Origin of the sequence: Anaeromicrobium sp. (genome assembly GCF_025210435.1) — a bacterium.
In the GTDB taxonomy this organism is placed as follows: Bacteria; Bacillota; Clostridia; order Peptostreptococcales; family Thermotaleaceae; genus Anaeromicrobium.
Map to the genome: position 1 here is coordinate 1 of NZ_JAOART010000120.1, position 41,987 is coordinate 41,987.

The following is a 41,987-nucleotide window of genomic DNA, read 5'->3' on the forward strand; positions in this document are numbered from 1 at the left end:
GCATAGGATGTTGTGACGTTCCAGGGTTCCAAAGATTTTCAATATATTTTCCTTCGTAGGCAAGTTACTGTATAAATAAAGCTTAGTGTTGATAAATCTATATAGATTTCTTGGTTTTAAAATTGCTCTGTACATTTATCTTTATGGAAAAACATAGAATTAATTTTATTAGGTTAGCCGTTGGTCGTTAGTAGTTATTGGTTTTAACGAAAGACAACTAACGATTAACGACTTACCAAATCCAATAAACCCTTTAATTACCAAAAACATTTTTGTATAAAATTAATTTATTACTACGAAATCTATAAGATATATAACATATCTAATTTATGTGTAACTGTTATGAAATAGATTGCCTAAGTTTTTAATATTAATATGAGTATTATCGTAATTTTTAAGATTAATAATATTTGTTGTATCAAATATTATAGGGTTTTTCATTGTTTTTATTAGATTTATATAGTTTAAATTTTTAAATTCGTCATGGGCAGCTAAAATTAGTATCATATCTGCTCCTTCTACAGCTTCGTCAATTGATACAATATTTAGATTTTCTCCTTGAACATGTGGATCATAAATAGAAATTTTAAAATTTTCATTTTCAAGTAATTTAATAATTTCTATGGCAGGGCTTTCCCTAATATCTGTAACATTTCCCTTATAAGTAATACCAAAAACAGCTATTTTAGGGTTGTGAATATCTTTCATTAATTCCTTTACATTTGATAGGATATAATGGGGCATAGAGGAATTTACTTTTCTAGCAGTAGAAATGATATTAGATAGTTGTGGTGCTTTTTCAATAATAAAATAAGGATCAATGGCAAGGCAATGTCCTCCAACACCTGGCCCTGGATTATGAATATTTACTCTTGGGTGCTTATTGGCTATTGATATTACATCAAGACCATTGATTTGCAAATGATTGGAAATTGTTACTAGCTCGTTTGCCAAAGCAATGTTCACATCCCTAAAGGTATTCTCCATTAATTTTGACATTTCAGCAGTTTTTGCATCTGTTACAAAAATTTCTCCCTTTACAAAAGCTCTATAAACATTTGCTGCTTTTTGAGAGCATTCCCGTGTACAACCTCCAACAATTCTATTATTTTCAACTATTTCTTTTATTATATTTCCTGGTAGTACTCTTTCAGGACAATGGGCTAAATATATATTATGGCCTACTTTAAATTTTGTCTTTTCTTCTATGATTGACTTTATGATACCATCTGTTGTTCCTGGTGGAATTGTTGATTCGATTATTATAATATTATCTTTTTCTATATAAGGTAAAATTGATTTTACTGCTGATATTAAATAAGTTAGGTCGCAGGATTTATCTTCTTTGCATGGTGTAGGGACTGCAATGATAAATACATCTGCCTTTTCAGGCTGTGTTTTTCCCATGATTTTTTCCTTATCTACCATGGTCTTTACAATATTTCCTAAAAAAGGTTCTGTAAAATGAATTTCACCCTTGTTTAATTTTTCAAGGATTTTCTCATTTATATCTACACCAATAACTTTATATTCGTGTAATGCAAGTATTGCCGTAGTGGGTAAACCGATGTAGCCAAGGCCTATTACGCATATTTTTTTCACAATATATACACCTTTCCATAATTTAATATTTATAAACTTCCTTAATTTCAGAGTATGAATTGTAATACTTAAAAGTTACAAAACAATAAGGCATATGAAAAAAATAAACTAGTCAACTTCCTGAGGAATTTAAATTATTTTCAAGGCATGGAGAGCGAGCATATTAAACATATGTAAGCGATTCCATAACGAAGAAAATAGTTCAAATAACCAGTGAAATGACTAATTTATTTTTTGAATATGCCTAAGATGTGATACAAGGCACATTTGTAACGGGATAAAATTCATGTGCATAGTATTATAGTAATTTAAAGGTGTTTTTGTAAATCAATAAATATTTCTTGAAAGGGAGTGAGGGAATGGTCAAGTGAATACCATAAATAAATTAAAGGTAGTTTCGATTGTAGATGAATTCAGTTATGAATGCTTAAAATATGAATGTAATCTTATTCAATTAGATGGGGAAAAATGGAAATATCAATTGATTAATGAAAACCCTGACTTACTCTTTGTTGAATCTGCATGGCTAGGAAAAGGAGGTAAATGGGTCCGTAGGATTACTGGGGAAAAGGAAAATAATATAATGGAAGACCTCATAAATACATGTAATGAGATGAATATTCCTACTGTTTTTTGGAATAAGGAAGATCCAATATTTTTTGAAAATTTCATTGAAACAGCAAAATTTTTTGACTATGTATTTACAACGGATGAAGGATGTATAGGAACATATAAAAGAATATTAGGACATAGCAATGTATACGTTTTGCCCTTTGCTGCACAGCCCAAATTGCATAATCCAATAGATAGGGGTAAAAAACCACTTGGAAAAGTTGCCTTTGCAGGAACTTGGCATAAAATGTATTCTGAAAGAGAAAAGAACATGGAAATGCTATTAGAACCAGCCTGCAAATATGGATTGCACATTTATGACCGAATGTATTATAGCAAATTTAAATATCGCTATGGATTCCCAGATTTGTACAAATCATATATTAAAAAACCTGTTCATTATCTAAAAATACCTTCAATCTATAAAAATTATAATACATTTTTAAATGTTAATTTCACTAAAAACAGCGCTACTATGTTTTCAAGAAGGGTATTTGAATTATTAGCATGTGGAACAAATGTTATTAGTAGTTATTCATTAGGAATAGAAAAGATGTTTTTAAATATTGTTAAACTATGTAGGTCAAAGGAAGACGTAAAAAAGCATTTGAAATTTTTACTTTATGACAAAGAATTAAGAGACAGACTATCTGTACGAGGGCAAAGGGAGGTATTTAAAAAACATACTTATAGACATAGAATGGAAACTATTTTAGAAAAAATTGGTTTAAATTATAAGAGAAGAGAAATTCCAGGTGTATCTATTATTACTTGTATTAATAGACCAAATAAAATAGAAAATGTATTTTCAAATTTTGAAAGACAAAACTATAAAAAGAAAGAGTTAATTCTTATTTTAAAGGATGATTCTATAAATATAGAAGAATGGAAGAAAAGAGAGAAATCTTATGATTATGTAAAAGTATTTATAATGGATGAAGAGAAATCATTAGGGGAATGTGTTAATTTTGCCATGGACCAGGCAAGGTATCCTTATGTATCTAATTTTCACGAGGATGATTATTATGCTCCAGAATTTTTAGGGGATCTAATGAATCCTTTTGAGTATACAGATGCACATATTGTTGGGAAACAAACATACTACTCTTATATGGAGGAAAGTGAGACTTTAGGAGTTGAATTTCCTAATTTTGAAAATCAATACGTAAATTCACTATGTGAGTCAGCTTTTATTATGAAGAAAGAAATATGGAACCAAATAAAATTTAATCATATTAATATTAAAACCTTTAAAATGTTTTTTCAAGATTGTATTAACAATGGGAAAAAACTATACTCAGCAGATAGATTTAACTATGTATATATGAAGCCTCAGACAACAAGTGAATGTAAAATTGTTAGATATATGGGTAACTATATAAAACATATAATTGTATAGGTACTATAAGTTAGTTATATAGAAAAGATCTATATTTATTAAATAAACTATAAAGAAAATCAATTGGTTATAATAGAAAAGATATTTTATAATAATAGTTAGTATATAATTGAAAAAAGGGTCATATTAAATTTCAATATTAAGTGTAAAAAGTGGCAGGATAGCTTGCCACTTTTTATACTTAATAGGACATAAGGCATATTCAAAAAATAAATTAGCCATTTCACTGGTTATTTGAATTATTTTCTTCGTTATGGAATCGCTTACATATGTTTAATATGCTCGCTCACCATGCCTTGAAAATAATCTAAATCCCTCAGAGAACTGACTAGTTTATTTCTTTCATATGCCTAAATCATGATTTGGATAGAAAAATCAAAAAAATATATATGGAGGTATAGACCATGAATGAATTACCTAGTATGTTTAATGAATATGATGAAGCAAGACAAAATGGTTTTATAGAAGTGAAAAAATATAAGGAATCTGGGAAAAAAGTAGTGGGAACCTTTTGTACCTATACTCCTAAGGAGTTGATTCATGCTGCTGGGGGCATAGCCGTAAGCTTATGTGGTACCAGCAATGAACCAATTGCTGATGCAGAAATAGATTTGCCAGCAAATTTATGTCCACTTATTAAATCTAGTTATGGTTTTGCCATAACTGACAAATGTCCATATTTTTATTTTTCTGATTTAATTGTGGGAGAAACCACATGTGATGGAAAGAAAAAGATGTATGAACTTCTTGGAGAAATAAAACCAATGCACGTGATGCAATTACCACAAAATAATGTAGACCAGGAATCTATGGTTTTATGGAAAAAGGAAATAATGAAACTTAAAGACAGAATAGAGAAGGACTTTCATGTAGAGATTACACCAGAAAAACTAAAAGAGGCAATAAATATTCACAATGAAGAGAGAAAAGCAAAAATTCAGTTTTATGAGCTAGGAAAATTGAGTCCTTCACCTGTTACAGGAATGGAAATATTAAAGGTCCTTTATGGTTCTCAGTTTAAATTAGATAAAAGGGAAAGTATAGATTATATTAAAGAATTAACTGCTAAAATAAAGGATGAATATGAAAATGGACAAAGGGCTACTTCACCAGATGCTCCGAGAATACTAGTTACAGGTTGTCCTATAGGAGGGGCCACGGAGAAAGCAATACAGGCAATAGAAGAAAATGGTGGAGTGGTAGTATGCTATGAAAATTGCGGAGGTGTAAAGGCAAATAGCCTTCTTGTGGATGAAGATAAAGAGCCTATAGAAGCCATAGCAGAAAAATATTTGAGTATTCCATGTTCTGTAATGTCACCTAATACAAAGAGACTTGAGTTATTGTCTAAATTAATAGATGAATATAAGATTGATGGAGTAGTAGAGGTGATTTTACAAGCCTGTCATACATACAATGTGGAAGCTACTAGTGTAAAGAGGTTTGTAAATAGGGAAAAGAACATACCTTATATTAATATAGAAACGGATTATTCCCAAAATGATATTGGTCAACTCAGTACAAGGATGGGAGCCTTCTTAGAAATGTTATACTAATATTAATAAGCCCATGATTAATTTCATGGGCTTATTAATATTAAAATTTTTTATTTAGCTCCTAAGACCTCTGAAGTAGCTTTTTCAATAGCTGCTTTAGCTAGTATTTCAGTAGGATCGATCGTGTCATCTACTAAATCAAAGATCTGAAAAATAAGGGGTAATTCTGTACAACCAAGAATTATTTTCTTTGCGCCCCTAGATAAAGCATCCTTTTTAAAGTCATATAAATCATCATGAGTATAATTAAATTTTCCATTTTTATAATCATAAATCATATCCATAACCTTTTGTTTAAGCTCTTTAGAAGGCTCTATAAGTTCCATGTTGTAGGATTCAAAGGCTTTCTCATAAATCATGGATTTATAAGTACCTTTAGTTCCTAAAAGGTAAACCTTTTCGCTTCCTTGTATATTATTAGAAATATATTTTGCTGTTTCTTCTATCATATTGATAAAGATAATATTCTTATGAGTAATTAAATCTTCAATAGTTTTACAAACATCATTATAAAAATAGTGGGCCGTATTACATGGCATTATAAGGATATTTGCACCAATGGATATTAAATTCCTGGCAGAGGATGAAATTTCGCCAGTTGGATTTTCTCCGCCCTCTAAAATATAAGTGGATCTGTCTGGGATTGATGTATTATTATCTATAACTATATGAAGGTGACTTTGATCTGAATGGGCAGGGGTATTGTTCACAATTTTTTTGAATAAATCAATAGTTGCCATGGGCCCCATACCACCTATAATCCCTACTGTTTTTTTCATAGAATCACCATTATTTACTATAAATATTTGAACTTACAGGTTCTAAGTCTTTTTCTGTAGAAGCAACAACTACTGCACATGATGCGTCACCTATTACATTAACAGATGTTCTTGCCATATCTAATATTCTATCAATACCTGCAATTAGAACAAGGCCTTCAAGGGGTAATCCTACTGATTGGAGTACAAGGGTTAACATTATGAATCCACCACCAGGTACGCCTGCTGTTCCAATAGAGCCTAATGTGGCAGTTAATACGATTGTTGCCATTTGAGCAAGGCTTAATTCTAGTCCATATACTTGAGCTATAAATAATGCACATACACCTTGATATAGTGCTGTACCATCCATATTTATAGTGGCACCTAATGGAAGAACAAAACTTGCAATTTTTTCTGAAACACCTAAATTTTCACGAGTGGATTTTATTGTTACAGGTAGAGTTCCTGAAGAACTGGTTGTACTAAAGGCTGTGATTGCAGCTGGGGCAATTCCCTTAAAGAATTTCATAGGGCTTATACCAGCAAACACCTTTACAGCTGTAGAATATACTAAAACTGCGTGTAACGCACAACCAATATAAACAGCTAAAATTACCATACTAAGTGGTTTTAATACATCCATTCCATATTGAGATACTACAGGAACAATCAAAGCAAAGATTCCATAAGGGGCAAGTTCCATAATAAATGCTGTAATCTTATACATGATTTCTGCAAGACTATCAAAAAAATTTACAAAGGGCTTAGCTTTATCCTCAGAAACGGCAGTACATCCCACACCTAAGAATAGGGCAAAAGCAATAACTTGTAGGATATTTCCGTCAACTAATCCCTTTAAAGGATTTTTTGGAATAATATTAAGTAATGTAGCAATTACAGAAGGAGCTTCTTTACCAGCCTGTTCTGCTCCTACAGGAATAATAAGTCCAGCACCTGGGTTCATTACTTTACCTAAAAATAATCCTATGGAAACGGCAACGGCTGTTGTTCCTAAATAATAGATAACCGTTTTCCCACCTATTCTACCAAGGGATTTTACATCTCCAATACTTGCTGCACCTACAATTAGGGAAGAGAATACTAATGGCACAATGATCATTTTTATCATATTGATAAATAGTGTACCAAATGGCTTAATATATGTTTGAGCTACCTCTGGTGTACCTTGCATTAATAAACCAACAAGAATACCTATAATAAGTCCAAGAAAAATTTTTGTCGTTAATTTCATTTTTTTCATATCTTCATTCCTTTCTGAATATTTTTTGCCAATTTTATATGTCTAATATAAGAATATAATCTTTCAGACGGAAAAAGACGGAAAAAGACGGAAAAAGACGGAAGCAGACTTTGTGTTTTCTGACTATTTTAAAAATTGTTTATTTATTAACATAGTTTAAAAGGACCATACTACTCTCAATAAATTTTCTTATATTAATTTTTCCTTGCTCATTAGATCGACCTTTTAAATAATTCATCTGTTTACGTAATTCATTAAAATCAAATATTTGAGCGCTATAACTCTCAAATACAGGGTTCATATAATCTTCTATACCGAGGGAAGCCATAATATTAAATGATTTAGTAATAGTACGTCTTATTCGTTGTTCAACTGCATATAATTGACTTTTATCCTCTGGATTTTCCACAAGGGACTTATACATATCTGAAAGTGTGTATTTACTACCATTTAAATTAATAACCCACATGAGAGCATTGATAAGATCTTCACAACCATTTTCTCCTATAATACCTAGTTTGCCATATAATCTTTTGATTTGTTCATGTTGATTAGGAGGCTTTTTTCGAGATTCAAAGGTTGATAAATAATTGAGGTTTGTAAAAGCTTCTCTAAAATAATCTATAGTATTTTCCATCATTAAATACTTTTTTGCCTTATCTATTACAGCCATGACTTCAACCACATTTATAGGCTTATTAATGAAAAACTCAATATTATGATTATATGCCCTTGCAATCATATTTTTATCAGATACCTCTGAAATCATAATAATTACAGGAGAATATACCCTTTGAATTTCTTTAATGACTTCAATGCCATCCTTATCTGGTAGTAGGTAGTCAAGTAAAACAATATCTGGTGTAAGTTTAATTATTTTTTCTATGGCTTCATTACCTGTGGTAGCCATACCAGCAAAGGCTTTAGGGTAATGTTCATCTATTAAGTTATTTAAAACATTTACTATACTTGTATCATCATCTACCACATAAATCGAATGTATCATTTTATAATCCCCCGCCAACTTTTTCATAAGGTATTTCTATAATAAATTCTGTAAATTTATCTACCTGAGAGTTTACACTGATATGACCTTGAAAGTGTTTTTTTACAATTTGCTTCACATGGGTTAAACCAATACCACTAGACATTTTTCCTGTGACCTTGTCATATTTAGTTGAGTAACCAGCTCCAAATATGGCATTTAATTTATCTTCTCTGATACCTACTCCATCATCCTTAATAGTAAATCTAATTAGGTCATTCTTATAAAGACAATTGATGTAAACATGGCCATAGTTATGAATTGCATCTATACTATTGATGGCTAAATTATTTAAAATAGATATAATTGGGTAATATTCCTTTAGAGTAAATAAAATATTATAATCAATTGTTACGATTATTTTTTTTTCTTGCTTTTGTGCAATTTTAACCATATTATCCTTAATTATAAGAAGTATATCCCTATTACTCATATAATTAAGGGGACTCTTCATGGTAAATGCGGACTCCATACCAGCTATAACTCTTAAATAATCCTTTTTAACTTCATGTATATCCTTTGCAATCTTTAGAAGGGGTGCCTTTAAGTCAGGATCATTAACCTTATGATAATATTCATGTATAAAGGATACGGTCCTTTCTATTTCATCCCTTGATTTTTCTAAGAAAAAGAGTTCAGTTTTCAATTTAGATGTAAATAAAACAAGTTCCTTATAATACTTTTCCTTTTGATCTATCTCAAATTTTCCCACATAATAATTACTTAGCCAATATACCATATAAGTCATGATGGTTCTTAACCCTCCCATTATAATTATGGCCATTACTATTTTGTCAAAGGGCCCCGATGTCCAAACCTTTCGAACTATAGCTTCAATTAAGTTTGAAAAGGAATCACAGACCCATAAAGTTAGCATAAAATTAAGGGGTTTATTAGAATTAACTCGAACTTCTAATAAATGAAAAAGTAGTCCAAAGGGTACATAAAAGGCAATTACAGGTATATATATCATGATTACATCCCTTAAATTTAGGTTTCCACTACCTAAATAAGTAATCATTCCCCGAAAGGCAAACATGAAGATTCCTACTAAAGTACAAATAAGAAGTTCGTTATAATCTTTAAAATACAATAGAAATAAAGACAATACAACAACAGCTAAAGATAATCTAAAACCATATGTATAAGGACTTATGTAAATTTGGCCCATGAAAACTGTTAAAATGCACATGGCAAATATATTTTCAATCTTCCTTCGATTCATCTTAATAATATGCAACATATCACTCCTTAAGCTAGATTCATTATCATCTTTTGTCCTTATTATACTATAATAATATACTAAAATAAATTTACAGTTATACAATATAAACTATAATAAATAGGAATATATGTGATGATACTAATTTTGATGGATTATATTATAAAAAAATCTTTATAGTATGCACTTTTTTATAATATAATTTACTTGGGGTTAAATGTGAAATATTATTAAGGGTGAGTAGGGGGGCTTATTGATGGAATTAAATTCCCATAGATTAAGATTAGTACCGCTAACTTTAGATGAATTAGAAGATAGTCTTGTAGATAGGGAGTTAGTAGGAAAAAAGGCTGGACTGAAATCTAAGGGACAATTGACTAATCTCATGAGGATAGTATATAAAATAAAAATAAATAATATAAAAAAGGATCCCAAAAACTATTTATTCTACACCTACTGGCAAATAATATTAAAAGAAGAAAATCGCATCATAGGAAGGGTAGGATTTAAAAATATACCAGATAGGGATGGTAAAATAGAAGTTGGCTATGGAATGGAAGAAGAATATAGGGACAAATCCTATATGACAGAGGCCTTAAATACTATAATTAAATGGGCTTTCTCAGATGATGGGACAAAGGCCATATTTGCAGTTACAAAAAAGGATAATATACCTTCTCAAAGGGTACTTTTAAAGGTAGGAATGGAATTGTATGAGGAGGATGAGAAATTTTATAAATGGATAAAAAAATATATATAGGAAATTTTCAATAAAATAGATATAATAGTAGGTATTGAAAAATAATAGATAGGATGGAATTATGAAGAGAGAAATTATATTAAAAGTTAAATCAAAATTTGTAGACAAATTTAGAAATGGATATCCATTAATTTTTAAGGAAGCCATATTAAATCTTAAGGATTTAAAAAATGAAGGTGAAATAGTTAAGCTTGTAACAGAAAAAAACAAGTTTATAGGAAGAGGATATTATGGAAAACAAAACAAGGGATTAGGATGGGTATTAACTAACAAGGAAAATGAAAAAATAGATATTAAATTTTTTGAAAAGAAACTAATATCAGCTTTAAATAAAAGGATAGCCTTTTATAATAGTAAAGACACTACAGCCTTTAGAGTATTCAATGGAGAAGGAGATGGAATTGGAGGATTCACCATTGAATACTTTGATGGATACTATCTTATAAATTGGTATAGCAAAGGAATATATAAGTTCAGAGATGAAGTAATAAATTCTTTGAAGAAATTAGTAGAATTTAAAGGTATATATGAAAAGAAGAGATTTGATACATCTGGTAAATATATAGAAGATAATGATTTTGTAATGGGTCAAAAGGCTGAAAATCCTATTATAGTTAAGGAAAATGGAGTGAATTTTGCCATATACTTAAATGAGGGAGCCATGGTTGGAGTATTTTTAGACCAAAGGGATGTAAGAAGAACCATCAGGGATAAATATGCAAAGGGAAAGACTGTTCTTAATACTTTTTCCTATACGGGAGCCTTCTCCATATTTGCAGCCCTAGGAGGAGCTAAAAAGACTACTAGTGTAGATTTGGCTAATAGAAGTTTAAATAAAACTATAGAGCATTTTTCCATAAATAATATAGATTATGAAGCTCAAGATATAGTAGTAGAAGATGTATTTAATTATTTTAAATACGCCCTTAAAAAGGAATTAAAATTTGACATGGTAATATTAGATCCACCGAGTTTTGCAAAATCTAAAAAGTTTAAATTTAGTGCTTCAAAGGATTACAAGGATCTATTAAAGGAAGCCATAGGTATAACTGAAAATAATGGAGTAATAGTGGCGTCCACTAATTGTAGTACCTTTGATATGAAAAAATTCAAAGGATTTATAGATACGGCATTTAAAGAAATGAAGGGGAAATATAAAATAATAGAAGAATTTGCACTGCCTTCAGATTTTAGAGTAAATAAAGATTTTAAAGAGGGTAATTATCTAAAGGTAGCTTTTATTAAAAAGTTAAAATAGGTTAAAAAAAGTCCCTATGAATTAGGGACTTTAGAATTTCTTTATTTTAGAGTATTTATTGCTTCTGTAATTCTAGGGATTACCTGTTTTTTTCTAGAAACTATTCCTGATGAGAATACTCCCTGCATATTATCCACATTAAAGGATATGGGAATGATTTGCTTATTGTTAGATTCAAACAATAAATAGGAACCTTCATTAATAATATCTGTGGCTAATAAAAGGGTAAGGTGGTAATCCTTACCATGATGTATGGAGTTTATAAAGTTTAAAAATTCTTCCTTTTTATTTAATATATCTTCAACGGCTAAAGTAAATACCTGTCCTACTCCCACTTTGAACCCTTCAATATCAAATTCTTTAAAATCTTTAAAGAATATTTCCTCAATAGTTTGGCCTTCTAAAGAAGTTCCTGCTTTAAACATGTTAGTGGAAAATTCATCTAAATTTAAGTTTAATATTTTATTTAATGCATCTACTGCTTCCCTATCAAAGAAGGTGGTAGTAGGAGATTTGAAGAAAAGGGTATCAGATATGATACCTGATAAAAGTACTCCTGCAATATATTTAGGAATTTCCACATTGTTTTCTTTAAATAAACTATATACAACAGTACAGGTGCTACCTACTGGAATATTTCTAAAGTTAATTGGAGTAGTCGTGGCTATATCTCCTAATTTATGATGATCTACTATTTCAAGAATATTAGCTTCTTTTAAACCTTCCGCACTTTGTCCATATTCATTATGGTCTACAAGAATTACGTTTTTACCTGCAGGACTAAGAAGATGTTTTCTACTTATGAAACCTTTAAATATATGGTTTTTATCTACTACAGGATAATTACTAAAATTAGTATTAACCATCTCGTCCTTTATTTCTTCTGTATAATCTGTAAGTTTAAATTTCACAAGATCTTTTCTTTTCATAATAGATGATACAAAGTTACATTGATTTATTATTTTAGATGTAATGTATGTATCTGTTGGAACGGATATTATAGGGATATTTTTTTTCTTTGCTTCTTCTATATATTCTTTTGGAATCTCTTGATTGCCAGTGATGATTAAAAGTTGCACATTAGACTCTAATGAATGTTCTATGATATCATATCTATCTCCAACTATAACTATCTTATTTGAAGATAATCTTCCCTTTAGGGTTTCATAGTAGAAGGCTGCAACTAATACTTGTCCATTTAAAATTCTTTCATGTCCTGTAATAATAGTCCCATCTAACCCCTTTGCCACATTAGACAAAGTCGTATTTAGATGATAAAAGTTACCCTTTATGGAAGATACTGCTATATCATACATGGTGGTTATGCCTAGTAGTTTTCCATCTTCATTTATAATAGGTAGAGTTTTTAACTTATTATCCTGCATAATCTTATATGCACTTAATATGGATGCCTCTGGAGAAAGGCCTTGTACTTTTCTTAAATTCAAGTCTTCTAATTGGGTTTTTACATTGTCTATATAGACAGGCTCATCTATATTAAAATAATCTAATACATATTTTGATTCCTTATTAATAGGTCCTAATACACAAGGAATAGAGTTAAAACCTAGTTTGTTTTTTAAGTAGGAAAAGGCAATGGCCGAAGTTACTGAATCCGTATCGGGATTTTTGTGACCAAATACTAATACTTCCATTTTGAGTACCTCCTTTTTAGTGATTTATCTATTATACCAAAAGTATAGAGTCTATTTAAAGGAAAAAAAATAAATTTATAGAATAATTTAGTTTATAAGAAATAATTAGGAGGGCATAAGGAATGAAGATAATAGATTTAAGAAGTGATACGGTAACAAAGCCAACTACCAAAATGAGAGAAGCCATGTTCAAAGCCATAGTTGGGGATGATGTATACGAAGATGATCCTACAGTAAAGGAACTAGAGATCTATGCAGCAAAATTAGTTGGAAAAGAAGCTGCCCTATTTGTACCAAGTGGAACCTTTGGTAACCAATTAGGATTATTTACCCATTGTAAAAGGGGAGATGAGGTAATACTAGGAGATGATTGTCATATAGTTGCTCATGAAGTGGGAGCTGCATCTGTAATAGCAGGAGTTCAGTTAAGGACTATAGATACGGATGGAGGCATGATGGATCCTTCTAGAATTGAAAGTAAAATAAGAAAAGAGGAAGATATACATTTTCCTAATACGGGATTAATATGTGTGGAAAATGCCCATTCTGTAGGAAAGGTTGTACCAATAGATAATATGAAAGAAATTTATGAAATTGCTAAAAAGTATCATATTCCCGTACATTTAGACGGAGCTAGGGTTTTTAATGCTTCAGCTAGCTTAGGTGTGGATCCAATAGATATTACTAAATACTGTGATTCTGTAATGTTTTGTTTATCAAAGGGATTATGTGCTCCTGTAGGATCTATATTAGCTGGAAGTAAAGATTTTATATTAAAGGCAAGAAAAAATAGAAAGTTAATGGGGGGAGGACTAAGACAAGCAGGTTTTCTAGCAGCGGCTGGGCTTGTGGCACTAAAAGAAATGGTTAAAAGGATTCATGAAGATCATGAAAATGCCAAATATTTAGGAAAAAATTTAAAGAACATAAAGGGCATAGAAGTCGACTTAGAGCATATACATATAAACATGGTATTTTTTAATATGGAGAAAATTCATCATAATGTGGACGAATTTGTACAATATATGAAGAATAAGAACATACTCATAAATCCACCTGAAGATGGAATGTATAGATTTGTTACTAATTATTGGGTTAACAGGGAAGAGATTGACCATGTAATAGAATCTATAAGAAAATTTTTTCCTCAATAGGTAAGGCATACTCAAAAAATAAATTAGTCATTTCACTGGTTATTTGAACTATTTTCTTCGTTATGGAGTCCTTTACATATGTTTAATATGCTCACCCACCATGCCTTGAAAATAATCCAAATCCCTTAGGGTCCTGACTAGTTTATTTTTTTCATATGCCTAAAGGTAAAAAGTCCCTAAATTAGGGACTTTTCTTTTACTATTCTAATTCATAGGTAAAAGGATAAACGTCATCAGCTTTTTTGCCTAATTTATTAGCAAAAGCTTCTGCGTCAATCTCTTCTACAACATTGTCTTCTTTGAAGATTCGTACATTCCATACTTCACCATCACGTATTAAAAGTTCAGCAGGATAAACAGTACCATCATCTAATGTTACATTGCCACGTTTCCAACTCATAAAATCTCTCCTTTCATGAATCTGATTTTAGTATGTGTAAGGAAGAGAAAAATATGATTGTAAAAATAATCTAAAAAAAATTTTTACAGATAGAGAGAAAGATTTTAGTTCTGAAACGATTATCAATTGATAAAAATGTTTATTTTAAAAAAACGTGAAAACTAGTATACAAAGGAGCTATAAAAGTATATAATATAATAACGCTATATCATTTGAGAATAAGGGGGATGATAATGTTGAATGATGGAGAAAGAATAAAGTTAGGAAATAAGGTGCTCACAATTACAATTGCCCTAAATATAATATTGACAATTATAAAAGTTATGGCAGGTCTTAGGGGAAATAGTAGTGCCATGGTGGCAGATGGGTTACACTCACTTAGTGATGTGATAACTTCTATTGGTATTATAATTAGTTTATTTATTTCGTCTAAACCTAGGGATGAGGAGCATCCCTATGGTCATGAGAAGGCAGAATCCATAGCATCATTCTTATTAGCGTTAGTACTAGTTGTTACAGGAGCACAAATAGGATACCATAGTATTAAAACCATAATACATAAAACCTATGCTGAGCCTGAGTTTTATACCATAATAGTTGGAATAATATCCGTATTAATAAAGGAATATCAATATAGAATTACTATGGGTGCTGCTAAAAAGATAAATAGCAATGCTATGATGTCAGATGCTTGGCATCATAGATCTGATGCCTTTTCCTCCATAGCCGCATTAATAGGTATAATAGGGTCAAGATTAGGATATGCTTATTTGGATCCTGTAGCAGGTATAATAGTATCTGTAATAGTTGTAAAAGTGGGAATTGAACTTTTACTACAGGCAGTACATGAATTAATGGATGGAAGTATAGATGAAAAAGAAATAGAAGAAATAAAAGATAAGGTTATGGAAATTAAGGGAGTAAGAAATATAAATCAGCTTAGGGGAAGAAAGCATGGATCTAAAACTAATTTGGATATAAACATATGTGTTGACCCTAATATTACTGTATATGAAGGCCATAAGATAGGTGATATTGCACAAAGGGATATAAAGAATGAATTTTCTAATATAAAGGAAATAATAGTTCATATTGATCCCTGTACTCACAAGGAACCTCATGAATGTGGACAATGCAACAGAAAAAAATCAAAAAAATAAATAGTAAAGTTTTATATAAAAATGAGATGAGGGAGCTTTTATGACTGAACAAAATATACTTAAATATTTAAAAGAAAATTATAAAAATCTAACAGAGAGTCAGAAATTGTTAGCACAATATATATTAGACCATTATAACGAAGTAGTGTTTATGTCAGCACTAGAACTAGGAAAGAGAGTAGGTGTTAGTGATGCTACTATTATAAGGTTTGCTAAAGCAATAGGATTTGATGGCTATATAGATTTGAAAAATGCCATAAAAAATAGTATGAAAGATATAGGGGCACCTGATAAAAGACTTTTGAAAAATTGGAATCGATTTAAAGATTCAAATGATCTTGTTATGCAAATTGCCCATACAGATGTATCTAACTTAGAAAATTTTTTATTGAATATTGATCATGATAAAATTGATAAGATTGTTCAATCAATATTTCGTGCAAAAACTATATATTTCCTTGGTATTGGATCTAGTAGAGTCATTGCACAGTTTATGGCATGGCATATGAGAAGAATGGGATTTTCTGTAGTGAATATAAATGATGGAGGACTAGTTCTTTTTGAAACACTTAGTGCCACAACTAAAGACGATGTATTATTTACGTGTAGCTTTCCAAGATATTTAAAGGACACTTATCACGCTACTCAGATTGCAAAAAATAAAGGGGCAAAAGTTATTACCATTACAGATAACGAATTATCAGATATAGGTATCAATAGTGATTTAGTATTATCTACATCCATCGAAACTCCAAGCTTTTTTAATTCTTACGTTGTTCCTATGGAATTATGTAATATCTTATTAATGAGTATTTTAGAAAAAGATAAAGATAAAATATATAAAAAAATAAAGGAAAATAGTAAAAATATTAAAAGTGTAGATTTATTTTTATAAATTATTTAAGAATTTTCCATAGAAAAAATAACCCAAAGTGTAAGTATCAATAGCTCATTGTTGAGAATATTGATGCTTTTTTTTATTGAGAAGAAACAAAGAAAAAAAAGTTGCATTCACTACAAAGAAATAATATAATGTAGTAAACGTTACACGCATTTGCATAAAGGAGGAGAATTAATGAAAAGTAGTTCAGTTAAAAAAAAGAACCACCTTTCAAAGGTGGAGAAATTCATCAAAATTATTGAGAAGGCAGGAAATAAATTACCCCACCCATTAACAATTTTCACTTTTCTTGCTGGTTTTGTACTTGTTTTATCTTATTTTCTAGCAAAAATGGGGGTATCTGTCACATATATGGCTGCCTCAAGAAATGCAGCTGAAGCAGCAAAAGAAACAACCATCGCTGTTGTCAATTTATTATCAAAGGAAGAACTGCAAGGTATTACTATGAATTTTGTAAAAACATATATTACATTTTTTCCAATTGGATTAATTGTTGTAATGATGTTAGGCGTATCTGTAGCTGAAAAAGCCGGTTTAATTTCTGCTTTAATGAAAAGGTTAGTATTAGGAGCACCTGGTTATATGGTTACTTTTATCGTTGCCATAGTAGGAATTTGTGCAAACTTAGCTTCTGATGCAGGAATTGTCTTTGCGCCTGCCATTGGAGGGGCCATATTCTTTGCTCTAGGAAGACATCCTATCGCCGGTATCCTTGCTGGCTATGTTGCAGCATATGGTGGTTTTTCTGCTAACTTACTCATCGCTGGAACAGACGCTTTACTAGCTGGTGTAACTCAATCAGTAACTAGCTCTTTTGGTATAGAAGTACCTGTTCATCCATTGATGAATTGGTATGTAATGTCAGTATCTACTTTAATGTTAGGACTAATTGTTACAATTGTTACAGAGAAAATAATTATTCCTGTATTAGGAAAATTTGACCCTGTTGACCCTGAATTAGCTTTATCAAAGCCTACAGAATTTCAGCTGACAGATGATGAGAAAAAAGGATTAAAAGCTGCTGGAATTGTGTGTGCCACACTTATTGGTATATTGTTGCTTTTAATCGTACCGGAAAACGCTTTCTTTAGAAACGAAGTTGGAGAGTTACTACCTAAATCTCCACTTACAAAAAGTATATTATTTATTATATTCACCCTATTTATTTTAGTGGGAATTGCTTATGGAAAAGCTTCAGGAACTATCAAATCAGATAAGGATATTGCAAAATTTATGCAAGAGGGCCTTGTGGGTGTAGCAGGATTTTTAGTAGTCTGTCTACCAGCTTCCATGTTTATCACATGGTTTAGCCATAGTAATATTTCTACCATTATTGCGGTAAAAGGAGCCAATATATTAAAAACTTTCAATATATCAGGGATTCCTCTAATACTATTATTTGTACTTCTATCTGCAGGAATGAATCTTTTCATTACAAGTGGTAGTTCAAAATGGTTAATATTAGCACCTATATTTGTACCTATGTTCTACATGATGAATATTTCACCAGCTGCTACACAAATGGCCTATAGAATTGGAGATTCTACCACAAATATTATTTCTCCTGTATCTGCATACTTACCTGTTATCTTAGGATTAATGGAAAAGTATAGAAGTAAAGGACAAAATATTGGAATTGGAACAGTTATTTCCTTGACACTTCCTTATTCAATTGTATTAGTTATTTGTTGGATGATTTTCTTTAGTATATGGTTGTTACTAGGTTTACCTATGGGACCTGGTGCTCAAACCTTTATTGGATAAAACTAAAACCATAGGAAAAGAATTTCTCTTTCCTATGGTTTTACCCTAGGAGTTATAAAATACAATTTATGAAAGATCATATGCAGATCCTCAAATAGAGGGTAAAGCTATAGGACTGTAATCATATAGGGAGGAACGAAGAATGCTATTAAGAGATACTTATGTAGAAATAAATCTTGATCATCTAATATATAACCTTAAAAATATAAGGAGATATATAGGCGAAGATGTGGCTATAGGAGCAGTAGTTAAAGCCAACGGGTATGGACATGGTGCAGTTGAAATCTCCAAAACGATCATGGAAAACGGAGGAGATTATCTTGTTGTAGCTACTCTTACAGAAGGCCTTGAACTTAGAAAAATCTATCCTGATTATAAGATTTTTATTATGGGCTATACACCGGATGAATATCTAGAATATGTAGTAGACAATAATATCATTCAATGTATTTTTTCACTAAAGCAAGCAATTATATTGAATGATTTAAGTAAATTAAAAAACAAAAAAACAGTAGTACATATTAAATATGATACAGGATTTAATAGGCTAGGCTATAGAGATTGTCAAGAGAGTATTGATGAAATTATTAAAATTTTTAAGTATGAAAATATTATAGTAGAAGGAATATTTTCACACCTTGCCCTTGCAGGAGATGAAGAAAATAAAAAACAATTTAATGCTTTTATGAATGCTATAACTAAGATTGAATCATCAGGAAACAAATTAAAATATAAACATATCTGTGATAGCATATCTGCTATTGATTATCCTGAATTCAATCTTAACATGATAAGACCTGGAGCCATACTATATGGATTAAAATCCTTTAGAAAAAATGATATAGATCTTAAGCAAGTACTAACCTTTAAATCAAAGATATATTATATTAAAAAAATCAAAAAGGGAGAAGGGATTAGCTATAATTACAAGTGGAAGGCAAATAGAGATAGTATAATAGCTACTATCCCTGTGGGATATTCTGATGGATATCCAAGAAATATGGCAGAAGTAGGCGTGGTAACTATCAAAGGCCATAGAGTTCCTGTAGTAGGAGTTATATGTATGGACCAATGTATGGTAGATGTTACAGACATCCCTTGTGTAAAGGAAGGGGATGAGGTAGTAATTTATGGTGATGGAAACAATAATTCTCTTACTATAGAAGAAGTATCAAAGCTTGGGCGTACAAATAAAAATGAAATCATTAGTAGAATTACAAGAAGAACCCCAAGAGTTTATATAAAAAATAATAAGGTTCATAAGATATTAAATTACTTGTATTAAGGGGGAAATAAAAAGTTGAATATTGAAGAGAGCATAGATGAAATTTTGGAAGAGGTTATTGGAATTAGAAGAGATTTTCATAAACATCCAGAATTAAGTGGAAAAGAGATCAGAACTGGAAAAAAAATATGTGAATACCTTGATAAATGGAATATCCAATATGAAACGGGTATTGCTGAGACTGGTATTGTAGGAATTATCAGAGGAAAGAAAGGTGAAGGAAAGACCGTAGGAATAAGAGCGGATATAGATGCTCTTCCTATTAATGAAACAGGAGATTATGACTATTGTTCTATTAACCCCGGTATTATGCATGCCTGCGGACATGATGTTCATACAGCCATTTTGCTTGGGACAGCCAAATTATTAAAGGGAATAGAACAAGAAATAAGGGGGAATATCAAATTATTTTTTCAGCCTGCTGAAGAAGCAATTGGTGGAGCAGAAAGAATGATCAAAGATGGCTGTCTAGAAAACCCTAAAGTGGATTATGCAATAGGTCTACATGTAATGCCAAATATTCCAGTAGGTAAAGTAGAACTCAAGTATGGAAAGCTCAATGGAAATTCAGGAAATGTTAAAATTACCATCAATGGAAAATCTGGTCATGCAGCTTATCCAGACCAATCAGTAGATGCTATCGTTATTGCAGCCAATGTGATTACAGGGTTACAAACACTTGTGAGCCGAAATGTGTCTCCACTTAACTCAGTAGTATTAACTTTTGGCAAAATATATGGTGGAGAAAAATCAAATATTATTACTGATAAAGTAGTATTAGAAGGCACCTTAAGAACCCTCGATACTCAAAGTAGAATGGAAGCAAAAGAAAAAATCAAAAAAATAGCTGAAAATATTGCTATAGGATTAGGAGGCAGTGCAGATATAGAATTTAAAGATGGCTATGTTGCATTGATCAATGACACTGATGTTGTTCATGTCATAAGAGATACTGCCATAGATATATTAGGAGAAGAAAATATAGTTTATAAGGAATTTCCAAGTATGGGGGGAGAAGATTTTTCTTATTTTACTGAAAAAATCCCATCTGCTTTTTATCATTTAGGGTGTGGAAATGAAGAAAAAGGCATAAATGAACCTCTTCACAATAAAAAGTTTATGGTGGACGAGGACTGTATTAAAACAGGACTAATGATGCAAGTTAAAACTGTATTAGCTCTTTTGAATAAGTAACAAAAAATAAATCATGTAGTTTATAGATTTATCATTTTCAAACTTGCTTTATGTGGGCCTACTTCAGGAAAATATATTGAAAATTTTTTCCACCCAAGTCCTTGTCACAAACGAAAGTGTGAATCTTCGTAGATAGGTTCATGAGTCATGTTGGAGTAGCATAGGATGTTGTGACGTTCCTCAATTCCAAAAATTTTCAATATATTTTCCCTTGTAGGCAAGTTACTGTATAAAGAAAGCCTAGTGTTGATAAATCTATATTGATCAACCCACGAATTTTCAATCGTGGGTTTTTTGTTTTCATAAAAAAGAGAGTGAAATTCAAAAAAAGATTGCATAAATATTAAATATTATGTATAATAATTCACAACAGAGAAAATAATATTTAGATTACTCATAAATAAATAGGGGGAGGAATAAAAAAATGAAAAAGTATATGAAAATTTTAATGGCATCATTGTTAGTATTCACAATGATATTTAGTTTAGCAGCATGTGGAAAAAGTAAGGAAGCAAGTAAGGAAGTAAGTAAAGTAGATTTAATAAAGGAAAAGGGAAAAATAGTACTTGGAACTAGTGCTGATTATCCACCATATGAATTCCATAAAGAAATAAATGGAGAAGACACTATTGTAGGATTTGATATTGAAATTGCAAAGGCAATGGCATCAGAATTAGGAGTAGAACTTGAGATTAAAGATATGAAATTTGATGGATTGTTAGCAGCTCTAAAGGCTGGAAAAATAGATTTTATAGTGGCAGGCATGTCTCCAACAAAAGAGAGAAAGAAGAGTGTAGATTTTACGCAAGTTTATTATAAGGATGTAAACAAGGTATTAGTAAGAGTAGGAGATAAAGATAAGTATAACACTAAAGAAGATTTCAAAGGAACAAAGGTAGGAGTACAAAAGTCTTCTATTCAAGAAGAATTAGCTAAGAATGAATTAACAGATATTGAACTAAAATCTTTAGGAAAATTAACTAACTTAGTATTAGAACTTGAAAATAACAAAGTAGATTCCATAGTTGCGGCAGGTCCTGTGGCAGAGGCCTATGCTAAGCAAAATCCTAATTTAGCTTTAGCTAGTATGGAATTTGACGATGGTGGGGATGGATCAGCTATTGCCCTAGACAAGGGAAATGAAGAACTAGTAAAAATAATGGATAAAGTAATTAATGGATTAAAAGAAAGTGGAAAGTTACAACAATTTATTAAGGAAGCTAATGAATTATCAGGAGAATAGATAATAAGGTATTTGGGTAGGGGTAACCTACCCAAATCCTTGAATTTTTCATTTGGAGGTGACACTTTTGGAACTAGAATTTTTAGCAAAATATTACAAGTTTTATATTTCAGGAACTGGTATAACCTTATTTTTATCTTTCTTTGGAGTTATATTAGGTACCATATTAGGAGTTATATTAGCTTTACTAAAATTATCTAAAGTGAAAGTTTTAAATATAGAAATATTTAGTAAAATAGCGTCGATTTATATTGAGGTAGTAAGGGGAACACCTTTATTTGTGCAATTATTAATGGTTTATTATGGATTACCTATAGTATTAGGAATAGAATTACCAGATGTGTTTGCTGGTATTGTGGCAGTATCTTTAAACAGTGCAGCCTATGTGGCTGAAATAATTAGAGCTGGTATACTGTCTATAGATAAGGGACAAATGGAAGCTGCTAGATCATTGGGAATGTCCCATTCTATGGCTATGAAGTATATTATAATTCCTCAGGCTTTTAAAAATATACTACCAGCCTTAGGTAATGAATTTGTAGTTTTAATTAAGGAATCGGCAATCGTATCTGTTGTTGGAATACATGATTTAATGTATAATACAGAGACTATAAGGGGGATATCATATAAACCCTTTGCACCACTTATTCCAGCAGCAATCATATATTTTATAATTACATTTAGCATATCTAAACTATTAGGAAAAATTGAAAGGGGGTTAAGAGTCGGTGATTCACATATCTAACCTTCATAAAAAATTTGGCAAATTACATGTACTAAAGGGAATTGATGAAAATATAAAAAAGGGAGAAGTTGTAGTAGTTATTGGTCCATCAGGATCTGGAAAAAGTACTTTTTTAAGATGTTTGAATATGTTAGAAGAGCCTACAGATGGAAGTATCATATTTGAAGGTAATTCTATTACAGATGGTAAAAATGATATAAATATGACTAGACAAAAAATGGGAATGGTATTTCAACAATTTAATTTATTCCCCCATATGACCGTATTAAAAAATATAACTTTAGGGCCTATAAAGTTAAAGGGAATAGATGAGAAGGAAGGGAAAATAATTGCCATGAAATTGCTAAAGAGAGTTGGGCTTTCTGATAAGGCAAATGCATATCCTAATCAATTATCTGGAGGTCAAAAGCAACGTATAGCCATAGCTAGAGCACTAGCTATGCAACCAGATGTAATGTTATTTGATGAACCTACATCCGCCTTAGATCCAGAAATGGTAGGAGAAGTTTTAGATGTAATGAAAGAATTGGCATCAGAGGGCATGACCATGGTAGTAGTTACTCACGAAATGGGATTTGCAAAGGAAGTTGGAGATAGGGTAATATTCATGGATGAAGGAAATATAATAGAACAGGGAGAGCCTGAAGAGCTATTTAATAATCCTAAACATGGAAGAACACAAGATTTTTTAAGAAAAGTATTGTAGAAATAAAGTACTAGTTTGACTATAGACTAGTACTTTTTTCACATCAATTCATATATATTTTTTTAACATAAAAAGAGTTGTAATAGCTCAAATAGATGACGAAAAAATCAATAATTTGTAATACGATTTTAATTGATTATGGCAAAGAATATATGATATATATACTATAGAGAGAAAGCCATGGGTAATGGTGAATAAAATTAATTCATAAAGCTAAAAATATAAATGTTATTATGAATATTATTTGAAAGGAAAAAAACGTTATGATTATGAGCGATGTGAAAAAATTAATTGTAGGATCAATATTCTTTGTATTATTATCTGGATTAACCATAGGTATTACAAATTTAACCAATTTATTGTTTAGGTAAATAGTGGCTATAGGGCCATTATTTTTTTTATACGCCTGAGAGTGGAAATTAGGGTAAAATCCTAATTTCCATTCTTTTTTTGAAAAGATTTCTGCTTTTGAGAATAAAGGGAAAATTTTTTGAAAAAATATAATTATGTTAGGAGGTAAAAAGTATGAAAAATAAAAGGCTGATTTTAGTAGTTGCTATACTTATCTTAATTAGTTTTGTAAGCCTTGATTCCCATGCTAGGACCCTTTATTGGGGAAATTCGGGAGAGGATGTAAAAAGGGTGCAACAAAGACTTATAGAGTGGGGATATTTAAGGGGGACAGCTGATGGTGTATTTGGAAATGCCACATATAATGCGGTGGTATATTTTCAAAAGAAAAATGGACTAAAGGCTGATGGAGTAGTGGGTACATACACCTTAAAGGAATTAGGTCTTTATAATGAATTAAGTAGAGACACGAAAACTAGTAATAAAGGTGTAAATACTATTGTGAAAAGGGCACAAGAAATATTGAGAACTAAGGGATATTACTCAGGAAATCCAGATGGTGTCTATGGAGATGCCACTTATGAGGCAGTAACAAAATTTCAAAGGGATAATGGATTAGTTGTAGATGGATATATAGGTCCTGCCACTAGGAAAGCATTAGGTATGGACTCTGTTGCGGCAGATAAAAACTATAAACCATCTAATGGCGCAATTACCAATGATAATGATGTGAAACTTTTAGCCATGGTAATAAATGGAGAAGCAAGGGGGGAAATATATACGGGAAAGGTTGCTGTAGGAGCTGTCGTATTAAATAGGGTTAAGAATCCATCCTTTCCTAATTCCATAGCAGGTGTAGTATATGAACCGGGGGCCTTTAATGCAGTAGATGATGGACAAATATATTTAGATCCTCAAAATGATACTTATAAAGCTGCTAAGGATGCATTAAATGGATGGGACCCTACAGGTGGTTGCATATATTATTGGAACCCTAAGACGGCTAAAAATAAATGGATGTTATCAAAAACTCCCATAATAACAATTGGTAATCATGCATTCGCAAAATAGAAAGGAGGTATATGATGAAAAACAAAAATACTGTTTTATATGTGGTCTTAAGTGGATTGTTAGTAATAACTTTTTTATGGGGATATGGTCAATATAACAAAAATAAACAATATAATATATATTTAGAAAACCAATATCAAAGAATGTTTGCAGACATGGTAGTTGATTTAGAGGATATACAATCCCATTTGGCTAAAACTATTGTATCATCCACTTCAAATGAAAAGGTAATGCTACTTTCAGATATAAGTAACCTATCTTATGATGCCCAGGAAAAGTTATGCCAGTTACCAGTGGTAGGACCTCAATTATTAAAGACTCAGAAATTTTTAAGCCAAACGGGGGATTTGAGTAAAGCCCTAGCCCAAAAGAATTTAAATGGAGGAATATTAAACACAGAGGAATTAAATACGTTAGAAGAACTACATAATTACTCTAACGAAATAACTAAAGAATTAATTGTGGCCCAAAGGTATATGGAAGATAACCATGTAAGCTTACATGCCATGAATAGAGAAATAAATAAGGAATTAGGTGCTACTAAGGTCAATACGGATAATTTTGCTTATATGGATGAAAGAATTCAACAATATCCTACTTTAATATATGATGGTCCCTTTTCAGAACATATTGGGAATAGAAATTTTAAAGTTGGAGGTAAGGAAATATCTGAGCATATGGCCATAGAAAAAGCTAAAACTTTCTTTAACTACAAAAAAGCTAAAGTGGAGAGAGTAGATCATATTAAGTATATGAATGAAGAAAGTTATTTAGTGGTACTAAATGATGGGAAAAATAGAATATCATCTGCCATAACAAAAAAAGGTGCACATGTAATATGGATGCTATCTAATGAAAAGGGTTTAAAGAAAAAAATTAGGAGAGAAGAAGCCATAAAAAGAGCTAAAGCTTTTCTAGATAGAAAGGGAATAAAAAACATGGCCACAACCTACTATATGGAATATGATAATGAACTTGTAGTAAACTTTGCATATGAACAAGATAAGGTAGTGGTATACCCAGATTTAATAAAGGTAAAGATTTCTTTGGAAAATGGAAATGTATTAGGATATGAAAGTCAAGGGTATCTATTTAATCATAAGAAGAGAGATTTAAGCAAAGAAAGTTTAATAGGTGAAAGACAAGCCATAAGCAGATTAAGTCCTAGAGGTGTGGTAGAGAGTTCTAGATTAACTGTAATTCCTACAGATGCCCATGGGGAGAAATTATGTTATGAATTGAAAGTAACATATAAAAAAGATACTTTTTTAATATATATAAATGCATTAACAGGGATGGAAGAGAAAATATTACAAGTTATAATAAAGGATGATGGTGTATTAGTTCTATAAGGCTCTCAATTGAGGGCTTTTTTTTTGTCCATTGTATTTTTATGCTTGTCACCTATAAAAAGGTGAGTACATAGTATGTATTAGGACCGTATAAGGAAGTGAGGTTTCAATGTGGAACATATGAATTTTATGGATATGATAGGAGAACAAGTAAATGATGATCCTCAGTTAAAGGGTTTAAATAGTTTTTTAAGTTACTATGTATATGAAAGCGATGAGAATATAGAAGAAGAATTAAATTATATGATAAAAGGCTTAGATAGAAAAACTCTTAACATGTATGAAAGAGACTTAGGCTTAATAAGAAGAATGAGAAATGAATATATAACAGATGAAGTTAAAGAAAGAGCTGCTTATTTACAAGGAAGTATAAGATATCACATGAGAAGAGCCTATAGGGGAAGGAAAAGATTTTATATAGATGAAGAGATAGATACAAGTATCTTTTCGAAATTAGCATTTTTCTACATGTTTAGAAGTAAAACTTATTTTTTACCTCAGTAGGTAAAGGAGGATATTTATGAAAGATTTAAAGAAAATGAAAAAGAAACTAGAAAGGGTTGCAAAGCAATATAACACTTCTAATAAGGATATGGAAAAATTTAATGAAATGGCAGATAAATATAAAGATAAAAGTGAAGCGGAAATAGAAAATGAAATGATGAAAATGATAAATAAATTTTCTACTTCAGAAAAAAATCAATTGATAAAAAAGATGAAGCTACTAAAAAAGATGGGACTATTAGATAGGGAACAAGAAAAAAAGTTAGATTATTTTATAAAGCTTATGAGAAAATAAAAGTCAATTTTCAAATTGACTTTTATTTTTTACTTACTAGGAAATTATAATTTTTTAAAACTGTGGTAATATGGATTTATATGAAAGGAGGAATAAATTATGGAGTTAAAAAGATTTGTAGTAGGTAGTTTAGATACTAATGCTTATGTAGTATATGATAAAGATAGCCTTAAAGGATGTATAATAGATCCTGGAGATAATGGAAAGGTAATAAGTAATTTTATAGATCAAAAGGAAATTAGTTTAGAAAGTATAGTATTAACCCATTGTCATTATGACCACATAGGAGCGGTACAATATTTAAAGGATAAATATAAATCAAAAGTATATATTCATGAGCTAGATGAAGAAGGATTAACTTCTAGTGAAATCAATAGATCTAAATATCATAATAAGAAAATTCAATTTAAAGGACATATTAGATTGAAAGAAAAGGATATTATAAACATTGGACCTATAAAAATGGAAGTTATACATACACCAGGTCACACACCAGGGAGTATATGCTTATACATTAAAAAGGAAAAGGTAATATTTACAGGAGATACCATATTTGACACGGATATAGGGAGAATGGATTTACCAGGAGGTAGTGTGAAGGATATGGCCTATTCTTTAGACAAGTTAGATAAAAAATTAAATGATGAGGTTACTATTTATCCAGGTCATGATGTTTCAGCTACTATGGAATATGTGAGAAAACATAATAGAGAATTTCATCAGTATAAAAAGTAATAAAAAGGCGGTTAGGCATATAACCGCCTTTTAAATATATGGATATTTATTTTTCCATAATCATGAAAAATGCAGAATTATTTTCACTTTTGAACTTTGAGTTAAATTCCTTTTCGAAAGTTTGAATTAGGGACAATTGTTCTTCAGTTAAATTTGCATAATTTAATGAAGAAAGAGAATTCAAATAATCTTTATTCATGAAAATTCCTCCTTGTATATTAGGTAGTGTTTCCAAGTGAATTTAAAAATAATATATAAATATATGGGTAAAAAATAAATAAATATTAAAATTTTTCTTTTCATTATAAAAAGTACAAAAATAGGTAAAAATATTAAAAAATTTTAACTATTAAGAGGAGTGTACTAAGTAATGGAAAGTATAATAGATAGATTTTTCAAATATGTGGAATATGAGACCACATCAGATGAAAATTCAGATACGTGTCCCAGTTCTAAGAGTCAATGTAGGTTTGCTAAACTGTTGAAGGATGAATTAGAATACATAGGTCTTACCCATGTATACATGGATGAGTTTGGTTATGTATATGGCACCATAGAGGCAAATACTAAAAGGGAAGTTCCAACTATTGGATTTATTGCCCATATGGATACAAGTCCTGATACTAGTGGAAAGGATGTGAAACCTAAAATAATTAAGGAGTATGATGGTGGAAAAATTCTATTAAACGAAGAAAAAAATATTGTATTGTGTCCTAAAGAATTTCCAGAACTTAAAAATTATGTGGGACAAGATATTATAACTACAGATGGAACAACCCTTTTAGGAGCAGATGACAAGGCTGGAATAGCTGAAATAGTCACTGCCATGGAATATATAATCAATAATCCAAATATAAAACATGGGAAAATAAAAGTTGCTTTTACTCCTGATGAAGAAATTGGAAGAGGAGCAGATCGGTTTAATGTGGAAAAGTTTAATGCAAAATATGCATACACCATAGATGGAGGGGAAATTGGTGAATTAGAATATGAAAATTTTAATGGAGCATATGCAAAGATAAAAATAAAGGGAGTAAATGTTCATCCTGGTATTGGAAAAAATAAAATGAAAAACTCCATTCTTATGGGTATGGAATTAAATTCCATAATATCTTCAAAGGAAAGGCCTGCCAATACAGAAAAGTATGAAGGTTTTTATCATTTAAATCATATAAGGGGAAATGTTGAAAACACAGAGATGTATTATATTATTAGGGATCATAGTATGGAAGAATTTAAAGAAAAAAAGAATAGAATTGAGAAAATTGTAAACTATATAAATGATAAGTATGGTGAAAATACAATTAGTTTAGAAATGAAAGATCAATATTATAATATGAGGGAAAAAATTGAACCAGTTATGGAAGTAGTTAATATTGCTAAAGTAGCTATGGAACAAGTTGGTATAAAGCCTAAGATAAAACCAATAAGAGGAGGCACAGACGGAGCAAGATTATCATTTATGGGATTACCTTGCCCTAATATATTCACTGGAGGTCACAATTTTCATGGAAGGTTTGAATATATTCCCGTACAGTCCATGTTAAGAGCAGTTGAAACAATTGTAAAAATTGTCCAGCTATATGAAGAGAATGTTAGATAAATAACATAAATCGTCAATTATCTATGTGATGTCTAATCTTATATTGTCTTTCCCTTTCCATTCGGTTTAAGGCGGAAATGTACCTAATGACAAGAACAATTAATATTAAACCAATTAAACGTATCAACATCAAACATCACCTCATGAAAGAAAAATTTTGTTAAAAAAATAACTATATGTATATAATACCATACATTGGAAATTAATTCAAAGTATTTCATATATTTTCTAGGAGGGCTAAGGATGGATAGAGACTATGTAATTTATGCACATAATGATATATCTAGTCCCATGAGCAGGGACGAGGCCATAGCAAAGGTAAAGGAATATGCACATAAAGGAATAGATGCCTATATAATGTCTCGAGAAGAAGGAGAAAGAGTAAAATTTTCAAATGAATTTAATACACCTGAGTGGACTAATGAAGGTGCTTATAAGAAAGATTAGCCAATTGGCTAATCTTTCTTTTTTAGGCACATCAAAAAAATATGTTAAGGAAATGTTAAAAAAAATAAAAGGTATTTTACTAGGGTAAAAAATATGATATAGTTTACAGGAACATTCATTTTGAAGGGGTGATAGGTATGAAAAAAACAGTGAAAGATATAGTAATTGATTATTTATTTATTTTCATTGGGTGCGTTTTAATGGCTTTTGCCATAACGTCCATATTAAAGCCTAATAACTTGGTAACAGGTGGTATTACAGGAATATCTATTATAGCCGATAGGGTAATTCACATTAAGTACACATATGTATATTATGTATTATCCCTAGTAGTATTAGTTAGTTCATTTATATTTTTAGGAAAGAAAGATGGAATGAAAATAATAGTTTTATCCGTTTGTTTTCCGGTTATATTAATGATATTAGAAGAAATTAATATTATGTTTATAGAAAATGATTTAATATTAGCATCCATATATTATGGTGTCATATCTGGAGTAGGATGTGGAGTTGTTTTAAAAAGAGGATTTTCATTCGGAGGAACAGATACTATAGCTAAAATATTGCACAAAAGAATACTTCCCTTCGTAAGTATGAGTCAGATATTGCTGGTAATGGATACTATGGTTATAGCCACATCGGCCATAGTCTATGATATGAATATAGCCCTTTACGCCATAGTAACTCAGTTCATATTTGTAAAGGCAATGGATGCCGTATTATTTGGATTAAAGGCAAAGAAAATCAAGCTTGAAATAATAAGTAAAGAATATGAAGAAATAATAGGATACATTTTAAATAAAATACATAGGGGTGTAAGCACATATGATATAAAGGGTGCTTATACGGATGAAAGTAGAATAAAGATAATATGTATATGTAGTCCACGTGATGTAATAATGATAAAAAATTTCATAGCTAAAGTGGATCCACATGCCTTTTTATATGGAGTTTCAATAAATTCTGTATGGGGTGAAGGTGCAGATTTTGAATCTTTATTAGAAGATAATATGTAAAAAGTCGTAGGATCTAGGATTCGTTATGGAACCTTATGGTTCCCTTCGACGATTGCTATCGCAATCTGAACACCCTCCTTTAAAGAGGCAGGGGAATTCTTCCCCCACACCCCCTTATTTTTTTACTTATCCACAGTCTTAAGAAATTTATAATTTCCTATAGCGTAAAAAAGGGATGGCTATCATTAATAGCCGTCTCTTTTTATCCTATAGTTTCATATCTCCAAATTTTATTAAACCTACTTTTCTCATATATTCAGATATGAAAAAGCATATTAGGCCAGGTAATAGGAAATGAAGAATTCCTATTCCATATAAACTAGCCTTTCCCATTGTGTCTAATGTGGCAAATTGTCCAACTAATCCGCTTGTTCCCATTCCAGCACCTATCTTATTATTAGTCATTTTAAATACTAAGGTGGACAAGGGTCCTAAAATAGCAGAAGTAATTATTTGAGGAAGCCATATCCAAGGATTTTTTATTATATTGGGAACTTGCAACATGGAAGTTCCTAGTCCTTGGGAAATTAAACCGCCAAACTTATTTTCTCTGTAGCTAGAGACGGCAAAACCTATCATTTGACATGCACATCCTACGGTGGCTGCACCAGCTGCTAGACCACTTAAACCAAGGGAAATAGATAAAGCAGCACTACTAATAGGCAAGGTTAGTATTATTCCCATGAAAACTGCCACTAATATGCCCATTGGTAATGGATGAAGCTCTGTTAAGGTATTTATGAAATACCCAAGATATGTCATGAATCTAGAAATAATAGGAGCTATAGTGGTAGCTATAATAGTTCCAGATATAATGGTAGTAAGTGGAATAAGAATTATATCTAGTTTAGTTTTCCCCTGTACTACTTTAGACATTTCAGCCCCTACTAAAGAAGCTATCAGGGCACCTACTGGCTCACCTATGTGTAAGATAGGTGTAGAATCAGTAAAGGTTATTGTATTGGCTCCTAGGGCTCCGGCTATGATGGAAGAAAAAATACCTAGGGGAGAAGCATTTACACTATAGGCCACACCTGCACCTATGGCAGGCCCCATCATATATTGGCTAATTTTACCACCTAAAAGTAAAGGACCCAAGTTCGTATAGGTTCCTATTTGTTTTAATATAAGGCCAATTATGAGAGAAGAAAATAAACCTAAAGCCATTCCGTTTAAAACTTTTGTTATGTAATCTTTTAATTTCATTTTTATACCTCCAGAGTACATACATGTGTCTTGTCACGTAGTATTAAAAAATATTATGAATATGTACAAATTATTTACTTATTAAGTAATGTTTATTCTTTAAAGAATCTACTATTTTGTTATATATAGTTATATTAGGTATTTCTATAGTATGGAAATGAATCCCATCTGTTAAAGTAAAAAGGGGTTGAGCTTTTTTTTCTTCCACTGATTTAATAAATTCATCTAATTCAAATTTAGAACCTATTAGAAGGGGGGTCTTAATTTCACCATAAACTGGGTGGTTAACGATTATATCTAGTATTTTACCACCTAATTCTATGATTGTATTAAGTTCATCTTCTAGTTCATGAGTGCCGTTATGTTTGCACTTTATAATCTTTAGGATTTTGTCATCATTTAATATAACATAGCCATTTGAGGTTGCAAGGATATGTATTCCACGAGCCCGCAAAAGGGCTATGTCTTGTACAATAACTTGTCTACTTACTTTAAATTCTTTGGCAAACTCAGAGCCTGTTATTGGTCCTTTAGATTGTATAAGCAAGTTTAGTAATGATTCTCTTCTTTCTTGAGATTTCACGGGTAAGACTCCCTTCTAATGACTAAGATTATTTTACCTATTAAAATGCCATATTTTAAGTAATTATTATTACGTCCTATAAGTATAACATATGGAAAAATTTATCGCAATATTGAGAAAATTACATATGAAAATAGCAGGGGAAAACCCCTGCTAAATTATTTATTTAATATTGTCCATGGCAGATTTAGCAAATTCAGTAGTAACTATTTTATCATAAGGAGCTCTTTTATCTAATTCTCCAGCCATCTCAACTATATCCATCATGTGATTTAATCCTTCCTCTGTAAGAATCAAATCAGGTTTCCAAGTATCTTGAGCCTTGTATCTATTAACCACCTCTGTCAATATTTCCATATCTGCATCTGGGAATTGGGGAGATATGGCGGCAGCCACTTCTTCTGCTGAATGGTTCTCTACCCATTTCATTCCTTTATACACGCCGTTAGTGAATTTTTGAATAATCTCAGGATTGTTTTCTATAAAACTCTTTTTCGCAGAATAACAAGTATATGGTATATAGCCACCTTCTTTACCGATTGACGCAACTATATGTCCTGCACCTTCATTTTCCATCAAAGAAGCAACGGGCTCAAAGAGTGTTACAAAATCTCCTTCACCACCCTTAAAAGCTCCTGCCATCACAGAAAATTGTATATCTGTCCTAACATTTACATCTTTACCTGGGATTATATTGTTAGATTTTAAAACATATTCTAGGGTCATCTCAGGCATACCACCCTTTCGACCACCTATAATTGTTTTTCCCTTAACCATATCAAAAGTAAATTTTTCCATAGGATTTCTAGCCACTAAAAATGATCCGTCCCGTTGGGTCAATTGGGCGAAGTTAACTGCATAATCATCTTTACCCTTGTTATATACATACACAGAGGCTTCAGGTCCCATAAATCCAATGTCTACTTGATTAGATGGGAAAGACACCTAAGGATAGGATTTATGAATGGAATAGGGACAAATGTATTTTTCATATGTATTAATAGTAAAGGATAAAGGGGTGAGTCCATATGGATAATTGGGTAGATACACCCTATGGGAAGAGATATAAAGAGGATTATAATAAAACCATGGCCTTTTTTATGACAGCTCCACAGGAGAAGGGGAAAAGAAATATACCAGATGATTTGATGGATATTATTTTGGAAGAATATATACATATAAAAAGACATTTAGTAAATAATAAGGAGGACTAAATGTCTTTAAATCAAATTTTATAATAGATATGAATTTTCTTTTTTTCATAGGGCCTATCATTATGAAATATTTCTATGCGGTCAATAATCCTATTTAGGATTTTTTTCTTGGAGTGAAAGGAAAATGTATGAAAACTTTTACTAAAGGATTTTATATAAATAATAAAATCTCCATCCTTTTGGTGATTTTCCATGTTATATAGTTTGGATTGTAATTCCTTTAAAAGTTTATTTTTTTCTTCCTTTTCTTTAGATAACTTTTCTCTTCTGTGGGTGAAATCCATTTCTGTAATTAAATCCTTTTCAATGAGATCAAATAGTTTATCCCTTCTCTTTGAAATAAGATTAATACTTTCTTTCAATGTAGAAATGTCATTTTTCAGTATATATAGAGTATGATTTTTTTCTTTAATTAATTTTTCATTAATTTCATAAATCATACTTTGGGATGCTTCTAGGTTTTCAATGGTCTTTTGTATTTCCCTTATGATTACATTTTCAGATATGTAATGGTGAGTACATTTTCCATAGTGTTTGTAGCTTTTACAAGTAAAAAACACTTCTCCATTTTTTCTACTATTTCTAAGCATATATTCTTTACAATCTCCACAAAAGATGATACCAGCTAGTAAATTGGGGACTTTAGAAGAGGTTCCACGGTTTAATTTTCTTCTACTCATATTTTCCTTTGATTTTAAAAAGATTTCCTTAGAAATTATAGGTTCATAGGTCCCCTTATAAGTGTTGTAGTCATGGGAATAAACTACTTTTTTCTTTCCATTCTTCTTTATATATTGTTGTCTTTTATGAACCATCTCCCCATAATAGGTGGGGTTTTTTAATATACGTACAATGGAAGAACTAGTAAAAGGTTTTTTATTCCTGGTTGTATATCCTAAATTATTAAGGTAAATGGCTATACTTCTAGTACCAATGTTTTTACTTCCACTAAGATGAAATATTTTTTTTATAATTTCAGATTCCTTTTTATTGATTTTTAAAGTTTTATCTTTAGTCAATTCATACCCTAAGGGAGGTCTTCCTCCTCTCCATTTACCCTCATGTAATATTTTTTTATGAGCAAGTTGAATTCTTTCACTTATGGAAGCTCTTTCAAATTCGGCAAAGGAGCCTAGCATATTTAGCATTAATTTACCAGAGGCTGTGGAAGTATGGAAATTTTCTGTTTTTGACTTAAATATTATATTATTGTTTGTAAATGTTTCTATTATTTTCATCAAATCTGCCATGTCCCTAGAAAGTCTGTCTAATCTCCACACTAGTACTACATCATAATTTTTACAATCCTTTAATAATTTTTTCAAGGCAGGTCTGTCCATTGTACTTGCAGAATAGCCTCCATCCGTATATATATTATAAATATCATAATGAAAGGCATGACAATAGGTTAATAATTCTTGTTTTTGGGCTCCTATGGAATGGCCACCAGAAGCTTGTTCTTCTGTACTTACACGGAGATATAGGGCTGCTTTCAAAAGAATCACCTCTTAAGCATATATACTAACACATATGCAAATAGTCATAATATTTATTACTAAATTTATAAAGTTATAATCATCTATTAAGAATGGTACCATATAATAGAAATCCTATCTATTATATGGTAATATTAAAAAGGCTTGTAATTTTATAAGTCTTCAACAAAATAGGAGTGATATAGTATGGAAGAAATATTTATACAAGATGAAGAAATAGATTTTAATAACTTAGACCTATTAAAAGTCATAATAAAAAATATCTCTCATATAGTAGCCGTATATGGGCTAGATAAGACTATTATGTTCCATAATGAGGCTGCTTATGAATTTTATAATGGAGATAAAAATGAAATTAAGGGTAAAAGATGTTATGAAATGGTAAATAGAAATGAAGAATGTTTAGATTGTTTCTTTAATAAAGCCATGGAGACTAAAGAAATAATAGAAGGAGAAAAATTTATTCCTGAAATAAAAAAACACATGAAATCTAAATATACTCCTGTATTAAATAAATCAGGAGAAGTAAGATTTGTTATTGTACAATCAAAGGATATTACTCAAAAAAGGGAATTGGAAAAAAAGTTAGAAGAAAATGAAATAAGGTATAAAAAAATAGTAAATGTATTGCCTGATCCTGTGGTCATTACAGTGAATGGAAAGATTGTTTTTGGAAATGAAGTAGCCCATAAATATTTTTATGAACTTATTGGAAAGGACATATGTGAGCTTCTATCTGATTCTTCAAAAACTGCAAAAAAGAGACTTAATCAGATAGTTGAAAATAAAACAGACAAAGCTACCTTTGATTATAGGATTAATCTGGATAATAAACGTATAATTGATGTGGAAGTGTGTTCAAATTATCTTATTTATCAAGGAAAACCAGCAGTTATGTCAATTCTTAGGGATATTACTGAAAGAAAAAAAGAATTAAATGCGGCTGCAAAAATTCAAAGGGGAATATTTGAAAAAAGTATTTCTCTATCAAATAAGATTAATGTGGAAACTCTTTATGTACCAGCAAAAACAGTTAGCGGAGATTTTTTCTATATGGAGAAAATAAATGAGGATTTAATCCTTGGAATTATTGGAGATGTAAGTGGAAAAGGAATATCTGCAGCCCTTAGCATATCTGCATTTAATGTATTATTCCATGAAGTGATTTTAAAGGAACAAAATCCATACGATATAATCAATCATCTGAATAAGAAGGTCATTGATTATTTGGGAGAAAGGTATGTTGCTGCATGTTGTTTTAGTCTTGATTTGAAAAAAAATGAAGCTAAAATAGCAGCTGCAGGTATTAATGAATTTGTACTTCAACATGGGAATACTACAATGGAAAAAAGAATTATTAAAGGACCTTTCCTAGGCATGTTTGAAGACAGCATATTTGATGAACAAACAATTCACTTTCACAGGGGAGACAAGTTTTATTTCTTTACTGATGGATTAGAATCCATACTCAATAACAAAGAAATTCGTAAAAAACATTTCGAAAAGGCTACACCTATTCATGTGAAAAAATACTTGAATAAATATTTAAAGAATATATCTGACAATGTAGAAGGAATAAAAGATGATTGCACTTTATTATCATTAGAAATTAAATAAAATAAGGAGCACAAAGATGAAGAAAAGAGAATTTGTTTTGTACGATTTAACTGAACATAATAGGATTATTGAAGAAATAATTAAAGAATTAAATGCTTTTGAGTATTATTTTGATATAAAGCTAATTCTTACAGAGGCTTTGACCAATGCCTATAAGCATGGAAATAAAAATGACAATAAAAAGCCCATTTATTTGAGATATTTCTATAATAATAAGAATTTAACATTTGAGATAGAAGATTCAGGATCTAATCATAAAAATATAACCATTCCTGATGAAATATCAGATAAAAACTTATTAAATACCTTTGGAAGGGGATTATTTCTTATTAAAAGTATGGCTGATAATGTAGAATCTAAAGGTAATATGTTAGTTATACAAAAATATCTAAATTAAAAAAATGAACAGCTTAAAAATTTAGGAAGGAGAATATCCATGAAGATGAGCTTAAAAACCAAATTGATCTCAATGTTTTTTATATTTATTTCAGTTCCGCTTATTATTTTAGGAATTATATCTAGTAATATGGCTTCAAATTCAATGGAACATTTGACTGAGGAAGAATTGAGGCAAATCACTGAAGATGCATCTAAAGCTATTAATCAGAGCATATATTCAGTGGATAAATATGTACAAGTTTTAAGTCATAATAAGGATTTTGCTAATATTGCCATAGAAAATATTGAAGATGATTTTAAAGTATTTCAATATTTAAAAACTCTTCAAGAAGAAAACAGTGAGGAAATAGAAAAAATAATTATTACTGATAAATTTGGTAAGGGTGTTATTAGTAGTGATGATAAGAACTATAATGTGGATTTGAGTAATCGAAGCTATGTGCAAAGTGCTTTAAAAGGTTCTAAATATATAAGTGAAGTAATAATATCTAAAGTTTCAAAAAACCCCATAATAGGAATAGCCTATCCATTAAAGATTAATGATGAAATTGTAGGAACAATAACTGGAACAATTAAGTTTGAGAATGTATCTAAGCATGTTTCTCATATAAAAGTAGGGCAAAAGGGATATGCCTATATGATAGATAAAAATGGATTATTTGTTTATCATCCTGAAAAAGAGAAGGTATTAGAAGAAAATATAAAAGATAGAGCTAACGACCAATTGAACAAATTAATAGAAAGAATGGAATTAGGAAAAGAGGGAGAAGGTTATTATGAATATGAAGGAGAACGTAAATTCGTAAGATTTACCCCTTCTAATAAATGGATTGTGGCAGTAACGGCTGATTATGATGAATATATGGCTGTGGCAACAACTATTAAAAGAAATACATTTGTTATAACAGTGGTATCATTGATAATGGCAATGTTTTTAGCCTACTCAATCACAACAAGGAACATAATAAATCCCATTAAAAAACTAGAAGAATTGATGATAAATGCAGGAAATGGGGATTTGACAGTTAAATCAAATATAACTACAAAGGATGAAATACAAACTCTAGGTGAATGTTTCAATGAAATGATAGAACATCAATCTAATGTAATAAGTCATGTTAGAAAAGGCGCAGAGGATTTAGCATCAGCATCACAAGAAGTTTCTGCTTCTACGGAAGAAGTAAGTGTATCTACTGAAGAAATTACATCTAATATACAGGAGGTTGCAGCTAATGCAGAAGAGCAAAACAATACTATAATTGAAACATCTGAAGTTTTAGTTCAACTTTCAAGTTTAATACAAATAGCTCAAATCAAAGCAACTAAAGCTAAAGATAATTCAAGATATAGTAAAATAGCTGCAGAAAAAGGAAGAAATAATGTTGAAAAAACAGTTGAAGCCATTGAAAATATAAATAAGGTATCAACTGAGACGGCACATATATTAAAAGAATTAAATGAACTTTCCAACAAAGTTAGTGGAATTATTGAAACAATTAATAAAATTTCAGATCAAACAAATTTATTAGCATTAAATGCTGCCATTGAAGCCGCAAGGGCTGGAGAACATGGAAAAGGATTTACAGTGGTAGCAGATGAAGTTAGAAAGCTTTCAGAACAAACAAGTGTGGAGGCAAATGAAATAGGTTCTTTGGTAAATCAAATGGTAACTCAAATAAATGCTGCCGTTAGATCCATGAATTCAAGTAAGAGGGTAGTACAAAAGGGTGTAATTGTGGCAAATGAAACGGATGAATCATTTGTGAGTATTATAAATGCAGTGGAACAAATAGTAAATGATATTGAACAAATAGTAAATGTTACGAAGGATGAAGTGGCAAGTTCTGATCAAATAATAAATCTTATTGATGCTGTTGCAACTATTACTGAGACTACCGCAACAAATAGTGAAGAAGTGGCTAAATCAACAGAAGAACAATCCTCCGTAATTGAAAATTTAGCAGCTAGTGCAGAAGAAACTAGCGCCATGGCTAATAGTTTAAATGATCTTGTAGTAAAATTTAAAATTGGAGGAGAGTAAAAGTGAATACATCAAATATTATAATACCTAAAAATTTTGCAGTAGATGAGGCCTCTGATTTTAGAGAAGAAATAATTCTCTTAATCAACAAAGGTGAAAGGGTCTTTACCCTTAATTTTAGTAAGTGTGAATTTATAGATAGTACGGGACTTGGCGTATTAGTATCAATATATAAAAAATGTGAAGAAGTAAATGGAGAGCTGAAACTTCATTCAATTAATTCACAAGTCATGAGGATTTTTCAATTAACAAGACTAGACAAAGTATTTAATATTAAATAATGAAAAAGCAAAGAGTGAATTCTTTGCTTTTTTCCTTTATATATTAAAATCTATGTAAAAACCTATCTTTAGGTATCATTATAGGATAATAAGGCAGTCATGGTTTTATCTGCACCTTGACCATTAATTATTTCTAATTCTATGCCCTCTTCTTCAAAAAAACCATTAGTTATGGCCACATATTGAGGTGCGTAGAATACAGAGTGAGTAACTTCAGCTAACCGAACAGTAGTTAGGCCTTTGTCATCACAACCAATAGATGCTATTGATATGATTAGTAATAAGGTGAGAAAAAGAGCTGTTTTCTTAAACTTTTTCACAAAAATCCCCCCTAATAAGAATTTTCCTATAATATTAATATATTCACATGGATTATAAAGGTTACTATAGATTTCGTATTTATAAACCAGATTTATGTGAGCCTATTTCAGGAAAGTATATTAGGGTAAAGTCTAAGGGAAAGTTCTATTTTATAGAAGGTTATTAATGTAAATTATCGAAATTATATAATAAGAGAAAAGGACTAAGGGAGATAGGCATATGGATGTTAAGAGTAGAATAATTGAACTTCCTCCTGAAGAAAAGTACAGATTAATAGTTATGAGTGATATTCATGGGGGATTTAATTTATATAAAAAATTAATTGAAAAAGTTAAATTAGAAAAAAAGGATTATCTAATCCTATTAGGAGATTTCATAGAAAAGGGTCCCCGTAGTAAGAAACTATTAGAAGAGATAAAAAAAATATCAAAACATAAAAATAGAATAATAATATCGGGTAATTGTGAAGCATTTATATCTTATCTTATGAAAGATATAAATAATTGTGAAAAAATATATAAATATATGGAAACTAAGCCCTATAGAAGTATATTTGACGACTGGATAGATGAACTGAATATTAATATTAATGAAATTACACCAGCCAAACTTCACACTAAGATTAATAATACCTATAAGGATGATGTGAATTTTATAAGTACATTGCCCATAGGCCTAGAATTTGATAAATTCATATTTGTACATGGTGGTATAGATCATATTCATAATTGGAAGGATAGTTCCTTTAGAACCATATTGGCCTGTGATGAATTTTATAAAAAGGGTCACAAAAGTGATAAAACTGTAATAGTAGGACATTGGCCCACTTCAAATTATAAGAATTTCAGTGGTAATGGCGATGTAATTATAGATGAAAAGAAAAGGATAATATGTATAGATGGTGGCTATGGAGTAAAAATAAAGGGTCAAATGAATGCTCTTATTATTGAAAAAAATGGAAAAGATTATAATATATTTAGTGAAAAAATAGATGATTTTACTAGGTATAAGGTTATAGAAAAGAACAGAGGTAGTGAGAAAATTCCTGAAAAATTAGGGTGGCCATATAATAAAATTAAAATAATTGAGAAGAAAGAAGAATTTTCCTTATGTGAAAGAATATATAATAGAGAGCGCATAAATGTTAAAAACGAATTGATAAAATATGATGGAAAAGAATATTATTGTGATCAAGATTATCAAGAATATTTTTTAACGGTAAATAAGGGAGACCAAGTAAGGGTGGCAGGCATATATGGAAAATATGCTTTAGCAAGATTTAAGGATGAATATGGATGGATTGAAACTAAAAAGATTGCTAGGTTGGAGTAATAGAAAAAATTAATATAAATTTCCATTAAATATGTATTTGCCAATTATAAAAAATTTGTTATAATGGATACAGGAAAACATATATCTGGGATATGCGTGTAGCTCTTATTTTGAACCTACAGTTAAGAAACGGGAGTTCAAAATTTAGATGTGAAATTGACTTATGAGACCGAATCGGCAAGGACAAAGAAATATCTGTGAGGGCACCCACCTATCATAGAGATAGGTATCAAAATTAGAGTAGCGGTATTTTGGAATATTAAAAGAGAGGCATGTGCCTCTCTTTTTTGGGTTTATATGAGCGTGCCCAGCAAAGCTGTAATTTGCTTACTGGTGAAAGTCCAGTCTAGGTAGTTGCCAAGAAGCCTAGTAGCTATAAGACCAGCGTTATTAGAGATAGTAGCGTTGAAGCGTTTTGAAAATGTGCCTTTATGGTGCTA

Annotated in this window: 40 protein-coding genes and 1 other RNA gene; 28 read left to right on the forward strand and 13 right to left on the reverse strand. The window is 30.6% G+C overall.

What is annotated here, in order from left to right:
• Positions 1-327: 327 nt before the first annotated feature.
• Positions 328-1,602, reverse strand: a complete 1,275-nt coding sequence (locus tag N4A57_RS14755; RefSeq protein ID WP_293658764.1) for a nucleotide sugar dehydrogenase — start codon at positions 1,600-1,602, stop codon at positions 328-330.
• A gap of 367 nt (positions 1,603-1,969) precedes the next feature.
• Between N4A57_RS14755 and N4A57_RS14760 the strand changes: the two genes are divergently transcribed.
• Together N4A57_RS14760 and N4A57_RS14765 are read left to right on the forward strand one after the other, a co-directional pair.
• Positions 1,970-3,613, forward strand: a complete 1,644-nt coding sequence (locus N4A57_RS14760; protein WP_293658765.1) for a glycosyltransferase family protein — start codon at positions 1,970-1,972, stop codon at positions 3,611-3,613.
• Positions 3,614-4,017: 404 nt separating this feature from the next.
• The gene (locus N4A57_RS14765; RefSeq protein ID WP_293658766.1) at positions 4,018-5,169 is read left to right on the forward strand and encodes a double-cubane-cluster-containing anaerobic reductase; all 1,152 of its coding nucleotides are present in this window, start codon (positions 4,018-4,020) and stop codon (positions 5,167-5,169) included.
• Between the two features lie 50 nt (positions 5,170-5,219).
• Here the strand turns inward: N4A57_RS14765 and N4A57_RS14770 are convergent, their stop codons facing one another.
• The 4 genes from N4A57_RS14770 to N4A57_RS14785 all read right to left on the reverse strand — a co-directional run bounded on the left by N4A57_RS14770 (position 5,220) and on the right by N4A57_RS14785 (position 9,461).
• Positions 5,220-5,948 carry an aspartate/glutamate racemase family protein gene (locus tag N4A57_RS14770; RefSeq protein WP_293658768.1) on the reverse strand — a complete coding sequence of 243 codons (729 nt, stop codon included), beginning with the start codon at positions 5,946-5,948 and terminating at the stop codon, positions 5,220-5,222.
• Positions 5,949-5,958: 10 nt separating this feature from the next.
• A complete protein-coding gene (locus N4A57_RS14775; RefSeq protein ID WP_330671532.1) occupies positions 5,959-7,191 on the reverse strand; it encodes a dicarboxylate/amino acid:cation symporter in 1,233 nt (410 codons plus the stop codon).
• A 139-nt stretch (positions 7,192-7,330) separates the two neighbouring features.
• A complete protein-coding gene (locus N4A57_RS14780; RefSeq protein ID WP_293658770.1) occupies positions 7,331-8,197 on the reverse strand; it encodes a response regulator in 867 nt (288 codons plus the stop codon).
• A gap of 1 nt (position 8,198) precedes the next feature.
• Positions 8,199-9,461 (reverse strand): ATP-binding protein, encoded by a 1,263-nt coding sequence (locus N4A57_RS14785; RefSeq protein ID WP_293658772.1) that lies wholly within the window; start codon positions 9,459-9,461, stop codon positions 8,199-8,201.
• A gap of 253 nt (positions 9,462-9,714) precedes the next feature.
• On the opposite strand from N4A57_RS14785, the gene N4A57_RS14790 reads away from it, so the two are divergent.
• Complete coding sequence (locus N4A57_RS14790; protein WP_293658774.1) at positions 9,715-10,218, forward strand: GNAT family N-acetyltransferase; 504 nt, start codon at positions 9,715-9,717, stop codon at positions 10,216-10,218.
• 61 nt (positions 10,219-10,279) lie between these two features.
• Positions 10,280-11,476: a class I SAM-dependent rRNA methyltransferase gene (locus N4A57_RS14795; RefSeq protein ID WP_293658776.1), complete on the forward strand. Its 1,197-nt coding sequence runs from the start codon at positions 10,280-10,282 to the stop codon at positions 11,474-11,476.
• Between the two features lie 41 nt (positions 11,477-11,517).
• Here N4A57_RS14795 and N4A57_RS14800 read toward each other — a convergent pair whose 3' ends face one another.
• Positions 11,518-13,131, reverse strand: coding sequence for a putative manganese-dependent inorganic diphosphatase (locus N4A57_RS14800; protein ID WP_293658778.1), 1,614 nt, complete (start codon positions 13,129-13,131; stop codon positions 11,518-11,520).
• Between the two features lie 122 nt (positions 13,132-13,253).
• On the opposite strand from N4A57_RS14800, the gene ltaE reads away from it, so the two are divergent.
• Complete coding sequence (gene ltaE, locus N4A57_RS14805; RefSeq protein WP_293658780.1) at positions 13,254-14,285, forward strand: low-specificity L-threonine aldolase; 1,032 nt, start codon at positions 13,254-13,256, stop codon at positions 14,283-14,285.
• A gap of 199 nt (positions 14,286-14,484) precedes the next feature.
• Here the strand turns inward: ltaE and N4A57_RS14810 are convergent, their stop codons facing one another.
• On the reverse strand, positions 14,485-14,685 hold the full coding sequence (locus tag N4A57_RS14810; protein WP_293658782.1) for a hypothetical protein: 201 nt from the start codon (positions 14,683-14,685) through the stop codon (positions 14,485-14,487).
• 233 nt (positions 14,686-14,918) lie between these two features.
• Here N4A57_RS14810 and N4A57_RS14815 point away from each other — a divergent pair, with 233 nt between their 5' ends.
• The 13 genes from N4A57_RS14815 (at position 14,919) to N4A57_RS14875 (ending at position 27,991) form a co-directional block, all read left to right on the forward strand.
• The gene (locus N4A57_RS14815) at positions 14,919-15,845 is read left to right on the forward strand and encodes a cation diffusion facilitator family transporter (RefSeq protein ID WP_293658784.1); all 927 of its coding nucleotides are present in this window, start codon (positions 14,919-14,921) and stop codon (positions 15,843-15,845) included.
• A gap of 40 nt (positions 15,846-15,885) precedes the next feature.
• Positions 15,886-16,740, forward strand: coding sequence for a MurR/RpiR family transcriptional regulator (locus N4A57_RS14820; protein ID WP_293658786.1), 855 nt, complete (start codon positions 15,886-15,888; stop codon positions 16,738-16,740).
• Between the two features lie 180 nt (positions 16,741-16,920).
• Complete coding sequence (locus N4A57_RS14825; RefSeq protein WP_293658788.1) at positions 16,921-18,510, forward strand: AbgT family transporter; 1,590 nt, start codon at positions 16,921-16,923, stop codon at positions 18,508-18,510.
• Between the two features lie 142 nt (positions 18,511-18,652).
• Complete coding sequence (gene alr / locus N4A57_RS14830) at positions 18,653-19,795, forward strand: alanine racemase (RefSeq protein WP_293658790.1); 1,143 nt, start codon at positions 18,653-18,655, stop codon at positions 19,793-19,795.
• 15 nt (positions 19,796-19,810) lie between these two features.
• Positions 19,811-20,989: a M20 metallopeptidase family protein gene (locus N4A57_RS14835; RefSeq protein ID WP_293658792.1), complete on the forward strand. Its 1,179-nt coding sequence runs from the start codon at positions 19,811-19,813 to the stop codon at positions 20,987-20,989.
• Between the two features lie 424 nt (positions 20,990-21,413).
• The gene (locus N4A57_RS14840) at positions 21,414-22,232 is read left to right on the forward strand and encodes a transporter substrate-binding domain-containing protein (RefSeq protein WP_293658794.1); all 819 of its coding nucleotides are present in this window, start codon (positions 21,414-21,416) and stop codon (positions 22,230-22,232) included.
• Positions 22,233-22,299: 67 nt separating this feature from the next.
• Positions 22,300-22,977: an amino acid ABC transporter permease gene (locus N4A57_RS14845; protein ID WP_293658796.1), complete on the forward strand. Its 678-nt coding sequence runs from the start codon at positions 22,300-22,302 to the stop codon at positions 22,975-22,977.
• Entirely contained in the window at positions 22,961-23,683 is a 723-nt protein-coding gene (locus N4A57_RS14850; RefSeq protein WP_293658798.1) for an amino acid ABC transporter ATP-binding protein, read from the forward strand. Before N4A57_RS14845 ends, N4A57_RS14850 begins: the two co-directional genes overlap by 17 nt.
• 525 nt (positions 23,684-24,208) lie before the next feature.
• Complete coding sequence (sleB, locus tag N4A57_RS14855; protein ID WP_293658800.1) at positions 24,209-25,105, forward strand: spore cortex-lytic enzyme; 897 nt, start codon at positions 24,209-24,211, stop codon at positions 25,103-25,105.
• A 14-nt stretch (positions 25,106-25,119) separates the two neighbouring features.
• Positions 25,120-26,457, forward strand: coding sequence for a germination protein YpeB (gene ypeB, locus N4A57_RS14860; protein WP_293658802.1), 1,338 nt, complete (start codon positions 25,120-25,122; stop codon positions 26,455-26,457).
• A 120-nt stretch (positions 26,458-26,577) separates the two neighbouring features.
• The gene (locus N4A57_RS14865; RefSeq protein WP_293658804.1) at positions 26,578-26,961 is read left to right on the forward strand and encodes a hypothetical protein; all 384 of its coding nucleotides are present in this window, start codon (positions 26,578-26,580) and stop codon (positions 26,959-26,961) included.
• A gap of 16 nt (positions 26,962-26,977) precedes the next feature.
• The gene (locus N4A57_RS14870; RefSeq protein WP_293658806.1) at positions 26,978-27,256 is read left to right on the forward strand and encodes a hypothetical protein; all 279 of its coding nucleotides are present in this window, start codon (positions 26,978-26,980) and stop codon (positions 27,254-27,256) included.
• A gap of 99 nt (positions 27,257-27,355) precedes the next feature.
• Positions 27,356-27,991, forward strand: coding sequence for an MBL fold metallo-hydrolase (locus N4A57_RS14875; protein WP_293658808.1), 636 nt, complete (start codon positions 27,356-27,358; stop codon positions 27,989-27,991).
• A gap of 46 nt (positions 27,992-28,037) precedes the next feature.
• On the opposite strand, the gene N4A57_RS14880 is transcribed toward N4A57_RS14875, so the two are convergent.
• Positions 28,038-28,190 (reverse strand): hypothetical protein, encoded by a 153-nt coding sequence (locus N4A57_RS14880; protein WP_293658810.1) that lies wholly within the window; start codon positions 28,188-28,190, stop codon positions 28,038-28,040.
• A 171-nt stretch (positions 28,191-28,361) separates the two neighbouring features.
• Here N4A57_RS14880 and pepT point away from each other — a divergent pair, with 171 nt between their 5' ends.
• The 3 genes from pepT to N4A57_RS14895 all read left to right on the forward strand — a co-directional run bounded on the left by pepT (position 28,362) and on the right by N4A57_RS14895 (position 31,057).
• A complete protein-coding gene (gene pepT / locus N4A57_RS14885) occupies positions 28,362-29,594 on the forward strand; it encodes a peptidase T (protein ID WP_293658812.1) in 1,233 nt (410 codons plus the stop codon).
• Positions 29,595-29,837: 243 nt separating this feature from the next.
• The gene (locus N4A57_RS14890; RefSeq protein ID WP_293658814.1) at positions 29,838-30,041 is read left to right on the forward strand and encodes a hypothetical protein; all 204 of its coding nucleotides are present in this window, start codon (positions 29,838-29,840) and stop codon (positions 30,039-30,041) included.
• A gap of 137 nt (positions 30,042-30,178) precedes the next feature.
• Positions 30,179-31,057, forward strand: coding sequence for a YitT family protein (locus N4A57_RS14895; protein WP_293658816.1), 879 nt, complete (start codon positions 30,179-30,181; stop codon positions 31,055-31,057).
• A gap of 207 nt (positions 31,058-31,264) precedes the next feature.
• Here the strand turns inward: N4A57_RS14895 and N4A57_RS14900 are convergent, their stop codons facing one another.
• The 3 genes from N4A57_RS14900 to N4A57_RS14910 form a co-directional block, all read right to left on the reverse strand.
• Entirely contained in the window at positions 31,265-32,263 is a 999-nt protein-coding gene (locus N4A57_RS14900; RefSeq protein WP_293658817.1) for a PTS transporter subunit IIC, read from the reverse strand.
• A 70-nt stretch (positions 32,264-32,333) separates the two neighbouring features.
• Complete coding sequence (locus tag N4A57_RS14905; RefSeq protein WP_293658818.1) at positions 32,334-32,846, reverse strand: transcription repressor NadR; 513 nt, start codon at positions 32,844-32,846, stop codon at positions 32,334-32,336.
• Positions 32,847-33,008: 162 nt separating this feature from the next.
• On the reverse strand, positions 33,009-33,791 hold the full coding sequence (locus N4A57_RS14910; protein WP_293658819.1) for an ABC transporter substrate-binding protein: 783 nt from the start codon (positions 33,789-33,791) through the stop codon (positions 33,009-33,011).
• A gap of 83 nt (positions 33,792-33,874) precedes the next feature.
• Here N4A57_RS14910 and N4A57_RS14915 point away from each other — a divergent pair, with 83 nt between their 5' ends.
• On the forward strand, positions 33,875-34,060 hold the full coding sequence (locus N4A57_RS14915) for a hypothetical protein (RefSeq protein WP_293658820.1): 186 nt from the start codon (positions 33,875-33,877) through the stop codon (positions 34,058-34,060).
• Positions 34,061-34,071: 11 nt separating this feature from the next.
• On the opposite strand, the gene N4A57_RS14920 is transcribed toward N4A57_RS14915, so the two are convergent.
• Positions 34,072-35,556, reverse strand: coding sequence for a recombinase family protein (locus N4A57_RS14920; protein WP_293658821.1), 1,485 nt, complete (start codon positions 35,554-35,556; stop codon positions 34,072-34,074).
• 186 nt (positions 35,557-35,742) lie between these two features.
• On the opposite strand from N4A57_RS14920, the gene N4A57_RS14925 reads away from it, so the two are divergent.
• From N4A57_RS14925 to N4A57_RS14940, 4 genes are read left to right on the forward strand one after another with little or no spacing between them, the layout of a single operon-like run.
• A complete protein-coding gene (locus tag N4A57_RS14925) occupies positions 35,743-37,173 on the forward strand; it encodes a SpoIIE family protein phosphatase (protein ID WP_293658822.1) in 1,431 nt (476 codons plus the stop codon).
• A gap of 16 nt (positions 37,174-37,189) precedes the next feature.
• Positions 37,190-37,570, forward strand: a complete 381-nt coding sequence (locus N4A57_RS14930; RefSeq protein WP_293658823.1) for an ATP-binding protein — start codon at positions 37,190-37,192, stop codon at positions 37,568-37,570.
• A 39-nt stretch (positions 37,571-37,609) separates the two neighbouring features.
• The gene (locus tag N4A57_RS14935) at positions 37,610-39,613 is read left to right on the forward strand and encodes a methyl-accepting chemotaxis protein (RefSeq protein WP_293658825.1); all 2,004 of its coding nucleotides are present in this window, start codon (positions 37,610-37,612) and stop codon (positions 39,611-39,613) included.
• 2 nt (positions 39,614-39,615) lie between these two features.
• Positions 39,616-39,894: an STAS domain-containing protein gene (locus N4A57_RS14940; RefSeq protein ID WP_293658826.1), complete on the forward strand. Its 279-nt coding sequence runs from the start codon at positions 39,616-39,618 to the stop codon at positions 39,892-39,894.
• A 68-nt stretch (positions 39,895-39,962) separates the two neighbouring features.
• Here N4A57_RS14940 and N4A57_RS14945 read toward each other — a convergent pair whose 3' ends face one another.
• On the reverse strand, positions 39,963-40,214 hold the full coding sequence (locus N4A57_RS14945; RefSeq protein WP_293658827.1) for an ABC transporter substrate-binding protein: 252 nt from the start codon (positions 40,212-40,214) through the stop codon (positions 39,963-39,965).
• Between the two features lie 220 nt (positions 40,215-40,434).
• On the opposite strand from N4A57_RS14945, the gene N4A57_RS14950 reads away from it, so the two are divergent.
• Positions 40,435-41,547 (forward strand): metallophosphoesterase, encoded by a 1,113-nt coding sequence (locus N4A57_RS14950; RefSeq protein ID WP_293658828.1) that lies wholly within the window; start codon positions 40,435-40,437, stop codon positions 41,545-41,547.
• Positions 41,548-41,626: 79 nt separating this feature from the next.
• Positions 41,627-41,809: non-coding RNA, 6S RNA (ssrS, locus tag N4A57_RS14955), on the forward strand.
• The last annotated feature ends 178 nt before the right edge of the window (positions 41,810-41,987 follow it).

Excerpts from the sequence above, each read along its gene's own strand:
- N4A57_RS14875 (WP_293658808.1), top strand. The coding sequence starts at position 27,356 with ATGGAGTTAAAAAGATTTGTAGTAGGTAGTTTAGATACTAATGCTTAT.
- ypeB (WP_293658802.1), top strand. The coding sequence starts at position 25,120 with ATGAAAAACAAAAATACTGTTTTATATGTGGTCTTAAGTGGATTGTTA.
- N4A57_RS14785 (WP_293658772.1), bottom strand. The coding sequence starts at position 9,461 with ATGAATCGAAGGAAGATTGAAAATATATTTGCCATGTGCATTTTAACA.
- pepT (WP_293658812.1), top strand. The coding sequence starts at position 28,362 with ATGGAAAGTATAATAGATAGATTTTTCAAATATGTGGAATATGAGACC.
- N4A57_RS14915 (WP_293658820.1), top strand. The coding sequence starts at position 33,875 with ATGGATAATTGGGTAGATACACCCTATGGGAAGAGATATAAAGAGGAT.
- N4A57_RS14870 (WP_293658806.1), top strand. The coding sequence starts at position 26,978 with ATGAAAGATTTAAAGAAAATGAAAAAGAAACTAGAAAGGGTTGCAAAG.
- N4A57_RS14790 (WP_293658774.1), top strand. The coding sequence starts at position 9,715 with ATGGAATTAAATTCCCATAGATTAAGATTAGTACCGCTAACTTTAGAT.
- N4A57_RS14775 (WP_330671532.1), bottom strand. The coding sequence starts at position 7,191 with ATGAAAAAAATGAAATTAACGACAAAAATTTTTCTTGGACTTATTATA.
- N4A57_RS14950 (WP_293658828.1), top strand. The coding sequence starts at position 40,435 with ATGGATGTTAAGAGTAGAATAATTGAACTTCCTCCTGAAGAAAAGTAC.
- N4A57_RS14925 (WP_293658822.1), top strand. The coding sequence starts at position 35,743 with ATGGAAGAAATATTTATACAAGATGAAGAAATAGATTTTAATAACTTA.
- N4A57_RS14865 (WP_293658804.1), top strand. The coding sequence starts at position 26,578 with ATGAATTTTATGGATATGATAGGAGAACAAGTAAATGATGATCCTCAG.
- N4A57_RS14935 (WP_293658825.1), top strand. The coding sequence starts at position 37,610 with ATGAAGATGAGCTTAAAAACCAAATTGATCTCAATGTTTTTTATATTT.
- N4A57_RS14795 (WP_293658776.1), top strand. The coding sequence starts at position 10,280 with ATGAAGAGAGAAATTATATTAAAAGTTAAATCAAAATTTGTAGACAAA.
- N4A57_RS14770 (WP_293658768.1), bottom strand. The coding sequence starts at position 5,948 with ATGAAAAAAACAGTAGGGATTATAGGTGGTATGGGGCCCATGGCAACT.
- N4A57_RS14780 (WP_293658770.1), bottom strand. The coding sequence starts at position 8,197 with ATGATACATTCGATTTATGTGGTAGATGATGATACAAGTATAGTAAAT.
- N4A57_RS14800 (WP_293658778.1), bottom strand. The coding sequence starts at position 13,131 with ATGGAAGTATTAGTATTTGGTCACAAAAATCCCGATACGGATTCAGTA.
- N4A57_RS14895 (WP_293658816.1), top strand. The coding sequence starts at position 30,179 with ATGAAAAAAACAGTGAAAGATATAGTAATTGATTATTTATTTATTTTC.
- N4A57_RS14890 (WP_293658814.1), top strand. The coding sequence starts at position 29,838 with ATGGATAGAGACTATGTAATTTATGCACATAATGATATATCTAGTCCC.
- N4A57_RS14765 (WP_293658766.1), top strand. The coding sequence starts at position 4,018 with ATGAATGAATTACCTAGTATGTTTAATGAATATGATGAAGCAAGACAA.
- N4A57_RS14815 (WP_293658784.1), top strand. The coding sequence starts at position 14,919 with ATGTTGAATGATGGAGAAAGAATAAAGTTAGGAAATAAGGTGCTCACA.
- N4A57_RS14825 (WP_293658788.1), top strand. The coding sequence starts at position 16,921 with ATGAAAAGTAGTTCAGTTAAAAAAAAGAACCACCTTTCAAAGGTGGAG.
- alr (WP_293658790.1), top strand. The coding sequence starts at position 18,653 with ATGCTATTAAGAGATACTTATGTAGAAATAAATCTTGATCATCTAATA.
- N4A57_RS14840 (WP_293658794.1), top strand. The coding sequence starts at position 21,414 with ATGAAAAAGTATATGAAAATTTTAATGGCATCATTGTTAGTATTCACA.
- N4A57_RS14820 (WP_293658786.1), top strand. The coding sequence starts at position 15,886 with ATGACTGAACAAAATATACTTAAATATTTAAAAGAAAATTATAAAAAT.
- sleB (WP_293658800.1), top strand. The coding sequence starts at position 24,209 with ATGAAAAATAAAAGGCTGATTTTAGTAGTTGCTATACTTATCTTAATT.
- ltaE (WP_293658780.1), top strand. The coding sequence starts at position 13,254 with ATGAAGATAATAGATTTAAGAAGTGATACGGTAACAAAGCCAACTACC.
- N4A57_RS14880 (WP_293658810.1), bottom strand. The coding sequence starts at position 28,190 with ATGAATAAAGATTATTTGAATTCTCTTTCTTCATTAAATTATGCAAAT.
- N4A57_RS14900 (WP_293658817.1), bottom strand. The coding sequence starts at position 32,263 with ATGAAATTAAAAGATTACATAACAAAAGTTTTAAACGGAATGGCTTTA.
- N4A57_RS14930 (WP_293658823.1), top strand. The coding sequence starts at position 37,190 with ATGAAGAAAAGAGAATTTGTTTTGTACGATTTAACTGAACATAATAGG.
- N4A57_RS14810 (WP_293658782.1), bottom strand. The coding sequence starts at position 14,685 with ATGAGTTGGAAACGTGGCAATGTAACATTAGATGATGGTACTGTTTAT.